Raw genomic sequence first — 40,533 nt, forward strand, 5'->3', positions numbered from 1 at the left:
TCGAGCCCTCGACAAGGGTTCAATTCAAGTTCGAGGAAACAGCGGCTCTGAGGTAATTCGCGATCATGACGGAAGGCATTGACGGAGACAGTAACGATCAATTTATATTCGATCCAGATGTAATGAAGGTCTTCTCTAGAGATGGCTCCGTCAACGTTCTGGCAAAGCAAGCATTCGGAGGAAAAGAGTCCGAGTATATGGCATACGGGTATGCCATCGAGTGGAGCGGGGGCGTATCTTGCTTCTGGGCCCAGATCGATTACGTCAGGGATGAAGCGGGTTCTGTTGTTACGATAGATAAAGCTGGTCGAGCCTATGGCATAGTGTGGAGAGATGTAAGGCTCCATGGGTTCGTGCAGGATCTCATGACTAGGCAAGCGTTTAGGTCAGAAGTCATCACTGATGATAGAGCTTACCAAGCTTTTGGCAGGTTGGTGGCAAGCTTCCTTTGCGTTAACCGGGTTCTGAGACACAATCCTCCGGTGAGGTTCATTTCTTTTCACCGTTCGGAGCATTTCGAGCCGCGTGAAATAAAGGTTGCTTGACATACCGGGACCAAAAAGCCGCACCCGTGATAGGGTTTGGCTGTGCCGGAGCTTTAACACTCTCGACGTAACCGATCGGCGAGTCGGCAAGCGGCTTTCAATCTCCGGCCGGCAATGTGTGGCCAAATGGAAGCATCTGGCCAGCTTTTGCCTTGCCGGGCGAAGGGGGCTCTCGACTCCCCTTCCGCCTTTACCTAGTTTGCCCGGCGACTACGGCGCTGCGTCGATTGGACGAACGAAGGACGCTGTAGCACATGATTTGGCGCATGATCCCCAGCGAAAATCGATTCTGATAGTCGCTGACGCGGACCTTTGGTTCGGGGTCATGCGCTGTTACAGGGCGGCGGCGCATGAGAAAACTTATCCTCGTCATTCTCGGATTGACGCTGGCGGCAGCCATGTTCGGCGCGCAAGCGGCGACTTTGGTGCCGCCGGGTAACCGCAACGCCGAGCAGCCCGACATACCGGGCGCCTCCAGCCGGCGCACCCAGGCCACCAACACCACCTTCCAGGCAAAGTACCGCAAGGTCTATGCATTGCTCCAGAACGATGCCGGGCTTCGCGGCAAGATCCGCCAGGCAGCGGCGGCCTATGGCATCGACCCGATGCACATCGTCGGCGCCATCGTCGGCGAGCATACCTATAATGTCGACGCCTACGACCGGCTGCAGACCTACTACGTCAAGGCAATCTCCTATCTGTCGAGCAAGCTGGCCTTCGCCTATGGCGGCGAGGACATCACCGATTTCGTGCAACGGCCGCAATTCCAGAAATGCGCCGGCAAATCGGACAGCTACGATCTGTGGGAGTGTCGCGAGCAGGTGTGGAACGGCTCGTTTCGTGGCAAAACCGTCGGCGGGACAAGCTTTCCCAACGACCGTTTCGGCGCGACTTTCTTCCAGCCCTATTATGCCGGCCAGACCTTCGGCCTCGGCCAGCTCAATCCGCTGACCGCGCTGCAGATGAGCGATCTCGTGCATCAGGTTTCCGGCCTGCCGAAGCTCGACGTCGGCGATCCGAACGCGGTCTACAAGACCATCATGGATCCGGACCTCACGCTGTCCTATGTCGCGGCGACGATCAGGAAATCGATCGATGCCTATAAGGACATTGCCGGCTTCGACATATCGGGCAATCCCGGCATTACAGCCACACTCTACAATGTCGGCAATCCCGAGCAGCGCGCCTATGCGCTGAAAGCCGAGAACGCCAAGCGCCGTGCCGCCGGCGAACCGGAGAAGCTGCCGGAGGAAAATTACTACGGCTGGCTGGTCAACGACAAACTGCCGGAGTTAAAAGCGCTGTTCTAGCGCCGTTGGCTTCCGCCGATCTCAGGCACCGGACCTCGACATTCTCGGCAGTTCCGGCACTTTACATCGGCAGCCGGGCGCCTAGTTCTAGTGTTTCGCACCGCGCACCTTTGCGTGGATGGTCGAAAACGGGGCCGTGAACTCTAGGCCGGTCCCTCAAAAACTCCCAAAGGACGGCTGTCATGACACAAGCCAAGAATGGCGACACCGTGCGCATCAACTATACTGGGCGCCTGACCGACGGCACTCAATTCGATTCTTCCGGCAATGAACCGCTGCAATTCACACTGGGTGAAGGCCAGGTGATCCCCGGTCTCGAAACCCATGTCGATGGCATGGAGGTCGGTACGAAAAGCACCGTCACCGTTCCCGCCGACGCCGCCTACGGACGCCATCGTCCCGAAGCGGTCATAACCATCGACCGCGCCAACGTGCCGGAAAACATCAACGTTGATATCGGCACCCGATTGCAGGCCCGCACCCGTGAAGGGCGTGCCATGCCAGTAACGGTCGTCGGCGTGGACGATGCCAGCGTCAAGCTCGACGGCAATCACCCGTTGGCCGGAAAGAACCTGGTGTTCGACGTTGAACTGGTCGAGATCGTTCAAGCGGCGTAGTTCCGGCGTTGGCACGGGTGTCGGATTGAAAACCGCGCTGGCTCAGGCCGCCAGCAGCGACTTGAGCTTGACCGTTTGCGAACCGAGCGCTTCAGGCGCCGGCTTTGCCCGCCTGGCGATCAGCATCTCGGCCAGCCTGATGTCGCGGGCGACCGCATTGCCCGGGCCGATGCCGCTCGCCGCCACCAGCCTTCCGTCCTCGGCCAGATGGAACAGGATGAAGGCGCCGTCGTCGAGGTCGCGCCGCACAGTGGAGCGGCCTTCATCCGAGAGCCCCGATATCTGCAGGGTTAGGCCATACTGATCCGACCAGAACCATGGCACGGCGGCGTGGGCCTCGCCGGCGCCGAGCATGTTCCTCGCCGCCAGCGCGCCCTGCTCCTGGGCATTGCGCCAGGCCTCCAGCCGCACGCGGCGGCCATAGACGGCAAGTGGAAACGAGCAGCAATCGCCAGCGGCGAAGATGTCGGGGTCGCTGGTGCGAAGCTCGGCGTCGACAGCTATGCCGTTATCGATCGTTAGCCCGGCTTCCGCGGCGAGCGAGGTCACCGGCACGGCGCCGATGCCGATCACCGCGAGGTCGGCGACGATGTCGCTGCCGCCGGCAAGCGTGATGCGCACGTCAGTGCCGTCGTCGGCGACGGCCGCGATACCCTGGCCGGTGAGGATCTTCACGCCTTCGGCCTCATGCGCCTGGTGGATGATATCGGCGATTTCGGCCGGTACGCCGCGCATCAGGATGCGCGGCTGCGCCTCGATGACGGTGACCGAAGCGCCCAGTTTACGCGCCGCTGCGGCGAGTTCGAGGCCGATGAAGCCGCCGCCGATAATGGCGACGCGGTTTCCGGCCTTGAGATGAGCGCGAATGGCCAGCGCGTCGTTGAAGGTCCTGAGATAGACGCAACGCGGTCCGAGGCCCGGCATCGGCAGTCTGCGCGGCAGGGAGCCGGTGGCCAGCAATAGCTTGTCGTATGGCAGGGTCGAGCCGTCCGACAGACGCACGCTGTGCGTGGCGCGGTCGATGGCGACGGCCTGAACCGAATGGATATGCCGGATCGATCTCTCTGCCAGGATTTCGTCGCTGGCGATCGCCTTGATCGCGGGCGCATCGCCAGTCATCGCTTCCTTCGACAGCGGCGGCCGCTCATAGGGCAGATGCGGCTCGTCGCCGACCAGCGTGACCGGCCCGTCATAGCCGAGATCGCGCAGCGCCAAGGCAGCCCGCCCGCCGCATTCGCCGGCGCCGATGATGAACATTCCCGCCTGCATGACCATCACCCGAGCTGAATGAGGATTTTGCCGGCATCGACCTTGACCGGATATGTCCTGAGGTTGACGCAAACCGGCGCCCCCCTGGCCTGGCCGGTCTTGTAGTTGAAGCGGCCATTGTGCTTGGGGCACTCGATGATGTCGTCCAAGACCAGCCCGTCGGCCAGATGCACCTTCTCATGCGAGCAAAGGCCGTCCGTCGCGAAATACTCGTCGTCGGGGCTACGATAGATGGCGAAGGTGCGGCCGCCATGATCGAACCGCATCACGTCCTCTTCGTCGATGTCTCCGGCCTCACAGGCCTCGACCCAGTCGCTCATCGGTCCTCCCGGCAGAATTTTTGTCGGTCAATTTGCCAGCCTGATCAGTTTGTCAGGCGGCGCGTGTCATTCCGCTGCGGCCGCCACGGCGGCGTTGTCGTTATGGAGTTCCTCGCGATAGGGCTTCGCCGTCGGCGGCAGCTCGCGCTTGAGGAAATAGTCCTCGTTGCGCAGCTGGCGCAGGAAGACAGGTATCATTTCGCGGTAGCCGGCCAGGATCGATCGCGTCGGCGCCGGCAGATCATGCTTGATCATCTCATGCAGCCGGGGCAGCGCGTGATAGGGCACCATCGGGAACATGTGATGCTCCACATGGTAGTTCATGTTCCAGTAGATGAACCGGCTGATTGGATTCATCAGCACGGTACGGCTGTTGAGACGGTGGTCGATGACATTTTCGGCGAGGCCGCCATGCTGCAGCAGGCCGGTCATGACATGGTGCCAGGCGCCGTAAAGCCTGGGCAACCCGACCAGCATCAAGGGCAGGAACGAACCCATAGAAAATGCCAGCGCGATGGTCGCGGCATAGATCGCCGTCCAGATGCGGGCAATGCGGATCGCCTTCGGCTGCTCCTGCTCGGGAATGAAGGTCTTTTCCGCCGGGCTGATAATGCCGGCCGCATTGCGCAGCATGTCGCTCATGGCATGCCAGGCATCGAGAATGCCGAAGAAATTGAGCACGACGCGCAACAGATCCGGTGGGCGCATCACCGCGATCTCCGGGTCACGGCCGACGATGATCGTGTCGGTGTGATGGCGGGTATGGCTCCAGCGCCAGGTCACCGGATTGCGCATGATCATGAAGCAGGCGATCTGATAGACCGCGTCGTTCATCCACTGGGTCCGGAAAGCGGTGCCGTGGCCGCATTCGTGCCAGCGCGAGTCGGTCGAGGAGCCGTAGAGCACGCCATAAACGAAGAAGAACGGCACGCACCACCACGTGCCCCAGAACCAGGCGCCACCGGCGCCGCTCAGGATCAGCGCGGCGAGCCAGATGATGGTGTCGCGGATCGCCGGCCCGTCGGAGCGCTGCATCAGCTCCTTCATCTGCTTGCGCGGGATGTCGGTATGATACCATTCGGCCGCCGCCAGCCCGTTGTCGACGGCGAGCTTGGCGTCGCGGCCGATCAGGCTGTAGTCGCGCCGGGACGGTGCTGCGTCCAACGTTGCGTCCATGGGAGTGCCTCCACCAGCGCCCTGCGATCCGCCCCGACTAATCCCGGGCCGCGGTCGCAAGCCTCGTAGGCTAGAAATAACGCTAAGCCATGATAGGCTCAATATCACAAAGATAGTTTCTATCATTTCCCATCAGAATGATATAAATTGCTTTGGCAAGCGGAGAGACAGCCATGCCAAAACGGCCGACCATCACCGATCTGGCGCGCGCCTCCGGCGTCAGCGTCGCCACCGTCGACCGGGTGCTGAACAATCGCCTGCCGGTGCGCGAGGAAACCGCGCGCCGCGTCTACGAAGCCGCCACCAGCATCGGCTACCACGCCGCCGGGCTGATCAAGCAACGGATGCGCCAGGAACTGCCGGAATACCGGCTCGGCTTTCTGCTGCTGAGGGGCAATGACGTTTTCTACAGCGATTTCGCACGCGAGCTCGAACTGGCGGTTTCGCAATCGCAGCGCTTCCGCGGCGTGGCAACCATCGACTTCGCCAGTTCGCTGGCGCCCGACGAGATCGCCGCCCAGATGCGCAAGCTGGCGGCGAAATCCAGGGCCGTCGCCCTTGTCGGTCCGGACCATCCGACGCTGACGGCAGCCGTGGAGGCGCTGAAGGCAAGAGGGCAACCCGTCTTCTCGCTGCTGTCCGACTTTGCCGCCGGTATCCGCGAGGGCTATGTCGGCCTCGACAACCGCAAGGTCGGTCGCACCGCGGCCTGGATGATCGCCAGGGCGGCGAGGAAGCCCGGCAAGGTCGCCCTCTTCGTCGGCAGCCATCGCTTCCATGGCCACGAGCTGCGCGAGATCGGCTTCAGATCATTCTTCCGCGAGCATGCGCCGGAGTTCACGGTGATGGAGACGCTGGTCAACCTGGAGGCCAACCAGGTGACGCACGATGCGATGATCGATCTTCTGGCGCGCTACCCGGATCTTGCCGGCTGCTACGTCGCCGGCGGCGGCATGGAAGGCGCGGTCTCGGCGCTCAGGGCAGCGAGGCCCGTCAATATGCCGGTGGTCGTCTGCAACGAGATCAACGCCGAGTCGCGCGCCGCGCTCGCCGACAACATCCTGACCATGGTGATTTCGACGCCGCTGGCAGCACTGTGCCGCGAACTTGTCGGACTGATGGCGCATGCCATCGAGGCAGGCGCTGCCAATGCGCCGGGCCAGACCTTCCTGCCCTTCGACATCTATCTGCCGGAAAACATCTAGGTCAGACAGAACATCCGGGTTCAGAAAGGCGCCGCGATGCGTCGACAATAATGTGAACCATCAACCTGATGGAAACTTGCATAGGCCTGCCGGTCCGTAAGCCGGACCCTATGAAAAATCCGGCATCCCGCTTCGGAATCTCCTTGACGCCCTTACGCGAAATGGAATAAATATTTCACCAACTAGGCATTTTGGTTCTTTCGTTCCGGAACATCTGTTTCAAACAGAGGGCTTGGCGTTCCAGCCAGTGCGAAAAAACGTCATCCGGAGCAGAGGGCAAGCGGGAGAGATTCCCCGGGAGAGCGGGGATTCCGGGTAGATCGGTGCAGCCGGACACCAATCATGTGGAGGAGAATAAAATGAAAAAATTGCTTTTGGGCGTCGCCATCATGGCGCTGATGAGTTCGTCCGCCTTGGCAGCCAAGGTCGGCGTGTCGATGGCCAAGTTCGACGACAATTTTCTCACCGTGCTGCGCAACGGCATGATCGAGCAGGCCAAGGCCATGGACGGCGTCGAGTTGCAGGTCGAGGACGCGCAGAACGACGTCGCCAAGCAGCTCGACCAGATCAAGAACTTCGTCGCCTCGGGCGTCGACGCGATCATCGTCAATCCGGTCGACACCTCGGCCACCCAGGCGATGTCGGATGCCGCGGCCGCGGCCAAGGTTCCGCTGGTCTATGTCAACCGCGAGCCGGTCAATGTCGACACGCTGCCGGAGAGCCAAGCTTTCGTCGCCTCGAACGAGGTCGAATCCGGCACGCTCGAGACTCAGGAAGTCTGCCGCCTGTTCACGGAAGCCGGCAAGAAGGAAGCCAATGTCTATGTGATCATGGGTGAGCTTTCAAACCAGGCCGCGGTGCAGCGCACCAAGGACATTGACGATGTGATCGCCAAGCCGGAATGCAGCTTCATCAAGATCATCGACAAGCAGACGTCGAACTGGAGCCGTGACGAAGCCCAGAACCTGATGACCAACTGGCTGTCGACCGGCAAGCCGTTCGACGGCGTGATCGCCAACAATGACGAAAGCGCCATCGGCGCCATACAGGCGATGAAGGCCGCCAATATCGACATGAAGTCGGTTGTCGTCGGCGGCGTCGACGCCACCCAGGACGCGCTTGCCGCGATGCAGGCGGGCGACCTCGACGCAACCGTGTTCCAGGATGCGGCCGGCCAGGGCGCGGGCGCGCTGGATGCCGCGCTGAAGCTCTCCAAGGGCGAGAAGGTCGAGCGCAAAGTCTACATCCCGTTCCAACTGGTCACGCCTGCCAACATCGACAAGTTCCTGAAGAAGAACTGAGGCAAGGCTTCGATACGGGGCGGCGCATCAAACCAGAAGAACAGCGCCGCTCCTAATTTCCTCCCGCCCAGCGGGCGGGAGGATGAATGCGATTAGAGCGACGTGCGTCCATTTGGACGCTTTCCGAAAATCGGTTCCGGTTTTCGGGCCGATGCGGCCGGAGGAAAAGAACTTGGCACAGACATCTCATGGCGTCGGCGGGCTCAGCTATGATGCGAAGAAGCGCGCATGGCCTGCCGAATTCAACGTCTTCCTGGCGCTCATCATCCTCGTCGGCGCTTTCGAACTGATCGGCCGGGTCTTTCTTGGCGACAGCTTCCTGTTCAATACCCGCGACAATGTCGATGCGATCTTCAACGAGGCGCGCCTGCAGATCATCATCCTGCAGGTGTCGATCGTCGGCATCATCGCCATCGGCGTCACGCAGGTGATCATCACCGGCGGTATCGATCTGTCCTCGGGCTCGATCGTCGGCGCCACGGCGATGATCGCCATGAGCTTCGCCCAGGTGGCGACGGTCAACGGCAACCCGAACCCCAAGGCGATGTTCCTCGCGCAGGGCTGGACCGACCTGCCTGTCATCGTGCCGCTAATCGTCGCGATCGGCTGCGGCCTGCTGGCCGGCCTGACCAACGGCCTGCTGATCGCCTATACGCGCATCCCGCCATTCATCGCCACGCTCGGCATGATGGTGACGGCGCGCGGCATCGCCAAATGGTGGTCAAAGGGACAGCCGATCTCGTTTCCCACCGACAGTTTCGCGGCAATAGGCAAGGGCCTGATGCCGGTCATCATCTTCATCTCGCTGGCGATATTGTTCCAGCTGATCCTGAGCTACACCAAATACGGCAAGCACTGTTATGCCATCGGCTCCAATGAGGACGCCGCGCGCATGTCCGGCATCAACGTCAAGAACCACAAGATCCTTGTCTACGCCATCGCCGGCATCCTCGCCTCGCTCGCCGCCGTGGTGCTGTGCTCCAAGAATCTCACCGCCCAGGCCGGCATGGGGGTGATGTACGAACTCGACGCGATCGCCATGGCGGTGATCGGCGGCGTCTCGCTGTCGGGCGGCCGAGGCTCGATCATCGGCACGGTGATCGGCTCGCTAATCTTCGGCGTCATCATCTCCGGTTTCACCTTCCTGCGCCTCGACGCCTACTACCAGGAGATGGTCAAGGGCGTGATCATCGTCGGCGCGGTCGTTCTCGACCAATGGCGCCAACGCCAGCGAGCCATAGGAGCCTGACCATGTCGGACATCGTTCTCAAGACCGAAAACCTGACCAAGCGCTATGGCGGCGTGCATGCGCTGGAAGGCGCTGACTTCGAGCTGCGCAAGGGCGAGCATGTCGCCATCATGGGCGACAATGGCGCCGGCAAATCGACCTTCGTGCGCCAGATCACCGGCGTCGAACAGCGCACCGACGGCAAGGTCTGGTTCGACGGCAAGGAAGTGAACTTCGCCGGCCCGATCGAGGCGCGCGAGGCCGGCATCGAGACGGTGTTCCAGAACCTGGCGCTCGCCGACGATCTCGACGTGCCGTCCAATCTGTTCCTCGGCCGCGAAAAGGTGCTGTTCAATCTCGGACCGTTCTCGATCCTCGACCGCAAATATATGCGCAAGGCGACCGAGGCGGCGCTGGTCCGCACCGCAGTCAAGATTCCCAACCTCAACAACACCATCCGCCACATGTCGGGCGGCCAGCGCCAGTGCGTGGCGATCGCCAGGACCGCCACCTTCGCCTCTAAGCTGATCATCATGGACGAGCCGACGGCAGCGCTTGGCGTGCAGGAGACGGCGCAGGTCGAAAACATCATCCGCACGCTGAAGGCCAATGGCGAGCCGCTGATCCTGATCAGCCACAATATGCGCCAGGTGTTCGACCTGGTCGACCGCATCGTCGTCTTCCGGCGGGGCAAGATCGTCGCCAATCTGCGCAAGCAGGACACCGACGGAAACGACATCGTTGCCTACATCACCGGCTCCAAGACCGGGGAGGCGGCGCTTGCGGCCTAGCACCGGCGCAACAGCGGGTCTTCGGCTGCCTGCTGTTCGTTAGAACACCACCCGCGCTTCTCTGCCTGACAGGCGCGGGCTCGCCACGTTCGAATCATTCTTAAAGGAATTCCAGATGACTATCCGCTTCGCTCTTCTCGGCGCCGGCCGTATCGGCAAGGTCCACGCCCGCGCTGTCGGCTCCAATCCGCAGGCCAAACTGGTTGCGGTGGCGGACGCCTTCGAGAAGGCGGCGACCGATCTGGCATCGGCCTATGGCGCCGAAGTGCGCAGCATCGAAGCCATCGAAAAGGCGGCCGACATCGACGCGGTCGTCATCTGCACGCCGACCGACACCCACGCCGATTTGATCGAGCGTTTCGCCAAGGCCGGCAAGGCGATCTTCTGCGAAAAGCCGATCCACCTCGACGTAAAGCGCGTGGAAAAATGCCTGGCCGTGGTCGACAAGGCCAAGGCCACCTTGATGGTCGGTTTCAACCGCCGCTTCGACCCGCATTTCGCCGCCGTGCGCAAGGCGATCGACGACGGCGCCATCGGCACGGTCGAGATGGTGACCATCACGTCGCGCGATCCCGGCCCGCCGCCGCTCGACTATATCAGCCGCTCGGGCGGTATCTTCCGCGACATGACCATCCATGACTTCGACATGGCGCGCTTCCTGCTCGGCGAGGAGCCGGTGGCGGTCAGCGCGCATGCCTCGGTGCTGGTCGACAGACAAATCGGCGAGGCCGGAGATTTCGACAGCGTCAGCGTCATCCTCGAGACCGCTTCCGGCAAGCAGTGCGTCATCTCCAATTCGCGCCGCGCCACCTATGGCTATGATCAGCGCATCGAGGTGCATGGATCGAAGGGCATGGTTGCCGCCGAGAACCAGCGGCCGGTGTCGATCGAACTGGCCAACGACAAGGGCTACACGCGCCCGCCGCTGCACGACTTCTTCATGACCCGCTACATCGACGCCTATGCCAATGAGATCGCCGCCTTCATCGCGGCTGTGACATCGGGCAAGAAGGCGGCGCCGAGCGGCAAGGACGGGCTTGTTGCCCTGGAACTGGCGGACGCGGCGCTGAAGTCGGCGAAGTCCGGCAAGACCGTCCGCCTCGACTAAGGTGTGTTGATATTCAGGTGATGCCGGCCTGCAAACGGCGGCTTCCTGCGCTTCCGGTGCTCACGTACCCAACAGTACGCTCCGCTCCGGTTCTCGGAAACCACCATTTTCGGCTCGGCCTGACCTGAATCTGAACACACCTTGGGCTATTTGGTATCGAACACAGGAGCAGAGCGATGAACGGTTCCGCCGATCGCAATTCCGAGACACGCGCAATCGTTACCGGCGGCGCGCAAGGCATCGGCTTTGCCGTCGCCGCTGCATTGGCCGACGAGGGCTGCCGGGCGCTGGCGCTGATCGGCCGCTCGCAGGAGAAAGGCGACAAGGCCGTCGCCACCCTCAAGAAGTCAGGCGTCGACGCCATCTTCATCGGCGCCGACGTCGCCAAAGTGGCCGACTGCAAGCGCGCTGTCGACACTGCGATCGGCCATTTCGGCACCATCAATGCGCTGGTCAACGCGGCGGCCACCTCGGCGCGCGGTTCGCTGGTCGAGACCAGCGAAGAGCTTTTCGACACCATCTTCGCGACCAATGTGCGTGGACCGTTTTTCCTGATGCAGGGCGTGGTGGCGCACCTGCTGGACAAGAAGGCGCCGGGATCGATCGTCAATGTACTGTCGATGTCGGCGCATTGCGGCCAGTCGTTCCTGACGCCCTATTCGACCAGCAAGGGCGCGCTGATGACGCTGACCAAGAATGTCGCCAATGCCTATCGCGGCAATCGCATCCGCTGCAACGCCGTGCTGCCGGGCTGGATGGACACCGAGGGCGAGGCGATCGTGCAGAAGAAATGGCACGATGCGCCCGACAACTGGCTGGAAAAGGCCGAGGCCGCGCAGCCGATGGGTCAATTGGTGAAGCCGGACCAGCTTGCCCGGCTGATCAGCTACATGGTCAGCCCGCAATCCGGCGTCATGACCGGGTCGCTGGTCGACTATGACCAGAACATCGCCGGGTCGTCGCCGGAATGACGCCGGCGAGTCTAGCGGAACGCCCATCACTTCGTCATCCACGGGCGGAGCAAGGAGCGTAGCGACGCAGCGTAGACCCGAGGATCCACGCCGTGACTTCAACGCGTTGCCGCGGTGCAGAATTCTGCTCCGCTGCGCTCTTCGGCTAGCGTCACGGCATGGATCCCAGGGTCTCCGCGACGGAGCTTCGCTCCTGCTTTACCCTGGGATGACGAAGTTCGGGCGGCTTCAGCCAATCGCGAATGGGCTGGAGTAGACCTGCTCCTCATCAGACACGTGACAAGCGCCTCGGCTTCGACTATATGAGCCTCATGATCAACCCGACCGCCACGTATTGGTACTTTAGGAGCTCGCTGGCGGCGGGAGGATTGCGCTCGATCTGAAGATTGCAGCATCGAAATCCGAACAGCCGCCAGACCTGGCGGCTTTTTTGTTTCAGCCGGCAGGTCTCCCAATCAGGAGCAGAAAGCCGTGTTGACCACCACAGACGATCTTCGGGTCAAGGAAATCAGGGAACTGAGTACGCCGGACCAGGTGATGCGGGAGATCCCGCGCACGCTGACGGCGACGCGTACCGTTGCCGCCTCACGCAACGCCATCCATTCCATCCTGACCGGCGCCGACGACCGGCTGGTGGTCATCGTCGGCCCCTGTTCGATCCACGACCCGGTCGCCGCCGTGGACTATGCCAGCCGTCTGGCCGCGCTGCGCGAGAGCCTGGCGGACCGGCTGGAGATCGTGATGCGCGTCTATTTCGAGAAGCCGCGCACGACGGTCGGCTGGAAGGGCCTGATCAACGATCCCGACCTCGACGACAGCTTCAACATCGACAAGGGGCTGCGGATGGCGCGCAACGTGCTTTCGGCGGTCAACAATCTCGGCCTGCCGGCGGCGACCGAATTCCTCGACATGGCCACGCCGCAATACATTGCCGACCTCGTCGCCTGGGGCGCGATCGGCGCGCGCACGACCGAGAGCCAGATCCATCGCGAGCTCGCATCGGGCCTCTCCTGCCCGGTCGGTTTCAAGAATGGCACCGACGGCAATGTGCGGATCGCCGCCGAGGCGGTGAAATCCGCCGCCCAGCCGCATCATTTCATGGCGGTGACGAAAGGCGGGCGCAGCGCCATTGCGACAACCACCGGCAATGAGGACTGCCATGTCATCCTGCGCGGCGGCATCCAGCCCAACTATGACGCGGCGAGCATCGCGGCGGCCAGTGCGGAACTCGGCCGGACCGGCGTGGCGCCGCGGCTGATGATCGATGTCAGCCACGCCAACAGCTCGAAGAAGCCGGAGAACCAGCCGAAGGTGGCGGCCGACGTGGCCGGCCAGGTGGCTGCGGGCGACGAGCGCATCATCGGCGTCATGATCGAGAGCAACCTCGTCGCCGGCCGCCAGGACGTTGTATCAGGCAAGCCGCTCGTCTATGGCCAGAGCATCACCGATGGCTGTATCGACTGGGCGACCACCGAGACCGTGCTGCACGGTCTTGCCGACGCCGTCGAACAGCGCCGATCGGCGCGCCAGGCCCTGATATCAAGCCGCCCGGGGGCCGCCTGACGCCGAGGAGTTATCGCACATCCACCCAACGCTTTTCCTCGAACGAGCGCGCCATCGCATGCACGGTGCGCTCGATCTCCAGGCCCTCGTCGAAGTCGATGATGCGTGCCGGCTTGCCGGCCAGCCTGGTCAGCAGTTCGCGGCACTCGATCATCTTGAGGTCGTTGAAGCCGAGGCCGTGGCCGGGCGCCGGCACGAAGGCGTCGTAAGGCTTGTGGTGCGGCGCCACCAGGATGGTGCGGTAGCCCTGCTCTGTCGGGCGGTCTGATGTGAGATAGAGCTGGAACTCGTTCATCCGCTCCTGGTCGTAGAGGATCGAGCCCTTCGAGCCGAATATCTGGATGGCGATGCGGCCCTTGCGGCCCCAGGCCGAACGGTTGACCAAAAGCGTGGAGGCGACGCCGTTTTCGAGACGCATGAGCACGCTGGCGATGTCGTAGGTCTCGACCGCGCGGCGACCGCCGGAAGCGAGTTTGCGGTCGGCATAGGGCTTGGTCATGTCGCACATGACGCGGGCGACGCGGCCGAACAGCACCGAAACCAGCGACAGCGGATGCACGGCGAAATCGTCGAGCGCGCCGTAGCCGGAGGCCGCCTCGTGCTTCCAGAAGAACAGCGCCTCCGGATCGGCCATGAAATCCTCGTCCATCTCGATACGCAGAAGGTTGACGTCGCCGATGATCTTCTCGTCGAGCAGCGCGCCGATATGGCGGATGGCGGGGTTCTGGATGTAGTTGTAGCCGAGCGCCGCCACCTTGCCGGACTTTTTCGCTGCTGCCGCCATGGCTCGCGCTTCGGCGAAGCCCGGTGCCATCGGTTTTTCGCACCATAGATGCTTGCCGGCTTCGAGGATGGCGATGGCCATTTCGGGATGGAACTGGTTTGGCGTCGTCAACGAGACGATATCGACCTCGGGGTCGTTGACGACGGCGCGCCAATCGCCTGAGCCTTTGGCGAAGCCGAACTCGCCTGCCTTGCGTTTGGCAAGCTCGTCATTGATCTCGCCGAGATGGACCAGCCTCGGCTTGGCCACGTCGGGAAAGACGGTGCCGACGGCGTTCCAGGCGATGGCATGGCACTTGCCCATGAAGCCCGTGCCGATGAGGCCCACTCCGACCATTTCCGTCATCTCCAAATGCAAAGGGAAAATTCGTGTGGATGAATTAATCCATTTCTTTTGCAAATGGAACGTGTGACTCATTTTTTATGGCCTTCTTGCACAAGCCGGCTATGATGAGGCAGGAGAGGGAATACCAATATGGCCTTGGGCGGAGCGACGATGGACGAACGGGTCCCCCGCGATTTCGAGACGTTGCGCGCGACAATCCTGGAGCGGCGCCAGAGCCTGCCCAAGCGTATCGCCCAAATCGCCGCCTATGCGCTCGACAATCCTGACGACATTGCCTTCGGCACCGCCGCCAGCATCGCCGCTTCGGCGGGTGTCCAGCCTTCGACGCTGATCCGCTTTGCCCAGCAGCTTGGCTTCGACGGCTTCACCAGCCTGCAGCAGGTGTTTCGCGAGCGCCTGCGCGAGCGCAATTCCTCCTATGACGAAAGACTCGCGGCATTGCGCGCCAAAGCCGAAGAGGGCGCCGGCCATCGGGCGATTTTCGACGGCTTCGTCGCCGCCGCCAGCACTTCGCTCAGCGACATTTCGCGCACGCTGAACGAAGCGCATTTCGAAGAGGCGATCGCCCTTTTGGCAAAGGCCGAGACGATCTATGTGCTGGCCAAGCGCCGCTCCTATCCGGTCGCCTCCTACATCGCCTATGCGCTGGGCAAGCTCAAGATCCGCAACCAGCTGATCGAGTCGGCCGCCGGCCTGAACGCCGAGATGATCGGCTTTGCCACGCCGGCGGATGCCGTCATCGCCATCAGTTTTTCGCCCTATGCGCCGGCGACCATCGAGGAGACGCGCGCCATCTCGGACCAGGGCGTGCCTATCGTGGCCATCACCGACAGCTCGTTTTCGCCGCTTGCCCAGTTCGCCAAGGTCTGGTTCGAGGTCGCCGAGGCCGATTTCGGCGGCTTCCGCTCGCTGTCGGCGACGATGGCGCTGGCCATGGCGCTGACCGTTGCCGTCGGCGAGAAGCGGCGCGACACGGGCAGGAAACGCAAGGTCTAGATAACCTCCACGGCCACTTCGCCTCTTGCCACAAGCCGCGCTGCGTCGCGTGCGGGCGGCGACCCGAACTGACGGGCATACTCCCGGCTGAACTGGGAAGCGCTCTCATAGCCGACGGCGAAGGCGACCTGTGCCACGTTGCCTGGCTGGGCGACCAGCAGATGGCGGGCCTCCAGCAGCCGGATCTGTTTTTGATACTGGATCGGGCTCATGGCCGTCGCCGCCTTGAAGTGGCGATAGAATGCGGCGTTGCTCATATGGGCAATTTCGGCCAGATCCGCGACCCGGATTGGCTGATGGCAGTGCGCCCGGATCCAGGCGATCGCCTGGCCTATCCGCGCCAGATGGCCATCGGCGTGCGCAAGCTCACGAAGCTTCCCGCCTTGCGGGCCCTGCAGCAGCCTAAACAGCATCTCGCGTTGGAGCATGGCCGCCAGCACAGGAATCTCCGCTGGCCTGTCGAGCAACCGCATCATTCGACGCAACGCGTCGACCAGTTCGTCATTGACGGGAGAGGTGGAGAAATCGTCGCCGCCGAGGACCGGCTCGTGCTCGACGAGAAGTGCTGCGACAGCCTGCAGATCAAGGGTGAAGCCGATGGCCAGATAGGGACGCGCGGCGCTCGCTTCGACTATCTGGCTGATGGAGGGTGTGTCGACAGTGTAGATGAAATAGCTGGCGCGATCGTAACGAAGCGTCCGGTCGCCGATCAGAACCGTCTTCGCGCCTTGCAGCACGAACAATATCCCCGACCCCCACACGCCCGGCAATGGTGGCGTGGTGACTTCGCTGCGGCCGATCGAAACGCGGGGGATCGCCGTTGGTGTGCGTCGGCCGCGCGCATGGCGGCCGGCGATATCGATCAGTTCCCGTAGTGCCTCGCTCATGGCGCCAGCATCGCGCATCCACGCGGCCGGCGCAACCAGCGTGAGAGGATTAGGCAAGAGCAGGAGAGGTTTCGGCGCGCGGCGTCCCCGGCGGCGCGCCATCTTGGGTCTTCGACATGGATAGAAGGAGACATCCAAAATGACGACATCGAAAAGCGCAGTGGTGACCGGCGCCAACAAGGGCATCGGCCGCGAAATAGCCCGGCGACTGGCGGCGGCGGGCTTCAAGGTCTGGCTCGGCGCCAGGGACGCCGGACGCGGCACGGCGGCGGCGCAAGCCTTGCGCGCCGAAGGCCTGGACGTTCAATGGCTTGATTTGGACGTTACACAGGACGAAAGCGTGGTGGCTGCCGCTAGAGTTGTCAGTGCGGAAAGGCCCTGCCTTGACGTGCTGGTGAACAATGCCGGTGTCGCTATCAACTACGACCCGCCGCCGAGCCAGCAGCGTGTGGCCGACATCCAGGCGACTTATGACGTCAACGTCTTCGGCCCGATCCGCGTGACCCAGGCCTTCCTGCCGTTGCTTGTTGCAGCGCCGGCTGCCCGCATCGTGATGGTGAGCAGTTCCACCGGGTCCATCGGCCGCGCGCTCGATCCCGCCACCGCGAACCACGCGGTCAACTTGATGGGTTACGGCAGCTCCAAGACGGCCTTGAACGCCATCACCGTGGCCTTTGCCCGGGAACTCGCGCCGCAAGGCATCAAGGTCAACGCCGCGGCGCCCGGCTACACCGCCACCGATCTGAACGGGTTTAAAGGCCACCGAACGGTGCAGCAGGCGGCCGAGATCGTCGTTCACCTGGCGACCCTGGGCGCTGATGGTCCGACCGCCGGCTACTTCAACGACGATGGCCCGCTTCCCTGGTGAATCGGTTTCCCGTGGGATACCAATCTGGCGCACGGCCGGGGCCAGATCCATTCCCGTGCGCCTTTGCATCGCCACTTTTCAGCAAAGGAATGCTCGTTCCATATTGACTATGGATTGGAATTATTATTTCATATTGCTGGCGCCACGCTGCCGCTCGCGCGTGTCACCCAAAACAACGTGTTGCCATGACAACAAGGCCGACGGGAGGTACGAATGGGCGAAGCCGTGGACGCGAAACATGCGCCGCTCGACATTATCGCCATCGGCCGCGCTTCGGTCGACCTCTATGGCCAGCAGATCGGCTCGCGCCTGGAGGACATCACCTCCTTTGCCAAGTCTGTCGGCGGCTGTCCGGCCAACATTTCGGTCGGAACGGCGCGGCTCGGCTTGCGCTCGGCGCTGCTCACCCGCGTCGGCGACGAGCAGATGGGCCGCTTCATCCGCGAGCAGCTGAAGCGCGAAGGCGTATCCGTCGACGGCCTGAAGACCGATCCCGACCGGCTGACCGCGCTGGTGCTGTTGTCGGTCGAGGAAGAAGGCGTCTCGCCGATGATCTTCTATCGCACCGACTGCGCCGACATGGCGCTTTCGGAAGACGATATCGACGAGGCGTTCGTCGCCTCGGCGCGCGCCATTGTCGTCACCGGCACGCATTTCTCGCGACCCAACAGCGATGCCGCACAGCGCAAGGCGATCCGCATCATGAAGGCCAGGGGTGGCAAGGTGGTGTTCGACATCGACTACCGCCCCAACCTCTGGGGCCTTGCCGGCCATGCCGAAGGGTTCGAGCGCTATGTCAAATCGGACCGGGTCTCGGCGCAACTGAAGACGGTGCTGCCCGACTGCGACCTCATCGTCGGCACCGAAGAGGAGATCATGATCGCGTCGGGCGCCGACGATTGCCTGAGCGCGCTGAAGACCATCCGCTCGCTGTCCCCGGCCACCATTGTGCTCAAGCGCGGCGCCATGGGCTGCATCGTCTATGACGGGCCAATCAGCGACGATCTCGAGGACGGCGTCGTCGGCAAGGGTTTTCCGATCGAGGTCTACAATGTGCTCGGCGCCGGCGATGCCTTCATGTCGGGCTTCCTGCGCGGCTGGCTCGGCGGCGAAAGCTTCGCCACTGCGGCGACCTGGGCCAATGCCTGCGGCGCCTTCGCCGTATCGCGGCTGCTCTGCGCGCCGGAATATCCGACCTTCGAGGAATTGCAGTTCTTCCTCAAGAACGGCAGCAAGCATCTGGCCCTGCGCAAGGACGAGGCGATCAACCACATCCACTGGGCGACCACGCGGCGGCGCGACATTCCGGCGCTGATGGCGCTGGCCTGCGACCACCGTGTGCAACTCGAGGACGTCGCCGCCAAAGCCGGCGCCGATGTCTCGCGCATCCCCGCCTTCAAGGTGCTGACGGTCAAGGCGGCGGCGAAGGTCGCCGCCGGCCGCGCCGGCTATGGCATGCTGCTCGACGAGAAATACGGCCGCGACGCGATGTTCGAATTCGCCCGCCACCCCTTTGCCTGGCTTGGCCGGCCGGTCGAATTGCCGGGCTCGCGGCCGCTGCGCTTCGAATTCTCGCAGGACATCGGCTCGCAACTGGTCGAATGGCCGGTCGACCACTGCATCAAGTGCCTGTGCTTCTATCATCCCGACGATCCCGCAGCGCTGAAGGAAGAGCAGCAGCAGAAGCTGAAAGGCCTGTTCGAGGCCGCGCGGAAAGTGGGCCGAGAACTTCTCATCGAGATCATCGCCGGCAAGCATGGCAAGCTCGACGACACGACGGTCCCGCGGGCGCTGGAGGAGCTCTATGCGCTCGGCATCAAGCCCGACTGGTGGAAGCTCGAACCGCAGGCCTCGGCCAGCGCCTGGGCCAGGATCGAGGCGGTGATCGTGAAGAACGATCCATGGTGCCGCGGCGTCGTGCTGCTCGGGCTGGAGGCGCCGCAGGACGAGCTGGAGGCCGCCTTTGCCGCCACCGCCAAGGCGCCCATCGTCAGGGGTTTTGCCGTCGGTCGCACCATTTTCATCAATGCCGCCGAACAATGGCTTGCCGGCAGGATGTCGGACGACGAGGCTATCGCCGACATGGCGTCTCGCTTCGAGAAACTGACCGACGCATGGCTTGCCGCGCGTGGCCGCAAAGCAGCATAAGAAGGCGCGGCATAAGGACTGCGGAGGAAAACAGCATGACCAAGACAATCCGCCTGACGATGGCGCAGGCGCTGACCCGTTTCCTGTCCCGCCAGATGACCGAGATCGACGGCAAGAAGATGCCGATCTTCGGCGGTGTCTGGGCGATCTTCGGCCATGGCAATGTCGCCGGCATCGGCGAGGCGCTCTACCAGGTCCGCGATGAATTGCCGACCTTTCGCGCCCATAATGAGCAGGCGATGGCGCATGCGGCGATCGCCTATGCCAAGGCCAGTTTCCGCCGCCGCTTCATGGCGGCGACCAGTTCGATCGGCCCTGGCGCACTCAACATGGTGACGGCGGCGGCACTCGCGCACGTAAACAGGTTGCCTGTCCTGTTTCTCCCCGGCGATGTCTTCGCCAACCGCCTGCCCGATCCGGTGTTGCAGCAGGCCGAGGATTTTTCCGACGGCACGGCGACGGTCAACGACTGCTTTAAGCCCGTGTCGCGCTTTTTCGACCGCATCACCAGGCCGGAGCAGATCATCCCGGCGCTCAATCGCGCCATGCAGGTGCTGACCGATCCGGCGGAATGCGGCCCGGTGACGCTGTCGCTCTGCCAGGACGTGCAGGCCGAAGCCTATGACTATCCCGAAAGCTTCTTTGCCGAGCGGGTCTGGCATCAGCGCCGCCCGCGCCCGGATCGTGGCGAATTGGCCGCGGCCGTGGCGACGCTCAAGGGTGCGAAGAAGCCGCTGGTGATCGCCGGCGGAGGCGTGCTCTATTCGCAGGCTTCCGGGGAACTGGCCAAGCTCGTGCAAGGCGCCGGCATTCCGGTCTGCGAGACGCAAGGCGGCAAATCCTCGCTGCCGGACGATCATCCGCTCAACATGGCGGCGGTCGGTGTCACCGGCACCTCGGCAGCCAACCGGCTGGCGGAGGAGGCTGACGTGGTGCTTGCCGTCGGCACCAGGCTGCAGGATTTCACCACCGGCTCCTGGGCGCTGTTCAAGAATTCCGGCAAGACCATCATCGGTCTCAACGCCCAGGTCTTCGACGCCGGCAAGCACTGGGCGCTGCCGCTGGTCGCCGACGCGGCCGAAGGGCTCGCCGAACTCGGCGCGGCGCTGAAGGGCTGGAAGGCGCCCGCCGCCTGGACCGACAAAGCGGTGAAGGGCAAGACGGCATGGCAGGCCGACGCCGGCAAGGTGACGGCCTCGACCAATGCGGCCTATCCGTCGGACGCGCAGGTGATCGGCGCCGTGCAGCGTGCCATGGGCGCCGGTGTAACGCTGCTTCACGCCGCCGGCGGCCTGCCCGGCGAGTTGCACAAGCTCTGGCAGGCGGGCGCGCCCGGCTCCTACCATGCCGAATACGGCTTCTCGACCATGGGCTACGAAATAGCCGGCGGGCTCGGCGTCAAGATGGCCAAACCCGATGAGGAGGTGGTCGTGATGATCGGCGACGGCTCCTATTTGATGCTCAATTCCGAGATCGCCACCTCTGTGATGCTTGGCCTCAGGCTCACCATCGTGCTGCTTGATAACAGGGGCTATGGCTGCATCAACCGGCTGCAGATGGCGACCGGCGGCGCCAACTTCAACAATCTCCTGAAGGACGCCCGCCACGAGGTGATGCCCGACATCGACTTCGCCGCGCATGCGGCAAGCCTCGGCGCCATTGCCGAGAAAGTGTCGTCGATCGCCGGGCTGGAAACGGCCCTGGCAAAGGCGAAGGACAACAGCAGGACGACGGTGCTGGTCATCGACACCGACCCGCTGGTGTCGACCGATGCCGGCGGCCACTGGTGGGATGTCGCCGTGCCGGAAGTCTCGGTGCGACGCGAAGTGAACGCCGCGCGCAAGAAATATGAGGAAGCTGTGGGCAGCCGGCAGGGCTGACCCCAGCATCGCCTCGCAACGAACTAACACTGGAGTGACGACTTGAAAGCCAAACTGGGCATGTCCCCCATCGCGTGGTGGAACGACGACCTTGCGGAACTGAGCGATGACGTGTCGCTGGAGGAATGCTTGGCGCAATCGCGCTCGGCAGGCTTCACCGGCATGGAGATGGGCCGGCGCTTTCCCAACGATCCCAAGGTGATGCTGCCTATCCTGAAAGAGGCCGACGTCACCCTTTGCGGCGGTTGGTTCTCCGGCACGCTGGTCGATGAAGACATGGCGAAGAACAAGGATCTCATCCAGCCGATGATCGATCTGTTCAAGGCCGTGGATGCGCCTTGCATCGTCTATGGCGAGGTCGGCCGCTCGATCCAGGGCGACCGTTCGAAGCCGCTGGCCACCAAGCCAAAGCTTTCCGGCGACGAGATGAAAGCCTATGCCAGGCGCCTGACCGAATTCGGCGAGTGGTGCGCCGAGCAAGGCATGCCGCTCTCCTATCACCATCATATGGCGGCGGTGGTCGAGACCGAGCCGGAGCTCGATGCCTTCATGCGCCATTCGGGCGAAGGCATTCCGCTGCTGCTCGATGCCGGCCATCTGGCCTTTGCCGGCGGCGATGTGCTGCGCGCCATCGACAATCATCACCGGCGCATCAATCATGTCCATGTCAAGGATGTGCGCATGGGTGTGATCGACAAGCTCGACCGCACCAGGCAATCCTTCCTCGATGCGGTGGCGCTGGGCGCCTTCACCGTGCCGGGCGATGGCTCGCTGGATTTCGGCGCCATCGTGCAACGGCTGGCGGATCATGGTTACGAAGGCTGGTTCGTGGTCGAGGCCGAGCAGGACCCGAAGAAGAATCCACCGCTCAGGATGGCCGAAGTCGGCTACAAGGAGCTGATGCGGGTGATGACGGCCGCAGGGTACACGGTTGAAACACAGGGCTTCCCCAATGCCTGATTGCGGTGGTTCTCGGTGAAGCAGGCTTGCTGTAGGTTGATCCGATGAAGGATTCAGAGCACCCATTCTTTCGGCCTTTGTGGCGGCGCGTCGCCATCGTCGCGGTCTGCCTGATCTGGGCGGTAATCGAATTCGCCTCCGGCACACCGTTCTGGGGCGTGATTGCGCTCGGCTTCGCCGGCTACGCCGTCTGGCAATTCTTCTACCTCTACAAGCGGGCGGACGAGAGCAAGCCTCCGGTCGAGCCAAAGGAATAGAGCGGTCCATGGCGCAGAAGGCTTACGGGTCGGGCACTGCGCACATGACGGGTCGCGTGCGTTGGAGATTAGCTGAAACGCCTCTCGCTTCGTCATCCTGGGGCGGAGCAAGGAGCGAAGCGACGCGGCGCAGACCCCAGGATCCATGCCGTGACATCAAAACGCTGCAACATTCCAGAATTCTACCGCCGCATTCATCGATGAGAGTCGCGGCATGGATCCTAGGGTCTCCGCGACGGAGCTTCGCTCCTGCTACGCCCTAGGATGACGAAGTTGGAAGGCTTCGGCCCAATCTCGAAGATTTGCGACGGTCCTTTCAAACAAGCGGCTTGGCTTCACAGGCCTGTAGCTCGTCGAGCCCATGGAATAGGAGAGACAAAATGTCGAGACTGCTCGTCAAAGCCAACAATGGCCATGGCCGCGTCGCCCATGTCACGCCAAAAAGCGCCGGCTGGACCTATGTCGGCTTCGACCTGCACCGGCTGAAGCCCGGCGAGAGCGCCTCCGGCCAGACCGCAAACCGTGAAGTCTGCCTGGTGTTCGTCACCGGCAAGGGCAAGGCGATGGCCGGCGGCAAGGATCTCGGCCTGCTCGGGGAGCGCATGTCGCCCTTCGAAGGCAAGCCGTGGTCGGTCTATGTACCGGAAGGTTCGGACTGGTCGGTGAGCGCCGACACCGATCTCGAACTCGCCGTCTGTTCGGCGCCCGGACTTGGCGGCGGCCTGCCCGTCCGCGTCATCGCGCCGGACGATCTCGGCCAGGAGGTGCGCGGCAAGGGCACCAACACGCGCTACGTCACCAACATCCTGCCGGAGGGCAAGCCGGCCGACTCGCTGCTGGTGGTCGAGGTCATCACGCCGGGCGGCCATACGTCGAGCTATCCGCCGCACAAGCACGACCGGGACAATCTGCCGGCCGAATCCTATCTCGAGGAAACCTATTACCACCGCCTCAACCCGCCGCAGGGCTTTGCCTTCCAGCGCGTCTACACCGATGCCGACAAGAATGGCGAGCGCGCCTTGGATGAGGCGATGGCGATCGAGGACGGCGATGTCGTGCTGGTGCCCGAGGGCTACCACCCCTGTGCCGCCTGCCACGGCTATGACCTCTATTATCTCAACGTCATGGCCGGGCCGAAGCGGACGTGGAAATTCCACAACGCGCCGGAGCACGAATGGCTGATGAAGGCCTGATCGATCGTTTCCAAGACCGCATTGATTGGTCCAGGGCGAAAAAATCGTCGGCTAACGATCCTATCCGGTCGATTTGCCATCGAAAATGCTGCAAAGCTTCGTCAATTCGTCATGCAAATCGCCTATGGCAGCGGTGCTGACGAGGACTTTCGATGCGCTACGCTATCTATTTCACCCCCCGGCAGGACGAGCCGCTGGCGCGGATCGCCGCCAACTGGCTCGGCCGTGACCCGTTCGGCGCCGCGACCAGGCCGGTCGAGGCGGTGGGCGATTTGTCGGCGGCGGAAGTCGCCTTTCACACGGCTTCGGCGCGCCGGTACGGTTTTCACGCGACGCTGAAGGCGCCTTTCCGGCTGGCAGCGAACGAGACGGAAGCCTCGCTGCGCGCCGCACTCGACAGCTTTGCCGAAGCAACGCCCGTGGTGATGATCCCCCGCCTTGTCGTCAGCCAGATCGACGGCTTCTTCGCGCTGGTGCCGGAAGCGCCGCTGCAGGCGCTCAATCGCTTCGCAGGCGATGTCGTGCTCGCCTTCGACCGCTTCCGAGCGCCGCTGAGCGAGGCCGAAATCGAACGGCGCAGCCCCGATTCGCTGAAGCCGGACGAGTTCCGCAACCTCTGCCAGTGGGGTTATCCCTATGTCTTCGAGACTTTTCGTTTCCATATGACGCTGTCCGGCCGGGCCGGGCCACAGGAAAGCCTTCGTCTTCGCGCAGCAATCGAGCGGCTGTTTGCCGAGGTCCTGCTGCGGCCGGTGCCGGTGGACGCGTTGACGCTGTTTGTCGAAACCGAGCCCGGCGCGCCGTTCATGGTGCTTTCCCATCACGCGCTGGGGCGTCGCCCGGCCAGAAAAACTGCTTGAGATCAAGGACTGCCTGAAATGACCGCCGAGACCGTTCTTACCAACGCCCGCATCGTGCTTGCCGACGAGATCGTCGAGGGCTCGCTGGCGCTGCGCGAAGGCCTGATCGCCGCCATCGAACCCGGCGCCAGCCGGAGCGGCGAGGACATGGGCGGCGACTACATCATCCCCGGACTGGTCGAGTTGCACACCGACCATCTCGAAGGCCATTACGCACCGCGGCCGAAAGTGCGCTGGAACCCGATCGCCGCCGTGCTCGCGCATGACGCGCAGGTGGCGACCGCCGGCATCACCACGGTGCTCGACGCCTTGCGCGTCGGCATGGACGAGGATGCCGACCTGAGCTCCGACGACATCCGCAAGCTGGCCGACGCGATCGAGGACAGCGTCGAACAGGACCGGCTGAGGGCCGACCATTTCATCCATCTGCGCTGCGAGGTTTCGGCGCCGGATTGCCTCAGGGCTTTCGCCAATTTCGAGACCGACGAAAGGGTGAAGCTGGCGTCGCTGATGGACCATGCGCCGGGACAGCGCCAGTTCGTCAATCTCGACACCTACGCCTATTACTACCAGCGCAAGCTGAAGCTGACGGATCGCGACTTCCAGAAATTCTGCGAGAAGCGGATGGCGGAATCGGCGATGAATTCAGGCCCTAACCGTGTCTTCATCGCCGCCGCCTGCCACGAGCGCGGCATCGTGCTGGCGAGCCATGACGATGCCACGACAGGGCATGTCGACGAGGCGATCGAGCAAGGCGTGCGCGTCGCCGAATTCCCGACCACCGAGGAAGCGGCAAGGGCTTCCAAGCAGGCCGGGCTCGGCGTGCTGATGGGTGCGCCGAACGTCATGCGCGGCGCCTCGCATTCCGGCAATGTCTCGGCCCGCGCGCTGGCCGGCGACGGGCTGCTCGACATATTGTCGTCCGATTACATTCCCTTCAGCCTGATCCAGTCCGCCTTCTTTCTCGGCGATGTGGTCGAGGGCATTTCTCTGCCGCAAGCGGTGGCGATGGTGTCGAAGAACCCGGCCGAGGCGGTCGGCCTCAGCGATCGCGGCGTCATCGAACCCGGCCGGCGCGCCGACCTCGTGCGCGTGCGCGTCGATGACCATGTGCCTGTCGTGCGCACCGTCTGGCGGCAGGGCCGTCGCGTCGCATGATGGTGTCGGCGTTGATCGAGCGCGAATTGTCGGCCGCGGCGTTTCCGATCCGCGAGGGCGTCTTCGTCGCTGTCGTCGGGCCGAGCGGCGCCGGCAAGGACACGGTGATCGGCTATGCCCGCGCCCTGTTTGCCGAGGAAAGCCGGCTGGAGTTCGTGCGCCGGGTCATCACCCGGCCGAGCGACGCCGCGAGCGAAGATCACGACACGCTGGCCGACGCGGCCTTTGCCGAGGCCGAAGCCGACGGCGCCTTCGCCATTTCCTGGGAAGCGCATGGCTTGCGCTACGGCATCCCGGCTGAAGTCGACTGGTCGGTCGCCAATGGACGTGTCGCCATCGCCAACGTCTCCCGCGCCATCATCCCGGTTCTACGCGAGCGTTACGCCAACCTGGCGATCGTCGAGATCACCGCTTCACCGGAAATCCTGGCCGAACGGCTGGCCATGCGCGGTCGCGAGTCGCGTGGCGAAGTCCTGGCGCGGCTTTCGCGCAGCGCCAATGTGGCCCTGTCCGGGCCGGGCGTCACCTCGATCGACAATGGCGGTCCGCGCGAGGCCGCAGGCGAGCGTTTCGCCGAGGTGCTGCGCAAGGCGATGGCCTTCTCGGACATGTCAGGCCTGATCTAGGATATGTCGATATTCAGGTGATGCCGGCCTGCAAACGGCGATTCCTGCGCTTCCGGCCTTCGCCGGCCAAAGCCACTCATGAGCGGTCTTGGTAGTTAAGGCTACGGCCGGCGTAGGCCGGTGCTCACGTACCCAAATGTACGCTCCGCTCCGGTTCTCGGAAACCGCCATTTTCGACTCGGCCTGACCCGAATCTCAACACATCCTATGGCTGTCGGAACACTCATTCCGCAGGCGCTCCGGCGGCGCCCTTGCGGGTGGCGTCCAGCATCAGCCGCCGGGCGCGGAACACGCCCCATTGCTGGTCGACCAGCACGCCGATCAAAATCACCCCGCCCATCACCGCGAAGTTGAGCGAGGAGGGGATGCCGAGCAAATTGACGAGATTCTGCAATTCCTGCAGCAGCACCGTGCCGAGGAGGACACCGATCAGCGAGCCTTCGCCACCGCGCAGCGAAAAGCCGCCGAGCACGGCGGCGGCAATGGCGTAGAGTTCATAGAACTGGCCGTGGCTGGCTGGCGATATCGAGCGTGTATACATGGCGAAATAGATCGCAGACAGCGCCGTCAGCACGCCGCAGATGACATAGGCCGCCATGACGACGCGGCCGGTGCGGATGCCGGAATATTTTGCTGCTTCCTCGTTCTTGCCGATGGCATAGAGATAGCGCCCGAACACCGAGCGGTGCAGCACGACCCACATGACGATGGCGATGACGATCAGCGCGATGAAGCTGTTCGGCACGCCATAGCTGCGCCCGGCGGTCAGGAATTCGAGTTCGGGAAAATTCTGGCCGAAGGCGAAACCCGCGGTGCCGTCGCCGGTGTAGAAGCGCGCCACGCCGCGATAGATCAAGAGGCCGCAGAGCGTGACGACGAAAGGCTGCAATTTGAGCCGGGTGATCAGCCAGCCATGCGCCAGGCCGATGATGGCGCCGAGCACGATGATCAGCACGAAGGCCAGTGGCCACTCCATATCGCGCACGGCGATGAAGTCGATGAACAGCGTACCGAGCAGCGCGACCACCGATCCCACCGACAGTTCGATGCCGCCGGTGATGATGACGAAGGCCTGGCCGATCGAAAGTATGCCGAACAGGCCAATCAGGTTCGAGGTGTTGGCAAGGTTGATCGGCAAGAGGAAGCGCGGGTTGATGATCGCCACCACCGCTCCCACCACCAGGATCAGGATCAGCAGGCCGAGATCTTTTTTGCTCATCGTGTTCTCCCCAATGACTGCCTAAGCAGATTGCGCAGTTCTGCGAGGCCTGCGGCAAAACTATCTCGGCTTCTTGCCCACGGCCAGCAGCAGCACATTTTCCTGGCTGAAGTCGTCCTTGTCGAGAATGCCCGAGATCTGGCCCTCATGCATGACGGCGATGCGGTCCGAGACCCCGATCACTTCCTCCATGTCGCTGGAGATCATCAGCACGGCGACGCCGGCGTCGGCCAGCGCCCGCATCAGCCCGTAGATCTCGGCCTTGGCGCCGATATCGATGCCGCGTGTCGGCTCGTCGAGGATCATGACCTTGGGGTTCATCGCCAGCCATTTGGCGAGCACGACCTTTTGCTGGTTGCCGCCCGACAGGGTGCCGGTGCGCGTCGCCACCGAGGGCGCCTTGATGCCGAGATTGTTCTTCTGCTTCTCTGCGGTGGCGGCCTCGGCGCTGGCCGAGACCAGCTGATGTCTTGCATGCGCCGGTAGATTGGGCAGCGAGATGTTCTGGGCGATCGACAGGTCGAGCAGGACGCCGTTCAGCTTGCGGTCCTCGGGGACGAGGAAGATGCCATGCGCAACAGCGTCGGCGGCCGACCCCAGCGCCATTTGCTGTCCGTCGAGCTCAACGTTGCCGCCAAAGCGCTCGTCTATGCCGAACAGAACGCGCGCCAACTCGGTCCGGCCGGAACCGACCAGGCCGGCGAGGCCAAGGATTTCGCCATGCCTGACGTCGAGATCGACCGGCCGGTCGGGATAGGCGCCGGTGCGCACCGCCTTGGCCGACAGCGCGACGGAGCCGGGCGCACGCGCCGCTTCCGAGGCCTTCTCGCGCTCCTTCAGCATGCGCCCGATCATCAGCTTGACCATCTGGTCGTGATTGATGGCGCTCTTCGGCAAGGTACCGGCCAACATCCCGTCCCGCAGCACAACGACGCGGTCGGCGACCCGTTCGACCTCGTGCAGGCGGTGCGAGATGAAGATGACGCTTATGCCCTCGGTCTTCAGCGCCTTGATGACGTCGAGCAGCTTGTCGGTCTCGGCGATCGGCAGGCTGGAGGTCGGCTCGTCGAGGATGACCAGCCGCGCCTTGATCGACAGCGCCTTGGCGATCTCGACCATCTGCTGCTGGGCAAGCGACAGGGTCGATACCGGCGTGTCGGCCGAGAAATTGGCGCCGACGCGTTTGAGCAAGGGCGCCACCTGCGTGCGCAATCTGGCGCGATCGACCAGCCTGAGCGGACCGCCGCGCAGCGGCTCGCGGCCGAAGAAGATATTGGCGGCGACGTCGAGGTTTTCGAACAGATTGAGTTCCTGGTGGACGAAGGCGATGCCCGAACCGAGGCTGCCTTCGACGGTCAGCCCGTCATGTGCGACCCCGTCGACAGTGATCGTGCCTGTATCCGGCCTGGTCACGCCGCCGAGGATCTTCATCAGCGTCGATTTGCCGGCGCCGTTTTCGCCGACCAGGCCGATGACCTCACCGGGCCTGACCTCCATCGAGAACCCGTCCAGCGCCACCACGCCGGGATAGGTCTTGCGCACGCCCTCCAGGCTCAGGAACGGAGCGGTCGTCGATGCAACGATGGATGTGTCGGAATAATTCATCACGCCTGACAGCAGCCGGTAGGCCCCAAAACGAGCCCTTGTGCAGACTGACGGGCCTGGTGAGGCCCGTCAATATGAACGCCGGCTCAAGGCGAACCCTTAAGCCGGCGCAACTGCTTGGTCTTACTTGCCCGCCATCGCCGCAAGGCTCGCGGCATAGCCGTCGACATCGTCCTTGCCGATGATCTTGGTCGGGATTATGATCAGCCCGTCGGCCGGAATGCCCGACTTGTCGCCCTTGAGATAGGCGGCCATCAGCTTCATGCCCTGATAGGCCCATTCGAAGGGCTGCTGCACGACGGTGGCCGCCACCGTGCCTTCCTTGACGCCGCCCAGCGTGATCGGATCGTCGTCGAAGCCGACGACGGTGATCTGGCCGAGCTTGCCGGCGTCGCGCAGCGCTTCATAGATGCGCGGCGTGTTGTAGGAATAGAAGCCGATCATGCAGGTGACGTCGGGGCTGGCGACCAGCGCGTCCTCGACATTCTTCTTGGCGCGGGCCTGGTCGATGTCGTCGCCGCGCACGTCGACCAGTTCGATCTTGGTGCCGGCGAGCCCGTCCTTCATGCCCTGGATGCGCTCCTTGGCATTGTCGGCGCCGAGCAGGCCGACGAAGCCGAGGCACTTGCCGCCGTCGGGCATCGCCTTCTTGGCGATCTCGGCCGCCTGCTTGCCGGCATCGACATTGGACGAGCCGATATAGGCGACGCGCTTGGTCTGCGGGGCATCGCTGTCGGTGGTGAACAGCGCCGTTTCCGAGGCGATCTTGTTCAGCCCGTCGGTCGAGGTCTTGGGGTCGACGGCCGACACCATGATCCCCTTGACGCCTGCGGTCACCAGGTCGTCCATCAGCCGCTGCTGGATGGCGACCGACGACTGCTCGGGATATTTGAGCTCAAGATTATAGTCGGGCAGTTCGCCCTGCGCCTTCTTCACGCCGGCTTCCGCCGCCTTCCAGAAGTCGGACGCGCCGTTGACGACGAAGGCCAGCGTCGGCTTGTCCTGGGCACGCGCGATTGCGCTCGCCGACAGGCCGAGCAGCAGAGCCGCCGCGGCGACGGATGCAGTTCGCATTACAGATTTCATGTTCAACCTCCCTTTTGGCACAGTCATTTCTGCTCTGAATTTGTCGATTGCGGCCTGGACGCCTCTCCCAAGGGTTGCGGCAGCGAAAGAACGCCGCCAGCCGCGATCGGAACTCTAGACACACATTTGTCGTTCGTAAATAGTCCGATTTGTCTGACATTTCGTGATTGTGGGGCGTCCCTCTCCGGCCTTCTCCCGACCGCTTCGGCACGTCGCACGGTGGTTTCGCAGCGTCCCCCTCGACCCTGAGATAGGACACGCGAATTGACACTAGATCGCTTGCGGCTATTAGTAAATAACTATTAGTTATGAGATGGAAATCACCCGCTGGGCATGAGGAGGGGGAGCAGCGGAATCGCAACGGAGGAGGATTATGGCGATCGGCTGCCGTGCCGCAGCGCGGCAAATCTGGGAATCTGTACAGACTTTGTTTGTCGTGTGGCGGCCGGTGCGTGGTCAGCACCGCCTGCTAATAATGATCAATTGCACCGCATTTTCCATAAATGCGTCACGCCGGGCCGCTTGCCGTCGCGCGTGGCTTTTGCATAAGAACGCGTGGCTTTTGCATAAGAACAGGCCGGGATTGGGGAACATGCTGACATGAGCGAACCGACGGATGCCCTCGAAGCCACCAGGCGCCGCAAGCCGGCGGGCCCGAAGGGCCGCGTCACCATGACCGACATCGCCAGGGCCGCCGGCTGCTCGCAGGCGACGGTGTCCTTCGTGCTCAACGACACGCCAGGCATCAGGCTGTCGCGGCAGACCCGCGAGCGGGTGATCGAGGCCGCGCGGGCTCTCGGCTATGCGCCGCCCGCCTTTTCCGTGCTGCGTGCCCCCGTCGCGCCGTTCGAAGGATTGGACGAGGTTATCGGCTTCGCCGTCGACCAGCTGGCCACCAGCCCCGAGGCGGTGGTCGCCATCGAGGGCGCGCGCCAGGCCTCATGGAATGCCGGCAACGTGCTCCTGGTTGCGCAAACGATGGGCGATGCCGTCATGGAACCGCGCGCCATCGCGGCGCTGACCAAGCGAGGGATTTCGGCGCTGATCTACATGACCATCTTCACCCGCGAGATATCAGCGCCCGATTTTCTCCACGGCCTCGATATCCCGGTCATCCTGCTCAATTGCTATACGTCGGACTATGCCTTCCCCGCCGTGGTGCCAAGCGAGATTGCCGGCGGCCAGAGCTCGACCCGGCATCTGATCGGCCATGGCCACCGCCGCATCGCCACCATCACCGGCGAGCCCTGGATGCAGGCGGCGCAGGACAGGCTGAAGGGGTACCGCAGGGCGCTGGCCACCGCCGATATCCCGTTCGATCCGGAGCTGGTGGTCGAAGGCGACTGGTCGGCAAGTGCCGGCTATGCGGCGACCGTCAAGCTGCTGGCGCTGAAGGACCGGCCGACCGCCATCTTCTGCCAGAACGACCGCACCGCCATCGGCTGCTACGAGGCGCTGAAGGAAGCCGGCCTGCACATCCCCGGGGATATCTCGGTCGTCGGCTATGACGACGAGGAGATCGCCCGCCACCTGTTCCCGCCTTTGACGACATCGATCCTGCCGCATATGGCGATGGGGCAATGGGCGATCGAACAGCTCGAGGTTCCCGCGCCGCCCGGCCGCGGCCGCTATCCCATCACCAAGCTCGAATGCCCGCTGGTCGAGCGGGAATCGGTTGGACCTGCGGCGGGGTGACTGCGCATTCGCAGGGACTGGCAGCCGGTTGAGGCCCTGCCCCCACCCGCGCCGAATTGCGAAACTGTGCCGAATTGCCTTGATGAATTTTAGGGAGACCCGACTCCAATCTTGTCCCCATCGTCAAGCGGCCTCCCGCGGGTGCATGTTTTGCCGATTGGCATACGGTTCGCGCCGCCCTGGCTATGGTAAAAGCTGGAATGCAAGGGAACAATCGAAACAGCCCCGATGGAACCAAAGCCAGATCCACATCGGCAATACGCCAGGAGTAGATTGCAATGACTTCCAAGCATCGCCCTGGCCCGCCGCGCGATTTCATCGGCTATGGCCGGCGACCGCCGCAAATCACCTGGCCGGACGGACGCCTGGTCGCCGTCAATCTCGTGGTTTGCTACGAGGAAGGTTCGGAATATTCGCTGTTCGAGGGCGACAGCCACAGCGACGGCTGGGGCGAATATCCGTTGTCGGGCGCCGGCCGGCATCCGCGACCTCGGCACCGAGACGCATTTCGAATATGGCAGCCGCGTCGGCATCTGGCGGATCGCCAGGCTGCTCGAACGACACGGCGTCCACGGCACGATCTCCAGCTGCGCCGAGGCGCTGCGGCGCAATCCGGAGGTGACGGCCTGGCTCAGCCAATCCGGCCATGACGTGCTCGGTCACGGCTTGCGCTGGACCGAACAATGGACGCTGAGCCGCGACGAGGAGCGTGACCATCTGCAGCGCGCCGTCGCGCTGTTCGTCGAACTGCTCGGCGAGCGCCCGGTCGGCTGGAACAGCCGTTCCTTTCCCAGCGTCAACACGCGCGACCTGCTGGTCGAGGAAGGCGGCTTCCTCTACGATTCGGATCCGTGCAACGACGATCTGCCGTATTTCGTCCCGGCCAAGGGCGGACGTCTCCTGGTCGTCCCCTACTCCAAGACCTTGAACGACAGCCGGTACCTGGTCAGCCCCGGCTATGTGACGCCGAAGGATTTCGTCGACAATGTCGAGAGCTATCTGGACTTCCTGATCGGGGAAGCCAGGGAGGAAGGAGGGCGCATGATGACGATCGCCGTCCATGCGCGATGGACGGGCCAGCCGAACAGGGCCGCCGCACTGGAGGGCGTGATCGAGGCGGTTCTGTCGAGGCCCGAGGCCGGCTTCATGCGCCGCAACGACATCGCCCGCTACTGGCTGTCGCTGTTTCCGGCCGAGGGCGATACGCCATGATCGCCCGGCCTGCCCGATTTGATCTTGTCGTGCGCGACGGCCTGGTGGCGGCCGGCGACGCCACGGTGCGGGCCGACATCGGCATTCGCGACGGATGCATCCGGGCTGTCGCGGAGCGCCTTGAGGATACCGCCCAAATCGTCGAGGCCAAGGGGCGCCTCGTGCTGCCGGGCGGCGTCGATGCGCATTGCCATATGGACCAGCCAAACTATGGCGCTGTCTGTGCAGACGATTTCCGCAGCGGCACGCTCTCGGCGGCCTGCGGCGGAACGACGACGATCGTGCCGTTCGCCATGGCCCATGCCTCGGACCCGGTGGCCGAGACGGTTGCCGCCTACCGCCGCAGGGCCGAAGGCCAGGCCCTGATCGACTACGCCATTCATCCGACGATCCAGGCAGCGAGCGCGCAGACGCTGGAGCAAGACCTGCCCGCGCTGATCCGCAACGGCTACGCCTCGCTCAAGATCTTCACGACCTATGACGATTTCCGGCTCGGCGACGCGGAGATCCTGGCGATTTTCAAAGTGGCAGCACAGCATGGCGCGCTTGTCATGGTGCATGCGGAGAACGACGCCATCATCGCGATGCTGAAAAAGGACCTGCTGAGCAAGGGCCTTGTCGCTCCCCGCTTCCACGCCAAGGCGCGACCGCCGATCGTTGAAAGCGAGGCGATCCACCGCATCGCCAGCTTTGCCGAACTGACAGGCGCCGAGGTGCTGATCGTCCATGTGTCCAGTCGTGTCGGCCTCGAAGAAGTAATGCGTGCGCGCGCCCGAGGCGTCAGCATCCATGCCGAGACATGCCCGCAATATCTGCTTCTCACCGAGAAAGACCTCGATCGCGAAATTGTCGAAGGTGCGAAGTTCATGTGCAGCCCGCCGCTGCGGACCGTTGCCGACCAGGAGGCGCTGTGGGCCGGCATGGCGCGGGGCGACCTCGCCATCTATTCCTCCGACCATTCGCCCTACCGGCTGACGGGACCCGGCAAGCTGCAGCATGGTCCGCAATCGCGGTTCGACCAGATTGCCAACGGCATGCCCGGACTGGAGCTGCGGCAGCCGCTGCTGTTCAGCGAAGGGTATCTCAAAGGCCGCATCAGCCTCGCCCAGTTCATCGCGCTGAGCTCCACGAATGCCGCCGAGCTGCATGGCATCGCCCCGCAGAAAGGTTCGATCGCCATCGGCGCCGACGGCGATCTCGCGATCTGGGACCAGGAGCGGGAGACGACCGTCACGCCGGATCTGCTGCACGACAACACCGGTCACACGCCCTATGAGGGCATACGGATCCGGGGTTGGCCGGTGACCACCATCGCGCGCGGCGAGGTCATCGTCGACGACGGGCGCGTGCTTGGCACAGCCGGACGCGGCCGCTTCGTTCCGTCGAGGGCAAGGGTTGCCTCATGAACCGGCTTGTCATCATAGAGCGGTTCATCGTTTCACGGAAACGCAGAGCCGCTCTATCTCTTTGTTTTGACGCAATTCCCAAGGGAAAGCGCTACGCGCTTTTCCCGGGAAAACCGTTTCACACTTTTCCTGGAATTGCTCTAGAGGAGCGCCGGATCCCCGGCTTGGCATGACCGCATTCGACGTGCTTCTGCGCGGCGGCCAGATGGTCGACGCCGACGGCATCCAGCGCCTCGATCTCGGCTTCAGCGACGGCAGGATCGCGGCGCGGCTCGCGCCAAACGAGCCGGCGGAGGCCGCGCGCATCGTTCGGGTAGACGGCAAGTTCCTCCTGCCTGGCCTCGTCGATGCGCATGTGCATCTGCGCGAGCCTGGCATGGTCTGGAAGGAGGATTTTGCCAGCGGCACGCTGGCGGCGATCACGGGCGGAGTGACCACCGTGCTGGTGATGCCGACCGACGATGCATGGACCATGTCGGCAGCGGATTTCAGGGCCAAGCGTGCGCTGGCCCAAGGCCGGATCTTTTGCGATGTCGGGCTGCAGGTCGCGGTTGGCCGCGACCATTTTGAACTGGCCGAGCTCGCCCGTCTCGGCGCGACCTCTTTCGAGATCTTCACCTCGGATGTCCCTGCCGATTTCCTGCACGCCTCGACGGCCGAGATGCAGGCGGCGGTCGAGGCGGTCCGGGCGGCGGGCGGGATAGCAGCCATATCGCCGGGCGATCAATCCATCCTCGATGCCGAACTCGCCCGGCTGACGCCGGGGCGCAGCACGGCGGCGGATTTCGTGCGCAGCCGGCCGGGGCATGCCGAGGCGCAAGGCATCGCCCGCGCCATCCTGGTTGCCGCGCAGGCCGGGGCTCCCATCCACATCCGCCAAAGTAATTCGCGCCAGGGCATGGCGACGTTCCGCCGCCTGCGCGACCTCGCCGACGTCTCGATCGAAACCAGCCCGCAATGCCTGATGTTCACGGCGTCGGACTACGACCGGCTCGGACCCGCGGCCAAGGCGTCGCCGCCCTGGCGCGACGCTGCCGACCGGGAGGCCGTCCGGGCCGCGGTGGCCGACGGCGTCATCGACATCATCGTCACCGACCACGCGCCGCATCTCATGACTGAGAAGCTGGCGCTGGCGGAGGATTTTGCCGCCGTGCCCGGCGGCTTTCCCGGCGTGCAGACCCTGCTGGCGACGCTGCTCATCCTGGTCGATGACGGGTTGATCGGCCTGTCCGACCTCGTCAGGCTGGCCGCGTCGCGCCCGGCGGAGCGCTTTGGTCTTGGCGCCCGCAAGGGCCGCCTGCAGGCCGGGTTCGACGCCGATGTGCTCGTTCTCGATCCGAACCGCCGGACCACAATCAGGGGGGCCGATCAATTGAGCAAGGCGGGCTACACGCCTTTCGAGGGAATGAGCACGTCCTTCTTTCTCGAGCGCGTGTTCCTGCGCGGGCAGGACGTGTCGGAGCACGAAGTATCGGGGAAATCCGGTCTCGCCGGCAAAGCGCGGGGTGTTGTCGTCGCGGCGGAAAGGTGATCTGGGGCAAAAAGCGGAAGCCGAGCATGACGCAGAGCGCGAACACATGATCGGTCGCCGCCGGTGTCGACATAATGGGTTTCAATTGCGCGATCTCAAGGATCGCAGGCAGGCGACTTTCGACCTTCGCTAGGCGAGATCGCTGTAACCATGCAAACTTTAGGTGGTCACGCCCAGTCGTAGGGCCCAGCGCCGGCCATCGAAACTAAATTCGGTGCATGATAGTGGCGGAGTGTCGATCCGCCAGAACGACAGCACGGGCGCGTCGAGAACGCAAAGAATGGCGGCGCGGACAAGTGGCCCATGGGTCACTGCAACCGTTGTACCCGGCATCATCGCCATGTCGCTCAGGAATGCCGTGGCGCGGTTACACAAGTCCTTAATCGACTCGCCGCCAGGCGGAGCGAACAGCGGGTCGGATGCCCACGCTTGTAGGACTCCCGGTTGCTCCGCCTCCAGTTCTGGTAGTGTGCGGCCCGTCCAGACACCATAATCCTGATCGCGCAATGTCTCTGATACCGTGGCATGTAGGCCTAAGATTTCCGCGGTCTGTCGCGCCCTGAGCGCGGGGCCACATAAAGGCCGATCCGACAAATTCGAAAGCCTGCCGCGTAGCGCAACCGCCAGGCGTATCGACTTGGCCTCTAGCGGGTCGTCGCAAGGGAACGCTGCTTTATGCATGGACGCGGTGATGCCACTAGAGACCAACTTTAATCGGGAAGTTTTCAACTTAGCGTCTCCAAAGGTGCGGGAAGATGAAAGGCACTTGCCGACGACTCATTGACACGCCGCAAACGCGAGTTATAGCATTGCGCATTCCTGGGGGCGAAGCCGGCAATCCGGCACGGTCGCGCCACTGTGACCGGTTCGCGGCGATTAACTGCGAACCGGAAGTCAGACCGCTCGCGGGAGCCACGTTCTTTCTAGCCGGGACGCTGTATCCCCAAGGAGAAAATTATGTCTGACGTGACAATGTTACCTGTCTTCGAGCCGGCCCCAATACCGGTAAAGGAAATTCTGCCTTGGGCGTTGTTCGGCGGGCTTATCCTGCTGATCGTCATCTATTTTGTGAGCGCGGGCCAAAGCCTGCCCGGCAACGAAATGATCGTCCATGAATTTTTTCATGACGGGCGCCATCTTCTCGGATTCCCCTGCCACTAAAAAAGGTTCGCGCCATGATAGGTAAGTTGTTGATGCGCGGCCTCATCATCGGGCTGCTGGCAGGCATTTTGGCCTTCCCGGTGGCCCGTATTTTTGGCGGGCCGCCCGTTGAAAGCGCCATTGCGATTGAGGAGCAGAACAGCGTCGCAGCTGGCGGAGGGCACGGCGAAGCCCCGCTTGTCAGCCGTGATGTACAGCGCACATTGGGGCTTGGCTCAGGGCTCTTGGGATACGGAGCAGGCATCGGTGGCATTCTGGCGCTTGTGTTGGCGTTCGCCAATGGCCGTCTCGGGGCAATTAGCCCGCGGGCTGCGGCAGCGACTGTTGCTGGCCTCGGGTTCGTATCGGTGGTTCTGGTGCCCGGGTTGATATATCCAGCCAACCCGCCAGCAGTGGGCGACCCCGAGACCATCAGCTATCGCTCACAGCTATTCGGTCTAACCTTGCTTCTATCGATCGCCGCCATGGTTGTCGCAGTGTGGCTTGCGCGAAGGTTTGCTGGCTCGTTCGGAAGCTGGAACGCCGCGATCATTGCGGCACTAGGTTACTTGGCCTTCGTCGGAATCGTGCGGCTGGCGCTGCCCTACATAAACGAGGTGCCGGATACATTCCCAGCTACGGTATTGTGGCAGTTCCGAATTGCGTCGCTACTCATCCAAGGGGCTCTATGGACGGTGATCGCGATCGGATTGGGAGTGTTCACAGAGCGAGAATTTTTGCGTCCAGGGCCTGGCCCGCAGCGTGCCAATCTCGCTCTTCGCTGAAGCTGGATTGTGACTTCGATACAGTCGACAGCACGGATGCGCTGTCGATCGGTTTCATCTGTTGGCCGAGCCCGATCCTTACAACTTAGGAGTTCCGCTACACATCGGTCGCCAGTAGTCTATCGTCAGTCGAATAATCAAACAGCTCGCGAGGATAGCTGGCGAGAATTGGAAATTGTGTCCTCCAATCGTGCCTGCTCTGCGCCACGAGCCAATCACAGGTCTTGCCGACCGAACCCTGATAGGTCGTCACAGGAGTGTAGCCTAATATTGCCACTGCATCGGTGTTCAGCGTAAACGGGGCCGGAACCGACCACGGGGTTGAGCCGATCATGGCATTGCCCTTGTCGTCTCCGACATCGAGCGGCAGGAACGTGCCTTCATAGGCTAAATAGGCCTGATCGGCCCGAAGCTGCGATTTTGGCCAAGTTGACGAACTGTTCGGTCAGCGGCGCGGGCTAGGAGCATCCGAAGCCGGTCGGCCCGCCGAAACACGCTGTTAACATCGTTTGCGGGTGACCGGATGTCGGCCGCAGTTCCAAAATGTAGGATGCCGCCCGCTGTCAGCGGCGGAAATGAATTTCCTTCGGATTGCGCTCCTGTGCACGGCCATGATCGGCCTGGCAGGGAGCCCCCGGTTCATTGCGAGGGACAAAACTGCCTCCCGCCCGCAGAGGATCCTGTCCGGGAATGCAAGGGGCAAGATTGCACGCCGGCTCCACCGATCGAAAGGGTCAAGTGAGCAGCTTCAGCCTGGCCGCGGCTCATAAGTGGTTCTTTGCGGAATCGTGCTGAGGTCCAAAACACCTGGCGATTGAATCGATCATGCGCCGCTCCCGCCGGCTGCCGGTCATTCTCGCGTCGCTGACACGTTGAAGAGGCGACTCCATGGATCGATTCCGTAGATCAGGTTCAAGCACCCGCCTCGGGCGGGGTATCAGTGGAAGCCAGCTGCGGCGCAGACTGATCACGCCTGACCAGACTATACCTACGTTTCGAGATCTCCCCAGCGTTGTGGCCTGCACGTCATCTCTTGCGGGCCACGATATAGGGACGGTTGTCGTTGCCCTTGGTTGCGTGGCATTCAGTGGCAAGAATGTCGAAGCCTGCGGCGCATATATGCTGACCCAACTCCGCCGCCCGGAAAACGCCGGCATAGGGGGCCTTGCCGATCGCGCGCATCGCGGGCAGCAAGGCAAGGCGGATGAGTGGATTCATATCCCCGACGCAGGGTGTCTTGGAGATGAATAAGCCTTCCGCCGCAAGCAAGGCATGGATGCGGGGCAGCGTGCCGGGCAGGTCGCGGACCAGATGGAGATAGTTGAACCCCAGCACGGCGTTAAACTGCACCGCCTCAGGCATAAGGGTGTCCGCGGTCATGGTGCGGAAGGCAAGCGCCGGGAGGAGGCCGGCGGTGCGTTTCTCCTCTGCAATTGCGATCATTTCAGCTGAAATATCCGTCGCAAGATAGCTCTGCACCTCGCCTGCAAGACGGAGCGCCGTTGTTCCTGTTCCGCAGCCCAGTTCCAACACCCGGTCGTCCGGTCCCAACAGGGCACGGGTCCGGTCCAGCGTGCGCTCGTATCCGGCATGATCCACAATCGCGGCCGTGGCATACTTCCGCGAAGTCCGGTCCCAGAAGTGGGCGTCGCTCGCTGTGCCCATGGTGGGGTGCTCCTTTTCAAGGCGATGAGGATCCGCGCGGTTCCGGCAAACGCGCTTTGACGGGCGAGCTTCTAACGCCAAGGGTAATTTACCTTGGCAAGAAAGTAAGCTTTCGACCGAAAGGGGGTATCGTGGCCAATGACAATTGAAATTAATGGCGCGCCAGCGTTGATGAAACTGATAACTACGTTTCCGCTGGAGCGCTATGATATTCTAACCGTCTGGCCGCAGGTCCCGCCGCGAGCATCCCATACTCGCCAATGCCACTATGATTGATCGCAGAATCGCTCTGTAGGCGAGGGCGGAATAGGGTGGAGAACCGCAGTGATTTCGTGACGAACAGCAGGAGCATTTCAGAGCCAATTCGCAAGAGAAGGAAGTGGGAAACGATGATGCCTGCGAAGCGGCATCGCCACTTTGGCCAGCTTTGCTGACGGCTCCGAGAGATAACACGCGATCGAGGAGATAGGTAATGGAGACGTCACTTGAACAAAAGAACGCGTTAGTCACTGGAGGGGTGCGCGGGATCGGACGCGCGATTGCGCTTCGACTATCAACACAGGGCGCGCGCGTCGCGATCGGCTATGTCAAGAACGACGCACGCGCGGACGAGGCGCTGAAGGCCATCGGCGAGGCAGGCGGACAGGGTGTCGCGATCAAGGCCGATCTCTCACTGCCGCGCGAAGTCGCCCGGATGTTCGACGAGGCTGAGCAGAAGACCGGACCTTTGGACATCGTGGTCGCCAGCGCGGCCGACATGATGGTCAAGCCTCTCGTGGACTGCACGGAGGAAGACTATGACCGAATCTTCAACACTAACGCT

The 40,533-nt window shown here is 63.1% G+C and carries 37 protein-coding genes; 27 read left to right on the forward strand and 10 right to left on the reverse strand.

Annotated elements, in window-relative coordinates; genetic code table 11:
• The first annotated feature begins 65 nt into the window (after window positions 1-65).
• The 3 genes from MESS2_RS04070 to MESS2_RS04080 all read left to right on the forward strand — a co-directional run bounded on the left by MESS2_RS04070 (window position 66) and on the right by MESS2_RS04080 (window position 2,472).
• Window positions 66-545 carry a hypothetical protein gene (locus tag MESS2_RS04070; protein WP_040592055.1) on the forward strand — a complete coding sequence of 160 codons (480 nt, stop codon included), beginning with the start codon at window positions 66-68 and terminating at the stop codon, window positions 543-545.
• Window positions 546-895: 350 nt separating this feature from the next.
• Window positions 896-1,855 carry a DUF1402 family protein gene (locus MESS2_RS04075; protein WP_008872810.1) on the forward strand — a complete coding sequence of 320 codons (960 nt, stop codon included), beginning with the start codon at window positions 896-898 and terminating at the stop codon, window positions 1,853-1,855.
• Window positions 1,856-2,037: 182 nt separating this feature from the next.
• Entirely contained in the window at window positions 2,038-2,472 is a 435-nt protein-coding gene (locus MESS2_RS04080) for an FKBP-type peptidyl-prolyl cis-trans isomerase (protein WP_008872811.1), read from the forward strand.
• A 42-nt stretch (window positions 2,473-2,514) separates the two neighbouring features.
• On the opposite strand, the gene MESS2_RS04085 is transcribed toward MESS2_RS04080, so the two are convergent.
• From MESS2_RS04085 to MESS2_RS04095, 3 genes are all read right to left on the reverse strand, one after another.
• Window positions 2,515-3,747, reverse strand: coding sequence for an NAD(P)/FAD-dependent oxidoreductase (locus MESS2_RS04085; protein ID WP_008872812.1), 1,233 nt, complete (start codon window positions 3,745-3,747; stop codon window positions 2,515-2,517).
• Entirely contained in the window at window positions 3,747-4,061 is a 315-nt protein-coding gene (locus tag MESS2_RS04090; RefSeq protein WP_008872813.1) for a MocE family 2Fe-2S type ferredoxin, read from the reverse strand. Before MESS2_RS04090 ends, MESS2_RS04085 begins: the two co-directional genes overlap by 1 nt.
• Window positions 4,062-4,127: 66 nt before the next feature.
• A complete protein-coding gene (locus MESS2_RS04095; RefSeq protein ID WP_008872814.1) occupies window positions 4,128-5,237 on the reverse strand; it encodes a fatty acid desaturase family protein in 1,110 nt (369 codons plus the stop codon).
• A 173-nt stretch (window positions 5,238-5,410) separates the two neighbouring features.
• On the opposite strand from MESS2_RS04095, the gene MESS2_RS04100 reads away from it, so the two are divergent.
• The 7 genes from MESS2_RS04100 (at window position 5,411) to MESS2_RS04130 (ending at window position 13,404) form a co-directional block, all read left to right on the forward strand.
• Window positions 5,411-6,442, forward strand: a complete 1,032-nt coding sequence (locus MESS2_RS04100; RefSeq protein WP_008872815.1) for a LacI family DNA-binding transcriptional regulator — start codon at window positions 5,411-5,413, stop codon at window positions 6,440-6,442.
• Window positions 6,443-6,801: 359 nt separating this feature from the next.
• On the forward strand, window positions 6,802-7,743 hold the full coding sequence (locus MESS2_RS04105) for a sugar ABC transporter substrate-binding protein (RefSeq protein ID WP_008872816.1): 942 nt from the start codon (window positions 6,802-6,804) through the stop codon (window positions 7,741-7,743).
• A 172-nt stretch (window positions 7,744-7,915) separates the two neighbouring features.
• Window positions 7,916-8,992, forward strand: a complete 1,077-nt coding sequence (locus tag MESS2_RS04110; RefSeq protein ID WP_008872817.1) for an ABC transporter permease — start codon at window positions 7,916-7,918, stop codon at window positions 8,990-8,992.
• A gap of 2 nt (window positions 8,993-8,994) precedes the next feature.
• The gene (locus MESS2_RS04115) at window positions 8,995-9,762 is read left to right on the forward strand and encodes an ATP-binding cassette domain-containing protein (protein WP_008872818.1); all 768 of its coding nucleotides are present in this window, start codon (window positions 8,995-8,997) and stop codon (window positions 9,760-9,762) included.
• 115 nt (window positions 9,763-9,877) lie between these two features.
• A complete protein-coding gene (iolG, locus tag MESS2_RS04120; RefSeq protein ID WP_008872819.1) occupies window positions 9,878-10,870 on the forward strand; it encodes an inositol 2-dehydrogenase in 993 nt (330 codons plus the stop codon).
• Between the two features lie 176 nt (window positions 10,871-11,046).
• Complete coding sequence (locus MESS2_RS04125) at window positions 11,047-11,841, forward strand: SDR family oxidoreductase (RefSeq protein WP_008872820.1); 795 nt, start codon at window positions 11,047-11,049, stop codon at window positions 11,839-11,841.
• A gap of 471 nt (window positions 11,842-12,312) precedes the next feature.
• Window positions 12,313-13,404 carry a 3-deoxy-7-phosphoheptulonate synthase gene (locus tag MESS2_RS04130; RefSeq protein ID WP_008872821.1) on the forward strand — a complete coding sequence of 364 codons (1,092 nt, stop codon included), beginning with the start codon at window positions 12,313-12,315 and terminating at the stop codon, window positions 13,402-13,404.
• A gap of 10 nt (window positions 13,405-13,414) precedes the next feature.
• Here MESS2_RS04130 and MESS2_RS04135 read toward each other — a convergent pair whose 3' ends face one another.
• Window positions 13,415-14,524, reverse strand: a complete 1,110-nt coding sequence (locus MESS2_RS04135; protein WP_008872822.1) for a Gfo/Idh/MocA family protein — start codon at window positions 14,522-14,524, stop codon at window positions 13,415-13,417.
• Window positions 14,525-14,683: 159 nt separating this feature from the next.
• Between MESS2_RS04135 and MESS2_RS04140 the strand changes: the two genes are divergently transcribed.
• Complete coding sequence (locus tag MESS2_RS04140; RefSeq protein ID WP_040592064.1) at window positions 14,684-15,529, forward strand: MurR/RpiR family transcriptional regulator; 846 nt, start codon at window positions 14,684-14,686, stop codon at window positions 15,527-15,529.
• Here MESS2_RS04140 and MESS2_RS04145 read toward each other — a convergent pair.
• Entirely contained in the window at window positions 15,526-16,416 is an 891-nt protein-coding gene (locus tag MESS2_RS04145; protein WP_040592067.1) for an AraC family transcriptional regulator, read from the reverse strand. The genes MESS2_RS04140 and MESS2_RS04145 overlap by 4 nt on opposite strands.
• Window positions 16,417-16,555: 139 nt before the next feature.
• Between MESS2_RS04145 and MESS2_RS04150 the strand changes: the two genes are divergently transcribed.
• The 9 genes from MESS2_RS04150 to phnN all read left to right on the forward strand — a co-directional run bounded on the left by MESS2_RS04150 (window position 16,556) and on the right by phnN (window position 26,366).
• Entirely contained in the window at window positions 16,556-17,284 is a 729-nt protein-coding gene (locus MESS2_RS04150; RefSeq protein ID WP_008872825.1) for an SDR family oxidoreductase, read from the forward strand.
• A 213-nt stretch (window positions 17,285-17,497) separates the two neighbouring features.
• Complete coding sequence (locus MESS2_RS04155; RefSeq protein ID WP_008872826.1) at window positions 17,498-19,432, forward strand: bifunctional 5-dehydro-2-deoxygluconokinase/5-dehydro-2-deoxyphosphogluconate aldolase; 1,935 nt, start codon at window positions 17,498-17,500, stop codon at window positions 19,430-19,432.
• A 35-nt stretch (window positions 19,433-19,467) separates the two neighbouring features.
• Window positions 19,468-21,312 carry a 3D-(3,5/4)-trihydroxycyclohexane-1,2-dione acylhydrolase (decyclizing) gene (iolD, locus tag MESS2_RS04160; RefSeq protein WP_008872827.1) on the forward strand — a complete coding sequence of 615 codons (1,845 nt, stop codon included), beginning with the start codon at window positions 19,468-19,470 and terminating at the stop codon, window positions 21,310-21,312.
• 42 nt (window positions 21,313-21,354) lie between these two features.
• Window positions 21,355-22,272, forward strand: a complete 918-nt coding sequence (gene iolE, locus MESS2_RS04165; protein ID WP_008872828.1) for a myo-inosose-2 dehydratase — start codon at window positions 21,355-21,357, stop codon at window positions 22,270-22,272.
• A 44-nt stretch (window positions 22,273-22,316) separates the two neighbouring features.
• A complete protein-coding gene (locus MESS2_RS04170; protein ID WP_008872829.1) occupies window positions 22,317-22,529 on the forward strand; it encodes a DUF3329 domain-containing protein in 213 nt (70 codons plus the stop codon).
• A 380-nt stretch (window positions 22,530-22,909) separates the two neighbouring features.
• Complete coding sequence (gene iolB / locus MESS2_RS04175) at window positions 22,910-23,722, forward strand: 5-deoxy-glucuronate isomerase (protein WP_008872830.1); 813 nt, start codon at window positions 22,910-22,912, stop codon at window positions 23,720-23,722.
• 152 nt (window positions 23,723-23,874) lie between these two features.
• Window positions 23,875-24,582 carry a DUF1045 domain-containing protein gene (locus MESS2_RS04180; RefSeq protein WP_008872831.1) on the forward strand — a complete coding sequence of 236 codons (708 nt, stop codon included), beginning with the start codon at window positions 23,875-23,877 and terminating at the stop codon, window positions 24,580-24,582.
• An 18-nt stretch (window positions 24,583-24,600) separates the two neighbouring features.
• Window positions 24,601-25,740 carry an alpha-D-ribose 1-methylphosphonate 5-triphosphate diphosphatase gene (locus MESS2_RS04185; RefSeq protein ID WP_008872832.1) on the forward strand — a complete coding sequence of 380 codons (1,140 nt, stop codon included), beginning with the start codon at window positions 24,601-24,603 and terminating at the stop codon, window positions 25,738-25,740.
• Complete coding sequence (gene phnN / locus MESS2_RS04190; RefSeq protein ID WP_008872833.1) at window positions 25,737-26,366, forward strand: phosphonate metabolism protein/1,5-bisphosphokinase (PRPP-forming) PhnN; 630 nt, start codon at window positions 25,737-25,739, stop codon at window positions 26,364-26,366. The genes MESS2_RS04185 and phnN overlap by 4 nt, the downstream gene beginning before the upstream one ends.
• 223 nt (window positions 26,367-26,589) lie before the next feature.
• On the opposite strand, the gene MESS2_RS04195 is transcribed toward phnN, so the two are convergent.
• The 3 genes from MESS2_RS04195 to MESS2_RS04205 form a co-directional block, all read right to left on the reverse strand.
• Window positions 26,590-27,585, reverse strand: coding sequence for an ABC transporter permease (locus tag MESS2_RS04195; RefSeq protein ID WP_008872834.1), 996 nt, complete (start codon window positions 27,583-27,585; stop codon window positions 26,590-26,592).
• A 60-nt stretch (window positions 27,586-27,645) separates the two neighbouring features.
• Window positions 27,646-29,190, reverse strand: coding sequence for a sugar ABC transporter ATP-binding protein (locus tag MESS2_RS04200; protein ID WP_008872835.1), 1,545 nt, complete (start codon window positions 29,188-29,190; stop codon window positions 27,646-27,648).
• 123 nt (window positions 29,191-29,313) lie between these two features.
• Window positions 29,314-30,276 carry a sugar-binding protein gene (locus MESS2_RS04205; RefSeq protein WP_008872836.1) on the reverse strand — a complete coding sequence of 321 codons (963 nt, stop codon included), beginning with the start codon at window positions 30,274-30,276 and terminating at the stop codon, window positions 29,314-29,316.
• Between the two features lie 600 nt (window positions 30,277-30,876).
• Here MESS2_RS04205 and MESS2_RS04210 point away from each other — a divergent pair.
• The 4 genes from MESS2_RS04210 (at window position 30,877) to MESS2_RS04225 (ending at window position 36,120) form a co-directional block, all read left to right on the forward strand.
• Window positions 30,877-31,971 carry a LacI family DNA-binding transcriptional regulator gene (locus MESS2_RS04210; RefSeq protein WP_008872837.1) on the forward strand — a complete coding sequence of 365 codons (1,095 nt, stop codon included), beginning with the start codon at window positions 30,877-30,879 and terminating at the stop codon, window positions 31,969-31,971.
• Window positions 31,972-32,295: 324 nt separating this feature from the next.
• Window positions 32,296-33,183 (forward strand): polysaccharide deacetylase family protein, encoded by an 888-nt coding sequence (locus tag MESS2_RS04215; RefSeq protein ID WP_008872839.1) that lies wholly within the window; start codon window positions 32,296-32,298, stop codon window positions 33,181-33,183.
• On the forward strand, window positions 33,180-34,589 hold the full coding sequence (gene hydA, locus MESS2_RS04220; protein ID WP_008872840.1) for a dihydropyrimidinase: 1,410 nt from the start codon (window positions 33,180-33,182) through the stop codon (window positions 34,587-34,589). Before MESS2_RS04215 ends, hydA begins: the two co-directional genes overlap by 4 nt.
• A 169-nt stretch (window positions 34,590-34,758) precedes the next feature.
• The gene (locus MESS2_RS04225) at window positions 34,759-36,120 is read left to right on the forward strand and encodes a dihydroorotase (RefSeq protein ID WP_008872842.1); all 1,362 of its coding nucleotides are present in this window, start codon (window positions 34,759-34,761) and stop codon (window positions 36,118-36,120) included.
• 159 nt (window positions 36,121-36,279) lie between these two features.
• Here MESS2_RS04225 and MESS2_RS34070 read toward each other — a convergent pair whose 3' ends face one another.
• Complete coding sequence (locus tag MESS2_RS34070) at window positions 36,280-36,801, reverse strand: histidine phosphatase family protein (protein ID WP_051069032.1); 522 nt, start codon at window positions 36,799-36,801, stop codon at window positions 36,280-36,282.
• Window positions 36,802-37,077: 276 nt separating this feature from the next.
• Here MESS2_RS34070 and MESS2_RS04235 point away from each other — a divergent pair, with 276 nt between their 5' ends.
• Both MESS2_RS04235 and MESS2_RS04240 read left to right on the forward strand, forming a co-directional pair.
• Window positions 37,078-37,281: a CbtB domain-containing protein gene (locus tag MESS2_RS04235; protein ID WP_008872844.1), complete on the forward strand. Its 204-nt coding sequence runs from the start codon at window positions 37,078-37,080 to the stop codon at window positions 37,279-37,281.
• Between the two features lie 32 nt (window positions 37,282-37,313).
• Window positions 37,314-38,045, forward strand: coding sequence for a CbtA family protein (locus tag MESS2_RS04240; RefSeq protein ID WP_244439870.1), 732 nt, complete (start codon window positions 37,314-37,316; stop codon window positions 38,043-38,045).
• 1,026 nt (window positions 38,046-39,071) lie between these two features.
• Here the strand turns inward: MESS2_RS04240 and MESS2_RS04250 are convergent.
• Window positions 39,072-39,710, reverse strand: a complete 639-nt coding sequence (locus MESS2_RS04250; protein WP_008872847.1) for a class I SAM-dependent methyltransferase — start codon at window positions 39,708-39,710, stop codon at window positions 39,072-39,074.
• A 472-nt stretch (window positions 39,711-40,182) separates the two neighbouring features.
• Between MESS2_RS04250 and MESS2_RS04255 the strand changes: the two genes are divergently transcribed.
• Window positions 40,183-40,533, forward strand: a 351-nt coding sequence (locus tag MESS2_RS04255) for an SDR family NAD(P)-dependent oxidoreductase (protein ID WP_040592068.1), incomplete at its 3' end; no start/stop codon positions are given.

Origin of the sequence: Mesorhizobium metallidurans STM 2683, from assembly GCF_000350085.1 — a bacterium.
Taxonomy (GTDB): Bacteria; Pseudomonadota; Alphaproteobacteria; order Rhizobiales; family Rhizobiaceae; genus Mesorhizobium; species Mesorhizobium metallidurans.

Excerpts from the sequence above, each read along its gene's own strand:
- MESS2_RS04125 (WP_008872820.1), top strand. The coding sequence starts at position 11,047 with ATGAACGGTTCCGCCGATCGCAATTCCGAGACACGCGCAATCGTTACC.
- MESS2_RS04075 (WP_008872810.1), top strand. The coding sequence starts at position 896 with ATGAGAAAACTTATCCTCGTCATTCTCGGATTGACGCTGGCGGCAGCC.
- iolD (WP_008872827.1), top strand. The coding sequence starts at position 19,468 with ATGACCAAGACAATCCGCCTGACGATGGCGCAGGCGCTGACCCGTTTC.
- MESS2_RS04210 (WP_008872837.1), top strand. The coding sequence starts at position 30,877 with ATGAGCGAACCGACGGATGCCCTCGAAGCCACCAGGCGCCGCAAGCCG.
- MESS2_RS04135 (WP_008872822.1), bottom strand. The coding sequence starts at position 14,524 with ATGGTCGGAGTGGGCCTCATCGGCACGGGCTTCATGGGCAAGTGCCAT.
- phnN (WP_008872833.1), top strand. The coding sequence starts at position 25,737 with ATGATGGTGTCGGCGTTGATCGAGCGCGAATTGTCGGCCGCGGCGTTT.
- MESS2_RS04155 (WP_008872826.1), top strand. The coding sequence starts at position 17,498 with ATGGGCGAAGCCGTGGACGCGAAACATGCGCCGCTCGACATTATCGCC.
- MESS2_RS04250 (WP_008872847.1), bottom strand. The coding sequence starts at position 39,710 with ATGGGCACAGCGAGCGACGCCCACTTCTGGGACCGGACTTCGCGGAAG.
- MESS2_RS04070 (WP_040592055.1), top strand. The coding sequence starts at position 66 with ATGACGGAAGGCATTGACGGAGACAGTAACGATCAATTTATATTCGAT.
- MESS2_RS04215 (WP_008872839.1), top strand. The coding sequence starts at position 32,296 with ATGGCCGGCGACCGCCGCAAATCACCTGGCCGGACGGACGCCTGGTCG.
- hydA (WP_008872840.1), top strand. The coding sequence starts at position 33,180 with ATGATCGCCCGGCCTGCCCGATTTGATCTTGTCGTGCGCGACGGCCTG.
- MESS2_RS04145 (WP_040592067.1), bottom strand. The coding sequence starts at position 16,416 with ATGAGCGAGGCACTACGGGAACTGATCGATATCGCCGGCCGCCATGCG.
- MESS2_RS04240 (WP_244439870.1), top strand. The coding sequence starts at position 37,314 with ATGCGCGGCCTCATCATCGGGCTGCTGGCAGGCATTTTGGCCTTCCCG.
- iolG (WP_008872819.1), top strand. The coding sequence starts at position 9,878 with ATGACTATCCGCTTCGCTCTTCTCGGCGCCGGCCGTATCGGCAAGGTC.
- MESS2_RS04205 (WP_008872836.1), bottom strand. The coding sequence starts at position 30,276 with ATGAAATCTGTAATGCGAACTGCATCCGTCGCCGCGGCGGCTCTGCTG.
- MESS2_RS04195 (WP_008872834.1), bottom strand. The coding sequence starts at position 27,585 with ATGAGCAAAAAAGATCTCGGCCTGCTGATCCTGATCCTGGTGGTGGGA.
- MESS2_RS04170 (WP_008872829.1), top strand. The coding sequence starts at position 22,317 with ATGAAGGATTCAGAGCACCCATTCTTTCGGCCTTTGTGGCGGCGCGTC.
- MESS2_RS04200 (WP_008872835.1), bottom strand. The coding sequence starts at position 29,190 with ATGAATTATTCCGACACATCCATCGTTGCATCGACGACCGCTCCGTTC.
- MESS2_RS04115 (WP_008872818.1), top strand. The coding sequence starts at position 8,995 with ATGTCGGACATCGTTCTCAAGACCGAAAACCTGACCAAGCGCTATGGC.
- MESS2_RS04225 (WP_008872842.1), top strand. The coding sequence starts at position 34,759 with ATGACCGCATTCGACGTGCTTCTGCGCGGCGGCCAGATGGTCGACGCC.
- MESS2_RS04105 (WP_008872816.1), top strand. The coding sequence starts at position 6,802 with ATGAAAAAATTGCTTTTGGGCGTCGCCATCATGGCGCTGATGAGTTCG.
- MESS2_RS04090 (WP_008872813.1), bottom strand. The coding sequence starts at position 4,061 with ATGAGCGACTGGGTCGAGGCCTGTGAGGCCGGAGACATCGACGAAGAG.
- MESS2_RS04095 (WP_008872814.1), bottom strand. The coding sequence starts at position 5,237 with ATGGACGCAACGTTGGACGCAGCACCGTCCCGGCGCGACTACAGCCTG.
- MESS2_RS04080 (WP_008872811.1), top strand. The coding sequence starts at position 2,038 with ATGACACAAGCCAAGAATGGCGACACCGTGCGCATCAACTATACTGGG.
- iolB (WP_008872830.1), top strand. The coding sequence starts at position 22,910 with ATGTCGAGACTGCTCGTCAAAGCCAACAATGGCCATGGCCGCGTCGCC.
- MESS2_RS04140 (WP_040592064.1), top strand. The coding sequence starts at position 14,684 with ATGGACGAACGGGTCCCCCGCGATTTCGAGACGTTGCGCGCGACAATC.
- MESS2_RS04235 (WP_008872844.1), top strand. The coding sequence starts at position 37,078 with ATGTCTGACGTGACAATGTTACCTGTCTTCGAGCCGGCCCCAATACCG.
- MESS2_RS04085 (WP_008872812.1), bottom strand. The coding sequence starts at position 3,747 with ATGGTCATGCAGGCGGGAATGTTCATCATCGGCGCCGGCGAATGCGGC.
- MESS2_RS04150 (WP_008872825.1), top strand. The coding sequence starts at position 16,556 with ATGACGACATCGAAAAGCGCAGTGGTGACCGGCGCCAACAAGGGCATC.
- MESS2_RS04100 (WP_008872815.1), top strand. The coding sequence starts at position 5,411 with ATGCCAAAACGGCCGACCATCACCGATCTGGCGCGCGCCTCCGGCGTC.
- MESS2_RS34070 (WP_051069032.1), bottom strand. The coding sequence starts at position 36,801 with ATGCATAAAGCAGCGTTCCCTTGCGACGACCCGCTAGAGGCCAAGTCG.
- MESS2_RS04180 (WP_008872831.1), top strand. The coding sequence starts at position 23,875 with ATGCGCTACGCTATCTATTTCACCCCCCGGCAGGACGAGCCGCTGGCG.
- MESS2_RS04185 (WP_008872832.1), top strand. The coding sequence starts at position 24,601 with ATGACCGCCGAGACCGTTCTTACCAACGCCCGCATCGTGCTTGCCGAC.